Source organism: Embleya sp. NPDC059213 (assembly GCF_042754445.1).
Taxonomy (GTDB): Bacteria; Actinomycetota; Actinomycetes; order Streptomycetales; family Streptomycetaceae; genus Embleya.
In genome coordinates, this window is the sequence record NZ_JBHZAV010000003.1 from 115343 (window position 1) to 173013 (window position 57671).

The 57671-nt window shown below is 72.7% G+C and carries 45 protein-coding genes and 1 pseudogene (1 of these 46 cut by a window edge); 32 read left to right on the forward strand and 14 right to left on the reverse strand.

The window, feature by feature from the left end; all coding sequences use genetic code 11:
- The 7 genes from ACFXMF_RS02210 to ACFXMF_RS02240 all read left to right on the forward strand — a co-directional run.
- On the forward strand, nucleotides 1–1036 hold the end of the coding sequence (locus ACFXMF_RS02210) for an SAV_2336 N-terminal domain-related protein (RefSeq protein ID WP_360306157.1). 1703 nt of this gene lie to the left of the window's left edge; only the last 1036 of its 2739 coding nucleotides appear in the window; the start codon falls outside the window, past its left edge; it ends in the stop codon at nucleotides 1034–1036.
- A 276-nt stretch (nucleotides 1037–1312) separates the two neighbouring features.
- A complete protein-coding gene (locus ACFXMF_RS02215; protein ID WP_360306155.1) occupies nucleotides 1313–3250 on the forward strand; it encodes a hypothetical protein in 1938 nt (645 codons plus the stop codon).
- Entirely contained in the window at nucleotides 3247–4206 is a 960-nt protein-coding gene (locus ACFXMF_RS02220) for a hypothetical protein (protein ID WP_360306153.1), read from the forward strand. Before ACFXMF_RS02215 ends, ACFXMF_RS02220 begins: the two co-directional genes overlap by 4 nt.
- 105 nt (nucleotides 4207–4311) lie before the next feature.
- Nucleotides 4312–6207 carry a vWA domain-containing protein gene (locus ACFXMF_RS02225; RefSeq protein WP_379988725.1) on the forward strand — a complete coding sequence of 632 codons (1896 nt, stop codon included), beginning with the start codon at nucleotides 4312–4314 and terminating at the stop codon, nucleotides 6205–6207.
- Between the two features lie 61 nt (nucleotides 6208–6268).
- Nucleotides 6269–9991 carry a VWA domain-containing protein gene (locus ACFXMF_RS02230; protein WP_379988724.1) on the forward strand — a complete coding sequence of 1241 codons (3723 nt, stop codon included), beginning with the start codon at nucleotides 6269–6271 and terminating at the stop codon, nucleotides 9989–9991.
- A gap of 5 nt (nucleotides 9992–9996) precedes the next feature.
- Entirely contained in the window at nucleotides 9997–10794 is a 798-nt protein-coding gene (locus ACFXMF_RS02235) for a PhzF family phenazine biosynthesis protein (protein WP_379988723.1), read from the forward strand.
- Between the two features lie 144 nt (nucleotides 10795–10938).
- Nucleotides 10939–11391 (forward strand): VOC family protein, encoded by a 453-nt coding sequence (locus ACFXMF_RS02240; protein ID WP_360306145.1) that lies wholly within the window; start codon nucleotides 10939–10941, stop codon nucleotides 11389–11391.
- Nucleotides 11392–11453: 62 nt separating this feature from the next.
- On the opposite strand, the gene ACFXMF_RS02245 is transcribed toward ACFXMF_RS02240, so the two are convergent.
- The gene (locus tag ACFXMF_RS02245; RefSeq protein ID WP_360306143.1) at nucleotides 11454–12365 is read right to left on the reverse strand and encodes a LysR family transcriptional regulator; all 912 of its coding nucleotides are present in this window, start codon (nucleotides 12363–12365) and stop codon (nucleotides 11454–11456) included.
- A 120-nt stretch (nucleotides 12366–12485) separates the two neighbouring features.
- Here ACFXMF_RS02245 and ACFXMF_RS02250 point away from each other — a divergent pair, with 120 nt between their 5' ends.
- Entirely contained in the window at nucleotides 12486–14018 is a 1533-nt protein-coding gene (locus ACFXMF_RS02250; RefSeq protein ID WP_379988722.1) for an MFS transporter, read from the forward strand.
- Nucleotides 14015–14785 (forward strand): siderophore-interacting protein, encoded by a 771-nt coding sequence (locus ACFXMF_RS02255; RefSeq protein ID WP_379988720.1) that lies wholly within the window; start codon nucleotides 14015–14017, stop codon nucleotides 14783–14785. Before ACFXMF_RS02250 ends, ACFXMF_RS02255 begins: the two co-directional genes overlap by 4 nt.
- 66 nt (nucleotides 14786–14851) lie before the next feature.
- Here the strand turns inward: ACFXMF_RS02255 and ACFXMF_RS02260 are convergent.
- Nucleotides 14852–15247 (reverse strand): annotated as a pseudogene (locus ACFXMF_RS02260) (RNHCP domain-containing protein); the annotation flags it as partial.
- A gap of 2 nt (nucleotides 15248–15249) precedes the next feature.
- A complete protein-coding gene (locus ACFXMF_RS02265) occupies nucleotides 15250–15633 on the reverse strand; it encodes an RNHCP domain-containing protein (RefSeq protein WP_379992578.1) in 384 nt (127 codons plus the stop codon).
- Nucleotides 15634–16004: 371 nt separating this feature from the next.
- Between ACFXMF_RS02265 and ACFXMF_RS02270 the strand changes: the two genes are divergently transcribed.
- Entirely contained in the window at nucleotides 16005–16499 is a 495-nt protein-coding gene (locus ACFXMF_RS02270) for a GNAT family N-acetyltransferase (protein WP_379992579.1), read from the forward strand.
- Between the two features lie 36 nt (nucleotides 16500–16535).
- On the opposite strand, the gene gdhA is transcribed toward ACFXMF_RS02270, so the two are convergent.
- Nucleotides 16536–17897 (reverse strand): NADP-specific glutamate dehydrogenase, encoded by a 1362-nt coding sequence (gene gdhA / locus ACFXMF_RS02275; RefSeq protein WP_360306133.1) that lies wholly within the window; start codon nucleotides 17895–17897, stop codon nucleotides 16536–16538.
- Nucleotides 17898–18090: 193 nt separating this feature from the next.
- On the opposite strand from gdhA, the gene ACFXMF_RS02280 reads away from it, so the two are divergent.
- Both ACFXMF_RS02280 and ACFXMF_RS02285 read left to right on the forward strand, forming a co-directional pair.
- Nucleotides 18091–19041, forward strand: a complete 951-nt coding sequence (locus tag ACFXMF_RS02280; protein ID WP_360306131.1) for a glutamate ABC transporter substrate-binding protein — start codon at nucleotides 18091–18093, stop codon at nucleotides 19039–19041.
- Nucleotides 19042–19094: 53 nt separating this feature from the next.
- The gene (locus ACFXMF_RS02285; protein ID WP_360306129.1) at nucleotides 19095–20012 is read left to right on the forward strand and encodes an LLM class F420-dependent oxidoreductase; all 918 of its coding nucleotides are present in this window, start codon (nucleotides 19095–19097) and stop codon (nucleotides 20010–20012) included.
- Between the two features lie 62 nt (nucleotides 20013–20074).
- Here ACFXMF_RS02285 and ACFXMF_RS02290 read toward each other — a convergent pair whose 3' ends face one another.
- A complete protein-coding gene (locus tag ACFXMF_RS02290; protein ID WP_360306449.1) occupies nucleotides 20075–21289 on the reverse strand; it encodes a pyridoxal phosphate-dependent aminotransferase in 1215 nt (404 codons plus the stop codon).
- A gap of 300 nt (nucleotides 21290–21589) precedes the next feature.
- Between ACFXMF_RS02290 and ACFXMF_RS02295 the strand changes: the two genes are divergently transcribed.
- From ACFXMF_RS02295 to ACFXMF_RS02305, 3 genes are all read left to right on the forward strand, one after another.
- Nucleotides 21590–22111: a GNAT family N-acetyltransferase gene (locus tag ACFXMF_RS02295; protein ID WP_360306127.1), complete on the forward strand. Its 522-nt coding sequence runs from the start codon at nucleotides 21590–21592 to the stop codon at nucleotides 22109–22111.
- A gap of 132 nt (nucleotides 22112–22243) precedes the next feature.
- Entirely contained in the window at nucleotides 22244–23236 is a 993-nt protein-coding gene (locus ACFXMF_RS02300; RefSeq protein ID WP_379988458.1) for a ketopantoate reductase family protein, read from the forward strand.
- Between the two features lie 253 nt (nucleotides 23237–23489).
- Complete coding sequence (locus tag ACFXMF_RS02305) at nucleotides 23490–24866, forward strand: SDR family NAD(P)-dependent oxidoreductase (protein ID WP_379988457.1); 1377 nt, start codon at nucleotides 23490–23492, stop codon at nucleotides 24864–24866.
- 152 nt (nucleotides 24867–25018) lie between these two features.
- Here ACFXMF_RS02305 and ACFXMF_RS02310 read toward each other — a convergent pair whose 3' ends face one another.
- Nucleotides 25019–25615 carry a PadR family transcriptional regulator gene (locus ACFXMF_RS02310; protein WP_379988455.1) on the reverse strand — a complete coding sequence of 199 codons (597 nt, stop codon included), beginning with the start codon at nucleotides 25613–25615 and terminating at the stop codon, nucleotides 25019–25021.
- 255 nt (nucleotides 25616–25870) lie between these two features.
- On the opposite strand from ACFXMF_RS02310, the gene ACFXMF_RS02315 reads away from it, so the two are divergent.
- The 3 genes from ACFXMF_RS02315 to ACFXMF_RS02325 all read left to right on the forward strand — a co-directional run bounded on the left by ACFXMF_RS02315 (nucleotide 25871) and on the right by ACFXMF_RS02325 (nucleotide 27639).
- A complete protein-coding gene (locus tag ACFXMF_RS02315) occupies nucleotides 25871–26197 on the forward strand; it encodes a hypothetical protein (RefSeq protein WP_360306119.1) in 327 nt (108 codons plus the stop codon).
- Between the two features lie 44 nt (nucleotides 26198–26241).
- Complete coding sequence (locus ACFXMF_RS02320; RefSeq protein ID WP_360306117.1) at nucleotides 26242–26670, forward strand: proteasome activator; 429 nt, start codon at nucleotides 26242–26244, stop codon at nucleotides 26668–26670.
- A gap of 111 nt (nucleotides 26671–26781) precedes the next feature.
- Complete coding sequence (locus tag ACFXMF_RS02325; RefSeq protein ID WP_360306115.1) at nucleotides 26782–27639, forward strand: thioesterase family protein; 858 nt, start codon at nucleotides 26782–26784, stop codon at nucleotides 27637–27639.
- A gap of 57 nt (nucleotides 27640–27696) precedes the next feature.
- On the opposite strand, the gene ACFXMF_RS02330 is transcribed toward ACFXMF_RS02325, so the two are convergent.
- Entirely contained in the window at nucleotides 27697–28569 is an 873-nt protein-coding gene (locus tag ACFXMF_RS02330; protein ID WP_360306113.1) for an AIM24 family protein, read from the reverse strand.
- 179 nt (nucleotides 28570–28748) lie between these two features.
- Here ACFXMF_RS02330 and ACFXMF_RS02335 point away from each other — a divergent pair, with 179 nt between their 5' ends.
- Nucleotides 28749–29732: a TIGR03620 family F420-dependent LLM class oxidoreductase gene (locus tag ACFXMF_RS02335; RefSeq protein ID WP_379988453.1), complete on the forward strand. Its 984-nt coding sequence runs from the start codon at nucleotides 28749–28751 to the stop codon at nucleotides 29730–29732.
- Between the two features lie 75 nt (nucleotides 29733–29807).
- Here ACFXMF_RS02335 and ACFXMF_RS02340 read toward each other — a convergent pair whose 3' ends face one another.
- Nucleotides 29808–30875: an aminotransferase class V-fold PLP-dependent enzyme gene (locus ACFXMF_RS02340; protein WP_379988452.1), complete on the reverse strand. Its 1068-nt coding sequence runs from the start codon at nucleotides 30873–30875 to the stop codon at nucleotides 29808–29810.
- A gap of 165 nt (nucleotides 30876–31040) precedes the next feature.
- Nucleotides 31041–31520: a hypothetical protein gene (locus ACFXMF_RS02345; protein ID WP_360306107.1), complete on the reverse strand. Its 480-nt coding sequence runs from the start codon at nucleotides 31518–31520 to the stop codon at nucleotides 31041–31043.
- Nucleotides 31521–31775: 255 nt separating this feature from the next.
- Between ACFXMF_RS02345 and ACFXMF_RS02350 the strand changes: the two genes are divergently transcribed.
- From ACFXMF_RS02350 to ACFXMF_RS02360, 3 genes are all read left to right on the forward strand, one after another.
- Nucleotides 31776–33242 (forward strand): MFS transporter, encoded by a 1467-nt coding sequence (locus ACFXMF_RS02350; protein ID WP_379988451.1) that lies wholly within the window; start codon nucleotides 31776–31778, stop codon nucleotides 33240–33242.
- Nucleotides 33243–33418: 176 nt separating this feature from the next.
- On the forward strand, nucleotides 33419–34252 hold the full coding sequence (locus tag ACFXMF_RS02355) for an ABC transporter ATP-binding protein (RefSeq protein WP_360306103.1): 834 nt from the start codon (nucleotides 33419–33421) through the stop codon (nucleotides 34250–34252).
- A complete protein-coding gene (locus ACFXMF_RS02360) occupies nucleotides 34252–36786 on the forward strand; it encodes an ABC transporter permease (RefSeq protein ID WP_379988450.1) in 2535 nt (844 codons plus the stop codon). Before ACFXMF_RS02355 ends, ACFXMF_RS02360 begins: the two co-directional genes overlap by 1 nt.
- A 174-nt stretch (nucleotides 36787–36960) precedes the next feature.
- Here ACFXMF_RS02360 and ACFXMF_RS02365 read toward each other — a convergent pair whose 3' ends face one another.
- Together ACFXMF_RS02365 and ACFXMF_RS02370 are read right to left on the reverse strand one after the other, a co-directional pair.
- Nucleotides 36961–37635, reverse strand: a complete 675-nt coding sequence (locus ACFXMF_RS02365; RefSeq protein WP_360306099.1) for a response regulator transcription factor — start codon at nucleotides 37633–37635, stop codon at nucleotides 36961–36963.
- Nucleotides 37632–39011: a sensor histidine kinase gene (locus ACFXMF_RS02370; protein WP_379988449.1), complete on the reverse strand. Its 1380-nt coding sequence runs from the start codon at nucleotides 39009–39011 to the stop codon at nucleotides 37632–37634. Before ACFXMF_RS02370 ends, ACFXMF_RS02365 begins: the two co-directional genes overlap by 4 nt.
- Nucleotides 39012–39326: 315 nt before the next feature.
- Here ACFXMF_RS02370 and ACFXMF_RS02375 point away from each other — a divergent pair, with 315 nt between their 5' ends.
- The 3 genes from ACFXMF_RS02375 to ACFXMF_RS02385 are packed head-to-tail and all read left to right on the forward strand — an operon-like array spanning nucleotide 39327 to nucleotide 43330.
- Nucleotides 39327–40007 (forward strand): hypothetical protein, encoded by a 681-nt coding sequence (locus tag ACFXMF_RS02375; RefSeq protein ID WP_379988447.1) that lies wholly within the window; start codon nucleotides 39327–39329, stop codon nucleotides 40005–40007.
- On the forward strand, nucleotides 40004–40783 hold the full coding sequence (locus ACFXMF_RS02380; RefSeq protein ID WP_360306093.1) for an ABC transporter ATP-binding protein: 780 nt from the start codon (nucleotides 40004–40006) through the stop codon (nucleotides 40781–40783). Before ACFXMF_RS02375 ends, ACFXMF_RS02380 begins: the two co-directional genes overlap by 4 nt.
- Before the next feature lie 6 nt (nucleotides 40784–40789).
- Nucleotides 40790–43330: an FtsX-like permease family protein gene (locus tag ACFXMF_RS02385; RefSeq protein WP_360306091.1), complete on the forward strand. Its 2541-nt coding sequence runs from the start codon at nucleotides 40790–40792 to the stop codon at nucleotides 43328–43330.
- A 354-nt stretch (nucleotides 43331–43684) separates the two neighbouring features.
- On the opposite strand, the gene ACFXMF_RS02390 is transcribed toward ACFXMF_RS02385, so the two are convergent.
- Both ACFXMF_RS02390 and ACFXMF_RS02395 read right to left on the reverse strand, forming a co-directional pair.
- A complete protein-coding gene (locus ACFXMF_RS02390) occupies nucleotides 43685–44125 on the reverse strand; it encodes a VOC family protein (protein ID WP_360306089.1) in 441 nt (146 codons plus the stop codon).
- A 377-nt stretch (nucleotides 44126–44502) separates the two neighbouring features.
- Nucleotides 44503–48336 (reverse strand): ABC transporter ATP-binding protein, encoded by a 3834-nt coding sequence (locus ACFXMF_RS02395; RefSeq protein WP_379988446.1) that lies wholly within the window; start codon nucleotides 48334–48336, stop codon nucleotides 44503–44505.
- Between the two features lie 193 nt (nucleotides 48337–48529).
- On the opposite strand from ACFXMF_RS02395, the gene ACFXMF_RS02400 reads away from it, so the two are divergent.
- Together ACFXMF_RS02400 and ACFXMF_RS02405 are read left to right on the forward strand one after the other, a co-directional pair.
- On the forward strand, nucleotides 48530–49870 hold the full coding sequence (locus tag ACFXMF_RS02400; protein ID WP_379988444.1) for a GH1 family beta-glucosidase: 1341 nt from the start codon (nucleotides 48530–48532) through the stop codon (nucleotides 49868–49870).
- 266 nt (nucleotides 49871–50136) lie between these two features.
- Nucleotides 50137–50340 (forward strand): hypothetical protein, encoded by a 204-nt coding sequence (locus ACFXMF_RS02405; RefSeq protein WP_360306083.1) that lies wholly within the window; start codon nucleotides 50137–50139, stop codon nucleotides 50338–50340.
- A 195-nt stretch (nucleotides 50341–50535) separates the two neighbouring features.
- Here the strand turns inward: ACFXMF_RS02405 and ACFXMF_RS02410 are convergent, their stop codons facing one another.
- Nucleotides 50536–51093, reverse strand: a complete 558-nt coding sequence (locus tag ACFXMF_RS02410; protein WP_360306081.1) for a heme-binding protein — start codon at nucleotides 51091–51093, stop codon at nucleotides 50536–50538.
- A 268-nt stretch (nucleotides 51094–51361) separates the two neighbouring features.
- Here ACFXMF_RS02410 and ACFXMF_RS02415 point away from each other — a divergent pair, with 268 nt between their 5' ends.
- The 5 genes from ACFXMF_RS02415 (at nucleotide 51362) to ACFXMF_RS02435 (ending at nucleotide 57563) form a co-directional block, all read left to right on the forward strand.
- Entirely contained in the window at nucleotides 51362–52549 is a 1188-nt protein-coding gene (locus ACFXMF_RS02415; RefSeq protein ID WP_379988442.1) for a sensor histidine kinase, read from the forward strand.
- Complete coding sequence (locus tag ACFXMF_RS02420) at nucleotides 52546–53178, forward strand: response regulator (RefSeq protein WP_379988441.1); 633 nt, start codon at nucleotides 52546–52548, stop codon at nucleotides 53176–53178. The genes ACFXMF_RS02415 and ACFXMF_RS02420 overlap by 4 nt, the downstream gene beginning before the upstream one ends.
- A gap of 105 nt (nucleotides 53179–53283) precedes the next feature.
- A complete protein-coding gene (locus tag ACFXMF_RS02425) occupies nucleotides 53284–54189 on the forward strand; it encodes an SDR family NAD(P)-dependent oxidoreductase (protein WP_360306075.1) in 906 nt (301 codons plus the stop codon).
- Nucleotides 54186–55202, forward strand: a complete 1017-nt coding sequence (locus ACFXMF_RS02430; RefSeq protein WP_360306073.1) for a TIGR03617 family F420-dependent LLM class oxidoreductase — start codon at nucleotides 54186–54188, stop codon at nucleotides 55200–55202. Before ACFXMF_RS02425 ends, ACFXMF_RS02430 begins: the two co-directional genes overlap by 4 nt.
- 789 nt (nucleotides 55203–55991) lie before the next feature.
- On the forward strand, nucleotides 55992–57563 hold the full coding sequence (locus ACFXMF_RS02435) for a putative Ig domain-containing protein (protein ID WP_379988440.1): 1572 nt from the start codon (nucleotides 55992–55994) through the stop codon (nucleotides 57561–57563).
- Nucleotides 57564–57671 lie beyond the last annotated feature (108 nt).

Here is a 57671-nt window from a genome sequence, read left to right on the forward strand (position 1 = left end):
CCGGGCCGACGGGCCGATGTTGTGGCGACGCAAGGACATCACCCACTGGTGGACCCACTCGATGGATCAGTGGATCCGAGCACGTCCGCTCCTGGTGAACGGGCTGGTCGTGGTGGTCGACACGGCGGGTGGGGTGGCCCTGATCGACTCGTTGACGGGCGTGTTCCGACACCGCACCACGGTGGGTGAACCGGTGTGGTGTGCCCCCACCGTCACCCCCGGGCTCGTGTGGGTGGGCGGGGGATCGGGCCATGTGCGCAGGTTCGACCTGGCGACCGGAGCGTGGCGCGGGGTCGCGATCCGGGCCGGGACGGGCGCCGTCGCGGCGCTGGCACCGGTCGGCGCGGATGCCGTCTTCGCGGCCACCCTGGACGGCGCGGTCACCGTGCTCGGCGACCCGGAGTCGGGCGTGCGCACCCGGATGTCGGCGGGAGCGAGTGAACCGGTGGGGGTGTGCACCGCCGGCGATCGGCTCGCGGTGCTCGAACGCAGCGGGCGGGTGCGCGCCTGGCAAGCGGGGCGCGAGCACGAGGAGGGCTGGATCGCCCAACCGTCCGGAGCCGTGCACGGCGCTCCCGCGGCGGACCGGGAACGCATCTATGTTCCGCTCGCGCTGCGCGGTGTCACCGCCCTGCACTGGGAGACGGGGGAGGCGGCGTGGACTGCCGAGCTCGCCGGTGGGGTGTTGACCGCGCCCGAACTCGCGGACGGGCGGGTGTTGGTCGCGACCGCGGAGGGGTTCGTGTACGCGCTCGACGCGGCGACCGGCGCGGTGCTCTGGCGCGCCGTCGACGAGCCGCAACCCGAGTTGCGGGTGACCGCCGTCGGCCCGCTCGTGCACGTTGCAGGCGCCGCCGGGGGGATTCGCACCTACGACGCGGACACCGGCCGACGGCTGGCCGAAATTCGTTCCGCCACGGGGGTGTCGGTGGCCGGCGGCGCGCACGGGCAACTGATCCTGGCCGGCTTCGACGGGAAGGTGACCGCGCTGGAAGGGCCGGTGACGGCGCTGGAAGTGCCGGTGACGGTCGACTGAGCGACGCCCGGATCACGCGTGCGCGGAGGTCTGATCACAACCCGACGGAAACGCCACGACTCGGCCACGCACGGGACTACGATCGGCCACTGCGGGTAAGTGGTCGTCACTGCGAGCCGGCCTGCCCGGCCGGCGCCGCGGGCGGCCACGAGCGTGGTTCCACTGTCGGCGAGCCTTGGGACGGGCCTGCCGGATGGGACGAACAGGGGGATTCGTGCCGGGAGTCCAGCGACGGATGTGCGGATCGGGGCGGGCCGTCCGACGGGTTCGGATGCGGTGAGCGACCAGGACCGAGTCGTGGATGTGGTGTGCCCCGTCTGCTGGGATCTGCTGCAACCCGCCGGGTGGTGTGCCGGCTGCGGCTGGCCGCCGTCGGCGCCCGGGCCCACCGCCTATCGGGACGCGGCGCGGGCGTTCGATCACGCGGCGGCGATCCGGGTGGCACACGCGCGCGGCTACGGCCGGGTGCCCGAGCCCCTGGCCGAGTTGGTGCGATTCGGGCCCGTGCCGAGCGATGCCGAGTTCCCGGCGGCCGAATCCGCCGCGCCGTCCGGTCGGGCGGCGGCGCTGACCCTGCTCACCGCGTTGAGTGCGGGTGAACTGGACCTGGTGTTGTTCCTGGAGATCGGGACACGGCACCTGACCACCCAGTGGGTGCTGCCCGACCACCACGGCTTCATCCGGGCCCCCGCGGAGAACCGGGTCCGTCAGGAGTGGCGCAGTGTGGTGCCGTGGTTGCCCGAGGACGTCGCGGTCCGGGAGTTGACCCTGGCCGGCGGGGTGGGCCGCAGGCCGGCCGTGGGCACGGCACAGGCCCCGGAGGCGCTGCGGCGGCGGGCTCGGCGCACGCTGCGCGAGGACTGGGGCCGGAAACTGGCCGAGGTACGGTCGGGCAGCGCCGATCTCGCGGGCCGGGCCTGGGCCTTCGTACTGGTCGAGCGGTGCCCGCAATGGAGCTGGTGCGCCCTCGCGGCCGAGATCGTGCACGAGGTCCTGCCGCCGGCCGCCGTGCTGCGGGGCGGCCCGTTCGCCGTCGAGGGGACCGAACTCGCGGTCTTGGTGGAGCAGTTGGCTCTGGACGCGCCGGTTCGGCACGCCCTGCACCTGGTCAGCGGCGATCCGCGGGCGAACGAGCCGGCCCGGGAGCGCCACGACGTGTTGCTCGAACGCGGCGCCATTCCCGGTACCGAGGCCGCGCCGCTCGCCGAGATCACCCTCGGGTTGCGCGGGGAATCGGCGGACGGGCACGAGGTGTCGGTGTTGGTCGCCGACGCGGCGGACGCGCGCGAATGGTCGGAACTGGCGCGGGTCAAGGTGATCGCGCCGCCGGGCGAGGTCTGCCTGGCGGTACGGATGCCCACCCCCGGCCGGTTGCTCTTCGACTCCGGCCACGGCGCAGCCTGGGAGGTGGCCGAGGAGCCCGCCGAGGTCCGCCCGCTCGCGCCCCTCACCCGGGGGCCGGCGACGCAGCGGCCGTGGTGGGCGCGCGAGCAGGTCACCTGCGATCTGTTGTGCGCGGTCGAACTCGGCGGCGAGCCCGACCGGACCCAGGCCCGACTGGACCTGGTCCGGGCGCTGTTGGCACTGGCGGCGGCGGCACCCACGGCCGGCGCCGCGCGGTGGGGCCGGGCCGGTGTGGTGGGCTACCACGATCACCCGCAACCCTGGCGGGCCGGCCACGATCCGCTGCGCCGGGTGGACTTCACCGACCCGACCGCGGCCCGGGCGGCGATCGCGGACTGGACCGGCTCGCCGATCGTGGATCCGTATGCCGCGCCCCTGGAGCGGCTGTGCGCGCTGTTGCGCGGGAACGCGCTGGCCTGGTCGCCGCAGCGGCCCACCGTGGTGATCACCGTCGGTCGACGCGGCCCGCATCCCTATGTCGCGGGCCGGGACCCCGCTCGCGCGCACGGCGGCTACCGCTGGGACGTGGACCTGATGGCACATCAGGCCGCCCGGCGGGTACGACACATGCTGGTCACCGACGACCTCGAATACCCGCGCGCGCTGGACTCCTGGGCCCGGCGGCGCACCCTGCAGGCCTGGCGTCTGCTGGGCGCGAGCGGGTGCTTCACGCTGGGCCGGAGCAGGCCCGAGGACCTGCTGCGATTCGGCCTGGGCGCGGCCACCGACGCGGGCGGTCCGCCGCTGCTGCTCGAGCTGCTCGCCCGGCCGGGGGCGGACCCGGCCGGCTCGAAGGAGGATCGCCGATGACCGACCCGATCGCGCCCGCGGCCGACCCGGCCGAGGATCCGCCGGTGGCCACCCTCCCGGAGAAGCGCATAGCCCTGTGGGGCGCGCCGGGCTCGGGTCGCACCACCTTTCTCGCGATGATCGAGGAGGCCGCCAAGGAATCCTGCCGCCGAGTCGAACAGGGACCGGACTCGGGCCACCACGCGCCGGGCTGGCGGGCGCTGCCCCACAGCCCGGGCACCCTGGCGTTCCAGGAAAGGGCTCGGGCCATGTTGTTCGAGCCCTACGCGTTCCCGACCGGGTTGCCCGAGCCGGCGGAGTACCGCTTCCTGTTCCGCCGCCTCCCGCGTGTGCGGTTGCTTCGCGGGCTCGCCGATTCCACCCGGTTCGTGGCCGACGTGCGCGAACTGCCGATCCTGACCGACGCCAACCAGCAGGCGGTGCAGGACGATCTGAACACCCGCACCGGCCTGATCCTGCTGTTCGATCCGACCTGCGAGGACGAGCACTGGCTGGAGAACCTGGGACGTCTGCTCCGCGGCGCGATCGCCCATCAGCAGGACCGGGCCCCGGATGTCGACCTGTTGCCGCTCGAACTGGCCGTGTGCGTCTCGAAGATCGACGCCCCGAAGGTGTTCCGCGAGGCCAGGTCGGGCGCGTGGGCGAAGCTGGATCGACACGGCCGGGTCCGGGTGCGCGACCCGCAGGCGTTCTTCGGCTGGTTGTGCGATGGCCGCAGCACCTTCGGGAGGGCGGCCGTCGGCCTGCCGCCGTTGCTGGCCCAGTACTTCGACCGGATCCGCTACTACGCGACCAGCTCGGCCGGCTTCCGCAGTCCGGAGAATCAGCGGATCGATCCGGAGGCGTGCCACAACGTCATCTCGAGCCTGGGGCGCCTGGAAGGTCGCCCGCGACCCCAAGGGATCATCGAGCCCATCCTGGCGATGCGTGCCACGCGTACGACCAAGGAGGGATGACCTTTGTCCGCAGCCACCCCCTCGTCGATACCCCGGCCCGCGTCGAGCCACGCCGTTCGAACCGAGGGTCGGGCCCGACCGTCCCGGCCCGGTCCGCTCGCCCTCGTGCTCGCCCTCCTGCTCGTGCTGCTGTGCGCGCCCGCCACACCCGCGGCCCGCCGGGCCGACGATCCGCGGACCGCCGACCCGGTGGTGGCCACCGGCCGCCTGCTCGACGAGTTGGGCGCGGACAGCCAACCGGCCGATTTCTACGTCGTGCTCGACGTCTCCACCTCGATGCTCGACGACGGCAACTACGACGCGGCCAAGGCGGCCCTGAAGGACTTCCTGCTGGCGATGCCCGCCCACGACCGGATCTCGGTGATCAGGTTCGGCGCGAAGACGACGACCCATCTGCCGCTGACCACGGCCCCCCAGGGCGCCGCCGCGATCGCCGACTTCCTGGCCAAACTGCCCAAGCCGAACGACACGGAGAGCGACTTCGGCGCCGCGATGGTGTCGGTGTCCGAGATCATCGCCGCCGACAAGCGACGCACGGCCGGATACCTGCCGCCCACCGCGATCGTGGTGCTCACCGACGCCCAGTTGTACGCGCCGGGCAATCCGGACTTCGCGAACGCCAAGTCCCCCGGCTGGACCACCCTGCGGCAGGAGTACGCGAAGGCGGTCGAGGAGCGCGGTCCGATCGCCGCCTACGCGCTGCCGCTCGGCGAGAACGCCCGCGGCGTCGACCTGATCGCCGAGGTGTTGCCCAAGGCGCAGACGCTCAGCGGCACGGTCAGCCAACAGGCCGCCCGACTGCGCGACCTCGAACACGACGCGCGCAAGCGCAAGGGCGTCGCGCTGATCAGGGTGGATCAGGGCGCGACGGTCCGGGCCGAGTTCGGACCCGGGCCGGTACCCGTGCGCGGCGTGCGTCCCGATGCGGCCGCCTGTGCGGGTGCCGCTCCCGCCCCGGTGCAACGGGTCGATCTGTCCCGGCCCACCACGCTGTGTCTGACCCTGACGTCGAGCGCGCTGCACATCCGGGTGACCGTCTCCGGTCTGCAGATCGACGACCCGGCCCTGAACAGCGGACTGCCGACCTCGATCACGTTGGAACCGGGCATCCCGGCCCATGTCCCGGTCACACTCCGGGCCCACGATCGCACCCGATCCGATGCGTTCGCCACCTCGACCGGATACGAGGCCGAGGCCACTTTGCTCGGCACCGTGTCGGCCACGCAGGCCGCCGAGTTCGCCGATCTCCTGCAGGCCGACGGTCCGTACGTGGTGTCCCGACTGCGCGGTGGCGGGCTCGCCTACACCGGCGCCGTGCGTGGTTCGGTCGACTGGTCGATCTGGGTCTGGCTCGCGGTGGGGCTCGCGCTCACCGCCGCGGCGGGGACCACGTTCTGGCGGTTGTTCCCCAAGGACGTGTCCATCGAACTGACCCTGGACTACAAGGAGTCGTATCGGTTCCCCGAGGCCGCCACGCGCCGGCTCCGCGGCATGCGCCACGAGTGGCGACACAACCACCCACTGCTCCAGGGCGCGACCACGTCCTTCGTGGCCCGAGGACGCCGGCCCCGAGCCGGTCGCGGGGTGACGATCACCGCACGACACGAACACGAGGGCCGAACGAGCACGTCCCGGCGCCGGCTGCGGATCGGCGAGAGCACCATGCTGTACGGCGTGTGCGTTCGGGTGCGCAGCCGACCGAGGCCGGTGGAGCACACGGATCCGCTGCTTTACGAAACGGCCGGCGCAGGCATCCGGACCGGGGACGACGTGCCGACCGAGCCGACGTCCGTCCGCCGGGCCGAGTCGGGTCCGTACGGCGCGGAGCCGGAGCCCTCGGCCCGGGCCGAGGACGACTCGCCGACCCCGGAGCCGCAGGGTTGTGCCCGGGCCGAGGATCCGCAGAACGGGGAACGCGAGAGGATCACGACGACCATTCCCGGGGAACAACCGAAACCGGACCGGCAAGCGATCCACCGACCGCCCCGCCCGCCCGGCTGAACCCCCGGCGGGCGGACCGACTCCCGATCCCGACCGGCACCCCGCGCACAGAAGGGCCCACGTGGACGCGACCGACCGACACGACCGCCCCCGCGAGACCGCGGGCACGCTGCGGGCGCATTGGGCCTGGTACCACGACGGTCGGGTGCCGGCGTGCAGCGCGGGGCCGGAACGGCGGGCACACTTCGAGCGGCTGGTGCGACCCACCCTCGACGAATACGCGCCGCCCGGGTGGGTGGGCCTGACCAGTACCGGACGCGAGGACCCGTTCGTCGCGATGACCCTGCGCGATACGGACGGGGTTCGCTACTTCACCGCGCCGTACGCCGAGATCGCCGCCGCCGCGGCCGGCTACACCACACTGTGGCTCGCCTTTCGCGGCATCGAACTGCCCACCGACCGGGAGCGACCGCTGCGGGTACGGCTGCCCGGTTCGCCGGCCGAGGTCGGCGTCCGGGCGGGCGACTTCGAATGGCTCGCGGGTGTCGCGGCCGCGGTCCTGGCCGGCCCGGTGGTGATCACCGGCGCGGAGCGCCTGGACACCCGGGGTCGGCTGGAGCTCCTGGACCGGGTGGCCGCGTTGTTGCCGTACGGCTGCCGCGCCGGGCTGCGCTTCGCGACCTCGATGGGCGCCACCGGGCGACTGCGACCCCGATTGGCCTTCGGCCGGGTGCCCGCGCCCGGCACCGTGCGGGTCGCCCTGGACGGCATGCCCGACCTGCCCGACCTGCCCGCGGCCCGTGCCTACCTGGGCGAACTGACCACGCTGCGCCGCCGGGTGGGGCTCGACCCGCTGATCGCCGCGCTCGCGACGCTGCACGAACCCGGCACGCCTGCCGCCGGGGACCACCTGCTCGGGTTGCTCGCCGAGGCGGGTGCCCGGGCCGCCGGGGACGGCGAGGGCGCCGACGGGCGGCGCTCGGCCGCGGAGTTCGTGGGTGCCGCCGCGGCGCGGGCACCGGCGGTGGCGGTCCGCCCCGCGTCGATCCTGGACCGGTTGTTGAGCGGGGACACCACGTTGGCCGCGCCGATCGCCGAGCGTTGGCGGGCGGAGGACGGCGACGAGGTGACCCGGGACATGGCCGCCGCGCTGCGGGCCCGGCCGGCGGGATTGGCGGTCGGCTGGAACACGGCCGTGGCGGCGGGCCGGGGGGATCGGCTGGTGCACGTCCTGCTCGGCCCGGTCCCACCGCTACTGGCCGGTGCGACCCCGCCCGCCGGCACCGCGCTGCGGGCCTCGCGGGGCCCGGACCCGCGCGGCCCGGACCCGGCGACGGACGGCGCCGGCCGGGCCGATGCCGATTCGGTCTCGCCGGAGGCGCTGGTCGCCGACCTGTGCCGACTGCTGGGCCCGACGCCGACCACGGACGTGCCCGCGCTCTACGACGCGCTGTGGAACCACCCGGTGGTGTTGCGCCGACTCCTGGACACCTCGGGCACGGATCTGCGCGCGTGGCTGGAGGTGATCCGGCCGTGGGACGACCGCGCGCCCGAATGGCTCGCGCCGTACGCGCTGTTGGCGGGCGAGCGGTTGCGGACGGCCGAGATACCCAGTGCCGAGGCGGTGTTCACCCTGCGGGTGGCCGGGCATACCGACCCCGCCACGATCGCCGCCGTCCTGCACGACCTGTGGCCGACGCTGGTCCCGCTCACCGACCGCCGTGCGGATCCGGCCGCCCAGGGCCTGGCCGCACTCCTGGAGACCCCGTTGGGTGCCGGAGCCCCGGTCGCGGCCCGGGTACGCGCCGACGTGCTGCGGCTCGCGCTGGGCGGCCCGCCCGCGGACGGGCCGTACGTCGCGGCGGACCTGCTGGCGCTGCGGCACGAGCCGGTCGCCCGGGGGCGGTTCGCCGGCTGGATCGCCGCGTTGTTGCGTGCCGTGCCGGTCACCGCCGAACTGCTCGGCGAACTGGTCCGGGCCGGCGATCCGGCGGTCACCGCCGCGGTCGCGGACGCGGTGCTCGCGGACGCCCGCCTCGCCGAACTGCCCGGGCTGGACAACGCGTGGTGGGCGGCGGTCGCCCGGGCCCGCCCGGAACTGGCCGCGCGCGCCGCGAGCGGCTGGTTCCGCGACGCGCTGCGCGGGGCGGACGCCGACGCGGCGGCCCGGGTATGGGCGGGCGAGATCGTCGACGGCCCGGCCCGGGCGCGCCGTGACCTGTACGTGCACGAGGTCGGTCGCTGGTGGCAGGGCGCGAGCGACCGCGAACGCGACCTGCTGCTGCCCCACCTGGAACGCGAACTGACCGCCCGCGGACCGACCTCGGCCCGGGCCCGCGAGGAACTGCGGGCGATCCGGGTGCTGATCGCCGCGCACAGTTGGGGGCCGGAGGCCGCACTGCTGATCGTCGAGCGCGAACAGGACGAGTTCGACGCGTTCCGCCGCCACCTGAAACAACTGCGGGCCGCGCTCAAACACGGCGAGGGGCCGCGCGCGCTCGCCGTCGCGGTGGTGTTGACCCTGCTCGCGCTGTGGGCCGCGGCCCCCGCGCACGACGCCGCGGCGGTCGGCCGGCCGGCCTCGGCGATCGCCGCCGAACCACCCGATCCGTACGGCGCCGAGCGGCTGATCGCGAGCCTGGGCGCCGATCGGGAGGGGGCGAACTACGTGATCCTGGTCGATGCCTCGGAGTCGATGAGGCGCACCGGCCGCTACGCCGCGGTCAAGAGCGCGACGACCACGTTCCTGGGCCGGCTCTCCCCCTCCGATCGGGTCTCGCTGATCAGCTTCGACACCACCGCGACCGAGTACGGCAACGGCCTCGAACCGGTCGCCGATCCGGTCGCGATGGCCGCCCGGTTGCCCGCCCCGCAGGCCGGTGCCGCGTCGGAGGGCGACCCGGCGGGCGCCCCGCCGGCGAATCGGGCGCCGGAACCCGCCGATCTGCACGCGGCGCTCGACCGGGCGCTGACCGTGCTGCGCACGTCCGCGCCGAACTCGGTGAACGGGGTACTGCTGCTCTCGGACGCGGCCCGCGACGCGGTCGGCCCGGACCTGCGCAAGGACTTCGACCGGCTCGGCGAGGAGGGCCGCACGGTCGCGGGCTTCGCGATCCCGTTGGCGAGCGACAGCAGCGCGGGACCGGCCCTGCAGCGGGTGTTGCCGGACACGCGTGTCCTGCGCGACAACCCGGCCGACCCGGGCGCCGGCCTGGCCCAGGCCCGTACCGGCCTGCAACTGCGCAGCGCCGCCCGGATCGTGGCGGCGGACAAGGATCGGGGCGTGCAGGCGACCTGGTTGCGGCCGCCGGCCGAGCAGCCGGACGCGCTGGACTGCCGGACGTTCCAACCGGTGCCGCCGAACACCCGGCTCGACCTGTCCTCGGGCCGCGAGTTGTGCCTGCGGCTGGTGGCGACCACGGCCCGGGTCCCGCTCCAGGTCACCCGGTTGCGGGTGGACGGGGTGGGGGTGGTCGGCCTCAAGGACGGTGCGCCGCTGTTGGCGCCGGGCGTACCCGTCTACTTCTCGGTCAACCTCGCCGCGCGCACACATCGCACCGACGGCATGTGGGCGGACGCGGGCCACTACGAGGCCAGGGCGCGGGTGGTCGGCGAGGTGCACTCGCCGCTGGCCGAGTCGTTCAAGGAGCACCTCCCGAACACCCGGCTCGAACTGCGGCCGGAGGTGTCCGGCGAGGATCTGCTCTATCGGGGCGACGAACGGGTGGACGTGAGCTGGTGGCCGTGGCTGTTGGTGGGCCTGGGCACGCTCGCGTTCGGTGGCGTCGTGTGGTTCGGGTGGTCGTGGGTTCGCCCTCGTGTTCGTCGCCGCCCGGTAGCGTGAGCGTCATGCGGATCTTCATCGTGGACGCGTTCACCGATCGACCGTTCCGCGGCAATCCGGCGGGCGTGTGTCTGCCCGATTCCGCGCATGCCGACGACGTCGCCTGGATGCAGTCGGTCGCGGCCGAGCTGCGGCATTCCGAGACCGCGTTCGCGGTGCCGGCGGCGGGTGTGGACGCGGACTTCGCGCTGCGCTGGTTCACCCCGCTGACCGAGGTGGACCTGTGTGGGCACGCGACCCTGGCGACCGCGCACGTGTTGTTCGGGCAGGGCCCGGCGAGTACTTCACGGATCCGCTTCGCGACCCGCAGCGGGGTGCTCACCGCGACCCTGGACAGCGACGGCGTGCTCCTGGACTTCCCCGCGCTGCCGCCGCGCGAGGTGCCGGTGCCGGCCGAACTGGGCCTGGCGCTGGGGGTCGAGCCGGTCCGGGTGGCCGCCGGCGGTGACGATCTGCTGGTGGAGGTGGCGTCCGAGGCGGTGGTGCGGGCGGTGCACCCCGACCTGGAGCTGGTCGCCACGCTGCCGTACCGGGCACTGATCGTCACCGCCGCGGGGGAGGGTCGGGCCGACTTCGTCTCGCGGGTGTTCGCGCCCTCGGTGGGCATCGCCGAGGACCCGGTCACCGGGTCGGCGCACTGTGTGCTCGGACCGTACTGGGCGCCGCGGCTGGACCGCAGGCGGCTGACCGGCGCGCAACTGTCGGCGCGCGGCGGCACGGTCGGCGTGGAGTTGGTCGGCGACCGGGTGCGGTTGTCCGGACGGGCGGTCACGGTGCTGGAGGGCGACCTGGTCGCCGACTGAGTCGGGCGCGGGTCGGGGCCGGGTCCGGGCGGGTCGGCGCCGCGTGGGTCGGTGGAAAACGGCGGTGGATCATTGGGCCCGCCGTTGCTAGCGTGCGGACACCAACCGATCTGACGTGCCGTCAGTAAAGCCGGGAGTCGCACCATGTCCGAGGCCATCAGCTACAACGCGTCCCACCTGGGTCTGTGCGTCACCGATCTGGACCGGTCCCTGCGGTTCTACTGCGACGGCCTGGGCTTCGCCCCGGTGACGCGCTACGACGTGGGCAACGAGGTCGCCCACACCCTGGAGGTCGAGGGGGATGTGCGCCTGGTGTCGCAGATGATCGCCAAGGCGGGCATGGTCGTGGAATTGCTGCACTACGCCTCGCCGGACCCGCTGGGCGCGCCGTCGCGGCGACGCAATCAGCTCGGGCTGACCCACCTGTCCTTCATCGTCGAGGACGTGGACGCCGCCGCGGCTCGCCTGGTCGAGCACGGCGGCACGCTGCTGCCCGACACGCGGGCCAGTCTGCCCGGCGAAACCGGCTCGACCGAGCTGGTCTTCCTGGCCGACCCGGACGGGACCCGGGTGGAACTGATGAAGCTCGAAGGCTGACCCGTACCGGCCGCGGCCGGCGCCGGTGAAGCTCGCCGGCCGACCCGCACGGGGCCGCACGTTCACCCGGCCGGCCGCGTCATCACGTCGCGCATACACTCGCGCAGCCACGCGTGCCCGGGATCGGCGTTGTTGCGCGGATGCCAGGCCAGGCCCATCGGCAGCGGCGGCAGGTCCAGCGGCACCTCGAAGGTGCGCAGCCCCACCTCCTCGACCATCGTGGCGAGTTGGCCCGCGATCAGGCCGACCAGGTCGCCGGCGCGCAGCACGAACAGCGAGGACGGGAAGGTCGGTACGGTGCCCACCACCCGGCGGGTCAGCCCCAGTTCGGCGAGCGCGGCGTCGATCGGTCCGTGCAGCTTGCCCCGGCGCGAGACGATCAGGTGCTCGGCGGCGGCGAACCGCTCGGGGGTGCACCGACCGTTCAGCAGCGGGTGACCGACCCGGACGCACGCGACCATGCGGTCGTCGAAGAGGTGCTCGGTATGCACCTCCGGCGAGACGGTGTCGATCACGCCCACCTCCAGGTCGGCGACCCCCTCGCGCAGCGCCGGGGTGTCCACGTGGCTCTCCGCGAGGAACTTCAGTCGCACCCCGGGTGCCTCCCGGGCCGCTCGCGCGAACAGCAGCGCGCCGCGCGCCGCGGTGAAGGCGTCGTGCGAGAGCACGGTGAAGGTGCGGGACAGGGTGCGCAGATCCACCTCGCGGGCGGTGGTGAACAGGGTCCGGGCGCGCTCCACGATGATGCGCACCTCGGCCCGGATGGCCAGCGCGTGGGGAGTGGGCACCATCGAGCGGCCGGCCCGGACCAGGATCGGATCGCCCAGCGCCTTGCGGATCCGGCCGAGGGTGCGGCTCATCGCGGGTTCGGACAGGTGCATGCGCTGCGCCGCGCCGGAGACGCTGCACTCCTCCAGGAGCGCGTCCAGCGCGGTGAGCAGGTTGAGATCCAGCCCCGATTGCGTCACGCGCATCCTTCCCATGCAAAACATGCACTGGAGTCAATCGACGCTCCACCCTACGGTGAAGAGGTCCGGACACGCAGTCCCCGCATCACCTCTCTTCCTCGTCAGTCGGCTCCTCCTGGGGGACCCATGTCCACGACCGTCCCGGCCACGTCGGCGCCTCGCGCCGACCGCGCCGAACCCGACCGCGCCGAACCCGACCGCGCCGAACCCGACCGCGCCGGCGCGTCGCGCGCCGTACTGATCGCGATGTGCGCCTGCGTGCTGGTCGCGCAGAGCATGGTCGCCGCGATCAACCTGGCCATCCCGCAACTGGCCGCGTCCGGGCTGCATCCGTCCGCCGACAACATCCTGTGGATCGTCGACGCGTACGTGATCGTCTTCGCCGGACTGCTCATTCCCGCCGGCGCGCTGGGCGACCGCTACGGCCGCAAGGGCGCGCTGCTCGCCGGGCTCGGTGTGTTCGCCGCCGGCGCCGTGGTCAGCGCGCTCGCCACGAACTCGGCCACGCTGATCGTCGGTCGCGGTGTCTCCGGCGCGGGCGCCGCGCTGATCATGCCCGCGACCATGTCCATCCTGATGCACGTCTTCCCCGCCGAACGCCGGCCGCAGGCGATGGCGTCCTGGACCCTGGCGGTCGGCCTGGGTGGTCTGCTCGGCAACGTGGGCGGCGGCCTGGTCCAGGAATACCTGCCCTGGCAGGGCCTGTTCTGGATCATGGTCCCGCTCGCCGCGGTGCTCGCCGTGCTCGTGCAGTGGGTGACCCCGCGGACCGCGACCCACCCGGCCGCGCTCGACCCGATCGGATCCGCACTGCTGGTCACCGGCCTGGTCGCGGTGTTGTACGGGATCATCGAGGGCCCCGAGTTCGGCTGGGGTTCCGCTCATGTGCTCGGCGGCTTCGCGCTCGGCGGCCTGCTGCTGGCCGGCTTCGTGCTGCACGCGTTGGGCGCGGAACACCCGCTGCTCGACCCGCGCGTGTTCAAGTCCGCCAAGTTGCGTGCCGGTGTGCTCGGGATCGGCGCGAGCTTCTTCGGGCTGTTCTCGCTGTTCTTCATCAACGCACAGTACCTGCAATACGTGAAGGGCTTCTCGGCGCTGCGCACCGGCTTCGCCATCGTTCCGCTGACGATCGGCATGGCGCTCGCGCCCAAGGTCGCGGTCAAGGCCCAACAGCGCTACGGCACACGTGCGTTGGTGGTGTTCGGGTTGAGTCTGATCGGGATCGGGCTGTTGTGCATGGCGAGTGTGGACGCACACACCCCGTACGCGGTGTACGCCGGGTACCTGTTGATCCTGTCCGCCGGCATGGGGCTGTGCGCGCCCGCGCTCTCCTTCGGGGTGGTCTCCGAACTTCCGCCTCATCAGGCCGGGTTGGGCTCGGGACTGAACACTGCCGCGCGCGAGATCGGCGCCGCGTTGGGGGTCGCGGTGTTCGGCACCGTTTTGGCCGTGCGATTCTCCGGCCGACCGGCCGCGGCACTGTCCGGCACCCGGGGCGCGGAGCACGCCCGCGTCGTGGACTCGTTCACCGACGCGATGTCGGTGGGCTTCCTGGTCGTCGGCGGCCTGCTGCTGGTGGCCACGGCGGTGGTCGCCAGGGGCTATCGGGACCGAGCGGGTGCCCTCGCCACCCCGGCGGGCTCGGGCGGTGCGGCGTGAGTGGGGTGACGAGTCGGCGGCGCGGGCCGGTGGGCCGACTGCTGGACCGGGTGTTCCTGACCGGCACGATCGTGGAGACCGAGGAGATCGCGGCCCGGATGCGGCGGATCCGGATCGGCGACGACGCGCTGCGCGGACTGACCTGCCGGCCCGGGCAACAGGTCCGGGTGCATGTGAACGACGTGCTCACGATGGCCGGTTGGCGGCAGGGAGCGGGCAATCTGCTGCGCACCTACTCGGTGTGGGGCAACGACTCGACGGCCGGGACGCTGGACCTGTGCGTGCTGGACCACGACGGCGGCCCCGGGCCGGGAGCCGCGTGGGGTCGGGCGGCGCGGCCCGGCGACCGGGTGCGGTTCGGCCGGCCCGAAGGCGGCTTCGTGCTGCGGCCGGACGCGCCGTACCACGTGTTCGTCGGTGAGGAGACCGCGTCGGTGGCCCTGGGCGCGATGATCGCGGCGGTGGGTCCGGCGGTGAACGTGTACGGGGTGATCGAGACCGCGACCGAGGCCGACCGGCTGCCGATTCCGCACGCCGAGCGGCTCACCTGGCTGGCCCGAGGCACCGCGTCGGCGGCGTCCTCGGCACCGCTGGCCGAGGCGGTCGGCCGGCTGGCGCTGCCGGCGACACCCGGCATCGCCTATGTGGCGGGGGAGGCGAAGACGGTCAAGCTGGTCCGCGACCGGCTCGTCGCCGACCACGGCTGGGACCGCCGCTCGGTGCTCACCAAGCCCTTCTGGTCCCCGGGTCGAACCGGGATGGACTGACGGCGGCCCGGGCACCGGTCGAGTCGGAGTCGACTCCGCCGGCCCCCCGGGCTGTGACACCGTGTGCAACGCCCGGTTAGGGCGGGTGGGCTCGGGCAGCGGCCGCATCGCCAGCCGGATCAGCGCGAGCGGGTTGTCGTCGCCCGCGATCCGGTTCGCGCCCAGCACCCCGCAGGACTGGCACTGGTGGATCAGCTGCCACTCGCCGTCCGCCCGAACGGACATGCTGAGCACGCTCATGCGACCCCGGCAGTCGGCCGCCCGATCGCCCGGGACGCGGCGATCGAGGTGCAGGCTGGTGAGGCAGTGCGGACAGTGGTTGCGATGCGCCGTGCCGGGCGCGAGCAACGGTACGTCGAGCCGACAACCCACGCAGCGGAAGGCGTCGCCGCGCCCGGTCCGCCGGTGCGTGACGTCCTTGTACCGCTGCGGGCGCCGACCCGCCGGTTTGCGTCGGGCCATCGTCACCACTCCCCGAACACTTCGAGCGGGAACGGGGGGTGGGCCAGTGGCCGGACGGCCATCCGGATCAGGATGAGCTGATTGTCGTCCGGCGCGATCGCGTTCGAGGTCAGTTCGTCGCACCGGATGCACCGATGCACGACCATCCAGTCGCCGCTGCGCAACACCGCGATCGAGATCGGCGACATCCGCGCCAGGCATTCGGACGGGCCGCCCTCCACCCGGTCGAGGACGTGCCGCGAGTGCAGGCAGCTCGGGCAGTGGTTGCGCCGGCCGCCGGCGGGGTCGACCGTGGTCACGGTGAGGCCGCAGCGGACACAGTCGAAGGTGTCGGTACGCGGTGGGACGGTGTGCTGTCTACCGGAGTTGTGGTTGGCGGTGGACACTCGGAAATCTCCTTGCCGGAGGCGGAAGCAAAGGCAGCAAGGAAGCGCCGAGCGCTCTCGGGAGGGGCCGTGCACACGGCCCGCCGCAGTAAACGCGGACGGGTCGGTGGGCCCACCGGGGGATCAGCGGCGGTCGGGAGGATTCCCGACGCCGGATCCGGCCGCGGTCGGATGAGGCGCGCTCGGCGCGGTCACGGGCATCAACACCTGATTTCGGAAAGGGGTGGACGTCCGCGCTGAGCGGACGTGACCCGTCGAACGTAACAGCGGGTGCGGCGACCCGGCCAACGCTTTTCGCCCGGTCCCGGGCGGCGCTGCGAGGTGCGGCCCGCACCGTCCGGTCGCGCGATCGGCACTGCCAGACTGCTCCGATGATCGTCGCACTCGCACACGAGGCCGACCGGCCCGGCTTCCTGACCCTGGCCGCCGAGGTGGAGCACTGGTTCGGGCCGATGGTGGACGAGCCCGGCTTCCACGCCGCACTGGACGCACACATCGCGGCCGGCCTGGCATTCGTGGTCCGGGAGGACGCGGGGCGGCCCGGGTTGCTCGGCGGCCTGCTCTTCGGCGTCGAACCGCCGGTGCATCACGTGCACTGGCTGGTGGTCTCCGCGGCCGCCCGGGGCCGCGGTGTGGGCCGGGCGCTGATGGCGCAGGCCACGCGGCGCTATGTGCGCGGGCCGGGCAGCATCGAGTTGATCACCTTCGGGGCGGACCACCCCGGTGCGATCGAGGGTGGTTCCCGCGCGTTCTACGCGTCGCTCGGTTTCGTCGCCGCCGAACCGGCCGAGCCGGGTCCGGAGGGCGGCTCGCGCCAGGTGTTCCGCCGCACGGTCGGCGCGGAGCCCTCGCCCGACCGGCACTGACCGTCGGGCGAGGGCAACGAAGCGGGGACTACCCGGTCACACCACGCCGAAGGCGGTCATCGCCTCGGTGACCCGCAGGAAGCCGGCCACGTTGGCGCCCAACACGTAGTCGCCCTCGTGGCCGTGCTCGGCGGCCGTCTCCAGGCACGTGGCGTGGATGTCGCGCATGATCGCGCCCAGTCGGGCGTCGGTGTCGGCGAAGCTCCACGACGTGCGCGCGGCGTTCTGCGCCATCTCCAGCGCCGAGGTGGCCACGCCGCCCGCGTTCGCCGCCTTGCCGGGGGCGAACGGCACGCCCGCCGCCTGGAAGACGTGCACCGCGTCCGGTGTGCACGGCATGTTGGCACCCTCGGCGACCGCCATCAGACCGTGCTTGACCAGGTGCGTGGCAGCCGCACCGGAGAGCTCGTTCTGCGTCGCACAGGGCAGCGCGACGTCACACGGGACCTCCCAGACCGAGCCGCCGGACACGTAGCGCGCGTGCGGCACCCGGTCCGCGTATTCCGCGATCCGCCCGCGCCGCTCCAGCTTGATCTCCTTGAGCAGGTCCAGGTCGATGCCCTTGTCGTCGACGATGTAGCCGGCCGAGTCGGACGCCGCCACGACCCGGGCGCCGAGTTCGCGGGCCTTCTCGATGGCGAAGATCGACACGTTGCCCGAACCGGAGACCACCGCACGGCGATCGACCAGGTCGTCGCCGCGCACCCGCAACATCTCGGCCAGGAAGTACACGCAGCCGTAGCCGGTCGCCTCGGTGCGCACCTGCGACCCGCCCCAGCCCAGGCCCTTGCCGGTGAGCACGCCGGACTCGTACCGGTTGGTGATCCGCCGGTACTGGCCGAACAGGTAGCCGATCTCCCGCCCGCCGACCCCGATGTCGCCCGCCGGCACGTCGGTGTGCTCGCCCAGGTGCCGGTACAGCTCGGTCATGAACGACTGGCAAAAGCGCATCACCTCGGCGTCCGAGCGGCCCTTCGGATCGAAGTCCGAACCGCCCTTGCCGCCGCCGATGCCCAGCCCGGTGAGGGCGTTCTTGAAGATCTGTTCGAAGCCGAGGAACTTGACCACGCTCAGGTTGACCGAGGGATGGAAGCGCAGCCCACCCTTGTACGGCCCGAGCGCGCCGTTGAACTCGATCCGAAAGCCGCGGTTGACCCGCACCCGTCCGGAGTCGTCGGTCCACGGCACCCGGAACAACACCTGGCGTTCGGGCTCCACGAGCCGCTCCAGGAGCGCCGCGTCGGCGAGTTCGGGACGCCTGGTCAGCGCCGCGGCGAGGCTCTCCAACACCTCGTGCACCGCCTGGTGGAACTCGGGCTCGCCGGGGTTGCGGCGCAGCACCTCGTCGAAGGTCCTTGCCGCCGGGCCGGTCAGCTCGGCGAATGTCTGGGGACTCATGGGTGGTTGTCCTTCCGTCGACGGGCGCGTCGCGGGCGATCGCGTGCGGGGTCACGCTATCCGCCCCGCGGCCCCGGACGGTCGCAGCCGGCCCCGCGCGTCGGGATGAGGGAACGCCCTCATTCCTGCGGAACCCCCACCTGCGATGCTGCATCCCGTGTGGCCCAAAAGATTTGATGCAGCGTCACGTCGAGTGGCGGCCCTGACCCTCGTGCTCCTGACGGCCGCGTGCGGGATGGGGGGCTCGGCCGGGACCGACCCGCGGTCCGAGCCGCCGGCCCGATACAGCCCGATCGAGGTGGGTGTGCCCGATCCGGTGCTCGCGCCCCCGGTCCCGGCGCCGCCGTGCGACCCCAGTCGGAGCCTGACGCCGACCACGCCGGGCCGGGCGGGCGCGATGCCGGCCGGTTCGACGATGCGGGCGATCCAGGACCGGGGTCGGCTGGTGGTCGGCGTGGACCAGAACACCCGGATGTTCGCCGCACGCAACCCGAGCACCGGGGCGCTGGAGGGCTTCGACATAGACCTGGCCCGAGAGGTGGCCAAGGCGATCTTCGGCGACGCCGACCGGATTCGGTTCGTGACCATCCCGCCGGGCCGCCGGATCGACGTCCTGGTCGGCGGCGAGGTGGACATGGTCGTGGACGCGATGACCATCACCTGCGAGCGCCGCCAACAGGTGGAATTCTCCGGCGTGTACCTGGACGACGCGCTGCGTTTCCTGGTGCCCAAGGGCACGAAGGTGACGAGCCTGGCCGATCTGGCCGGCAAGTACGTGTGTGTGTCCTCGAACACCACGCCCGAGCGTCGGGTGGCCGAGTCCAAGGCCCGGGTGTACGCGGTCGCGGACCGCACCGACTGCCTGGTCGCGCTCCAGGAGGGCCGGGTGGCGGCGGCGTACACCAACGCGTCGCTCCTGGAGAGCCTGCGCGAGCAGGACCCGTGGCTGGAGGTGGTCGGGCCGACCGCGGTGGAGGAGGTCAAGGGCATCGCGATACCCAAGGGGCAGACCGATTTCCTGCGCTTCCTCAACGGCGTGCTGGAGCAGGTGAAGAGCAACGGTCAGTGGCAGGCGCTCTACGACAAGTGGCTGCGCGCGGCCCTGGGCGCGGCCAAGCCGCCGACCACCAGCTACGGCGGATGACCTTTGTGGCAGCGGTTACTGACGATGCGTCAGGTCGCTGCTACGTTGCCGCCATGTTCCTTTCGCTCGGACTGCCCACACACCTGGTGGAGGCCGGCGCCGATCTGATCAGCGCCGAGGCCGTGATGGAGATGTCCCGCGCGGCCGAGTCCGCCGGGTTCGACGCGGTCTTCACCACCGACCATCCGTTCCCCGGCGACCAGTGGCTCGCCCACGGCGGCCATCACACGCTCGACCCGATGGTCACGCTGTCCTTCGCGGCGGCGGCCACCACCCGGCTGCGGCTGCACACCAACCTGTTCGTACCGGCGTACCGCAATCCGTACCTGTCCGCGAAAATGATCTCCTCGCTGGACGCGCTGTCCGGCGGCCGGGTGATCCTGGGCGTGGGTGCGGGCTACCTGGAGCCGGAGTTCGCCGCGCTGGGCGCCGACTACGCGAACCGCAACGACGTGCTGGACGACGCGCTGCGGGCGATGCGCGCGGCGTGGACCGGGGAGAGCGTGGGCGGCAACACCATGCGCCCGCGCCCGGCGCAGCCGCGGATCCCGATCTGGGTGGGCGGCAACAGCAAGCGGGCGATCCGCCGGGTGGTGGACCTGTGCGACGGCTGGCTGCCGATGCCGGCCCCGGCGGGCGCGTCCAAGTACCTCAAGACCCCGGGTCTGGAGACGCTGGCCGACCTGGCGGCGCGGCTGGACTACGCCCGCGAGTACGCGGCCTCGGTGGGCCGTACCGATCCGATCGACGTCACCTTCATGCCGCGCGGGATGAGCATGTTCGACGGCGACGGCATCGATCACGAGGCGATCGTCGCCGACCTGACCGAGCAGGCCGCGGCCGGGGTGACCGGGGTGACGCTGACGCTGCCGGCCACGTCGCGGGCGCGGTACCTGGAGCAGACCGCCGCGTTCGGCGAGCTGGTCGTGCCGCACGTCAGGAAGTTGGCCGTGCGCCCGCTCCTGGGCTGAGCGGGCGGGCCCGGCGCCGATGCGACGCCGGGCCCGTGCGGGGGCGGGAAACGCCCCGCGGCTCACTGGCTGTAGGAGCCGATGAAGTCGCCGATCCGGGTGATCGCGTCGGTCAGGTCCTCGACCTGGGGGAGCGTCACCACCCGGAAGTGGTCCGGCTGGTGCCAGTTGAATCCGGTGCCCTGCACGACCAGGATCCGCCGGCTCTGGAGCAGGTCGAAGACGAACTTCTCGTCGTCGACGATCTTGCACACGTCCGGGTCGATCCGCGGGAACGCGTACAACGCCCCCTTGGGCTTGACGCAGGTCACCCCCGGGATCGAGATCAGCGCCTCGTACGCGGCGTCGCGCTGGGCGTGCAACCGGCCGCCGGGCAGGATCAGGTCGTTGATGCTCTGGTAGCCGCCCAGCGCGGTGGCGATCGCGTGCTGCGAGGGCACGTTCGCGCACAGGCGCATGTTGGCCAGGATGTTCAGGCCCTCGATGTAACTGGCCGCGTGCCGCTTGGGACCGGACAGCAGCAGCCAGCCGGAGCGGAAGCCGGCCACCCGGTATGCCTTGGACAGGCCGTTGAAGGTCAGGCACAGCAGGTCCGGCGCGAGCGAGGCCAGCGGGATGTGCACGGCGTCGTCGTAGAGGATCTTGTCGTAGATCTCGTCGGCGAGGAGGAGGAGTCCGTGCCGGCGGGCGAGATCGACGATGCCTTCCAGGATCGGCTTCGGGTAGACCGAGCCGGTCGGGTTGTTCGGATTGATCACCACGATCGCGCGGGTGCGGTCGGTGATCTTGGCCGCGATGTCGTCGAGGTCGGGGTACCACTCCGCACCCTCGTCGCACAGATAGTGCACCGGCGAACCGCCGGACAGGCTCACCGCGGCCGTCCACAGCGGGTAGTCCGGCATCGGCACGAGCACCTCGTCGCCGTTGTTCAACAGCGCCTGCAGAGCCATCACGATCAGCTCGGACACGCCGTTGCCCAGGTAGACGTCGTCGACGTCGACACCCTCGATGCCGCGGGTCTGATAGTGCTGCACCACCGCTCGGCGGGCGGACAACACGCCCTTGGAGTCCGAGTAACCCTGCGCGGTCGGCAGGTTGCGGATCATGTCGTGCAGGATCTCGTCGGGTGCCTCGAAGCCGAACGGGGCCGGGTTGCCGATGTTCAGCTTGAGGATCCGGTGCCCCTCGTCCTCCAGGCGTTTCGCCTCGTCGAGGACCGGGCCGCGGATGTCGTAACAGACGTCCGCGAGCTTCCCCGATTGGCGCACCTCGGGCAACGGACGATGTTGTGGCTGCGACAACTCTTCGACGCTCACCTGGATATCTCCTCCTCGCAGGGCAATCGCCCGCGCGATCCTCGGGTGCACGGTGTGGGCGGGCGACCCCGCGAGTCTTCCACGCCCGGGGGCCGTGACGCAGTGGGATATTTGCCACGTGGATCACCCGGTACCCGTTCGGGACGGGGCCGGCACCGGCTCGGGACGCTGCCGGTTGGACGACAAGAGTTCATCCGCGCGTTGCCCGCGTGGCAGATCCAAATCACCCGACGGCGCGCTCGCGGTGCCACCCTGCCGCATATGGACGTGTCGTACTTCTACGGAACTGCGGGCGAAATCGACGCCGCGAGTCTGTATCGGCTGTTGTCGCTGCGCAGCCGGGTATTCGTGGTCGCACGCCGGCAGCCCTGGCTCGATCCCGACGGCCGTGACATCGAACCCGGTACCGCGCACCTGTGGGCGGAACAGGACGGGGTGGCGGTGTCCACGCTGCGCCTGACCGAGGAGGGGGACGGCCTGTTGCGGATGGGTCGCGTGTGCACGTTGTTGTCGCACCGCAGACAGGGACACGCCACCGTCCTGGTGCGACACGCCCTGGTCCTGGCGGGCCCGCGCCCGGTGATCTCCGACGTGTACGCGCGCAGCGCGGACTGGTTCACCCGGCGCGGCTTCGAACCGCGCGGCGGGCGCACCGTCGTGGACGGCGAGCCGCACACGTCCATTCGACACGTTCCCGCGGCACGCCGTGTACCGGCGCCGTCCGGCGGGTCCGGGTCCGGACAACGAGGCGGTGGGTACGTGCCGGCGTGGGCGTCGACCTGACCACGAGCCGCACCCACCGCCTCGCCCGCGCGTGACGAGCCGCGCCGCCGGCCGGAAACCGCCGGCCTCGCGGGCCCCACGGCGCTGCCGGGACGTGTTTGGATGGCCTCTCGTGTCGGGGAGGGATCGGCCATGCGATTTGTAGTCCTGGGGGCCGGGGCAATCGGCAGCGTCCTCGGTGCTCGCCTCGCGCAGGCGGGGCACGACGTGCACCTGGTGGGCCGACGCGCCCACGTCGACGCCATCCGCGCGCACGGGCTGCGGGTCCAGTCCCCGGACCGCGAGGACGTGGTGCGGCTCGACGCGGTGACCGACATCGCCACGTTGGATTCGCTCGTGGACTGGGCCCGGGTGCACGCGGTGGTGTTGTGCGTGAAGTCCCAGGACACCGCCGGCGCGCTGCGCGAGCTCGCCCGATACGCCGATTCGCGAGTGCCGATCCTGTGCGCCCAGAACGGGGTGAGCAACGAGGACACCGCGCTGCGCCTGTTCGCGAACGTGTACGGCGTGCTGGTCGCGTGCCCGACCGCCTTCCTCGAACCGGGCGTGGTGCGCAGCTACTCGTCGCCGGTGACGGGGGTGCTCGACATCGGCCGCCATCCGCGCGGTCGGGACGCGTTCGCGGCCCAGGTGTCACGTGTCCTGTCCGGCGCCGGCTACGGCTCCGAGGTGTACGAGGACATCACCGCGTACAAGTACGGCAAGCTGGTGACCAACCTGGGCAACGCGGTCGAGGCGCTGTGCGGCCCGAACGCGCGCGGCGGGAACCTGGACCGACTGGCCATGGACGAGGCCCGTACGGTGCTCTTCTCGGCCGGCATCCACGCCGAGTTCGCGCCGGTGAGCGCGCTCGTGCAGGTGCGCCCGGTGCGCGGCGAACGGCGGCCGGGCGGCTCGTCCTGGCAGAGCCTGTACCGCCACACCGGCGGCATCGAGACCGACTACCTCAACGGCGAGATCGTTCGGCTCGGCCGGCTGCACGGCGTGCCGACCCCGGTCAACGCGGAGCTGCAACGCGCCGCGAACCGACTGGTGGCGGTCGGCGGCGAACCCGGCTCGGTGTCCGAACTCGACCTGCTGCGCGCCGTCGTGGACGGTCGGGACCAGCCCCGTCGGGAAGCCTGAGCGCGGCCGGGGAGCGCGGGAGCGCGGGGAAAAGCCGGTGACCGCCGGGTCGGCCGCTCGCTAACCTGACGATCCGTCGGCGAACCGCCGACGTGCCGACCCGACGCTTCGTCGGCAGCGCGCCCATGATCCGCCCGCGAAGGGAGTACACCGATGGGAGCCGCAAGTGCACCCGGTTGACGCCCGCTTCGCGGATCCCGCGGAGCCATAGGGCCGGCCGCCGGATCCGCCGCACGTCCCTCGGGGGAACCTCATGAACGACCCGGACACCCGCGCCGACTCGCCATCCCTCGAGGACTGCCTCGCCGTCCTCGGCGCGCTGTCGGACCTGGCTCCGGAGGCACCCGAGCGGCGACGGATCGAGCAGGCGCTCGCGTCCTTCGTGCGTTCCGGGCGCCATCGCCGCCGGGCCGAGCAGCGCGCGCTGCGCACCCGGGAGCGCACCGAGGTGACCGAGCGCACCGCGCTGGGCGCCGCCGACCGGATCGAGGACCGTGCGCTGGACGACACCGGACTGCCCTCGTGCGTGGGCGTGGTCGAGATGGGCCTGCGCTGCTACGTCTGCAAGCAGCCCTACCGGCGGGTCGACGGTTTCTACCACCGGCTGTGCCCCGCGTGCGCGGTGGAGAATCGGCAACGACGCCACGCGCGCACCGACCTGACCGGGCGACGGGCGCTGGTCACCGGCGGCCGGGTCAAGATCGGCCACGAGCTGGTGCTCAAACTGCTGCGCGACGGCGCGGAGGTGATCGTGACGTCGCGCTTCCCGCACGACACGCACGAGCGGTTCGCCGCCGCGCCGGACCACGACGCGTGGGCGCATCGACTGCACGTGCACGCGATCGACCTGCGCGACCTCGGCGGCCTGGTGGCGTGGTGCGATCGACTGGTGGCGGAGGGGCGCCCGCTCGACATCCTGGTCAACAACGCGGCGCAGACGATCCGTCGACCGGCGTCGGCGTACGCGCCGTTGTTGGCGGCCGAGCGGGCCGCGCTGGGGCCGGGCGCGTTCGAGTTCGCGTCCGGGGCCGGGTCGTTCGCGCTCGACCGGTGGCCCGCCGACGGGTGGGACCCGGCCGGGACGCCGCCGGGCGCGGAGCCGGCTCGGGTCGAGCCGGACGCGGCGGGGCTGATTCCCGACCGGGCCGTCGCCAACTCGTGGTCCAAACGGGTCGACGAGGTGGATCCGGTGGAACTGCTGGAAGTGCAACTCGTCAACGTCACGGCGCCGTTCGTGCTGGTCGGCCGGCTGCTGCCGCTGCTGCGCGCGAGTGCGCGCGAGCGGCGCTACATCGTCAACGTGTCGGCGGTGGAGGGCCAGTTCGGGCGGGCGTACAAGTCGCCCGGGCATCCGCACACGAACATGGCCAAGGCCGCGTTGAACATGCTGACCCGAACCAGCGCCGAGGATCTGGCCGCCCACGGCGTGTACCTGAGCAGCGTGGACACGGGCTGGATCACCGACGAGAAGCCGCTCCCGGGCAAGGCGCGGGTCGCGGCCGCCGGGTTCCGCACGCCGTTGGACATCGTCGACGGCGCGGCCCGGGTGTACGACCCCATCGTGCGCGGGGAGCGGGGCGAGCCGGTGTTCGGGTGCTTCCTCAAGGACTATCGGGTCGCGCCCTGGTGATCGGGGGAGTTGCCACGGTCGGGTTCGACGGTGGCGGGAGGGTGCCCCGGTGGTCGGTCTCGACTACCGGGGCACCTGCTGCGGCACCGGCCTGCGGCTCGGCACCGAGGTGCCGAACCGCAGCCGGTGGTCGGTGATCCGGGCGACCCACATCAGTCGGCCTCGGCCAGGATCAGGTAGAGCCGCTTGCGGGTGTCGTTGACGACCTCCAGGGCCTTGGCCCGCTGCGCCTCGGTGCCGTTCATCATGAGCTGGCGCAGCGCGTCGCCGATGCCGTGCATCGCCGAGCGCAGGTCGTGGACCGCCTCGAAGTCGACGCCCCGGCTGGCCTCGTCCCAGGGCTTGGTGCCCTCGGGGAGTGCGGCGGCCTCCTCGCGACCGGCGTCGGTGAGGGTGAACAGCTTGCGGCCGCTGCCCTCGACGCCCTCGATCACGCCCTCGTCCTCCAGGAGCTGGAGGGTCGGGTAGACCGAACCGGGGCTGGGCTTCCACACGCCACCGGTGTGCTCGCCGATCTCCTGGATCATTTCGTAGCCGTGCATCGGCCGTTCGGTGAGCAGAGCCAGGATCGAGGCTCGTACGTCGCCGCGTCGGGCGCGACCGCGCCCGCGGCCGCGACCGCGTCCCTCCGGTCCGCCGCGGCCGTGCCCGCGTCCCCACGGGCCGGGGCCGGGCGGGCCCCACGGGCCGAAGGCCGGGCGGTCTCGTCCTTCCGCGCCCCACGGGGGGCGTCCCTTGCTGCGGTGCATGAGTTTCTCCTTGTTGATCTTGTGTGTGTATCGCGATCGTTCGCGATGGCTCAACGATATATCGGGAGTGCTTCTTTCGCAAGCAAGTGAGGTGCGGTGCGTTCGGCCGGGCCGGCGGTGGCGTGAACGGCGATCTGCGCGGGTTCTCCACGGAACCCGCACGAGGCGGACGCACGAGACGCGTTGGGCGGGCCTTGCCTACGGGTAGATTTCGGTTGATAGCTCTTGGTGATCGACTGGCGTGGGGAGAGGGCTGTGTGGACCTGGTTGGTGGTGGGCGCGGTCGCATACCTGCTGTTCCTCGCGGGCGTGATCGTGGTGCTGCGGGCGGCCAAGGCGCGGGCACGGGCGGAGCGGGCCGCCGACGCCCGGGCGGTCGGGGCGCCGACGGTGGCGCAGGCGTCGGAAGGGGACCCGATTCCGCCGCTGCGCGGGGGTGAGCGGCCGGCGGCCGAGCCGGCCGCCGAGGACGACGAGGCGCGTGCGCACCCGCTGCCCGACGAGCACACCCCGCCGGTGCGCGAGTGCGATCCGGGGCCGTCCGGACCGTCCGCTCCGCCCGCCTCGCGGGCCCGGGGCTGACCCCCCGGCGGTTTTCCGGCTTCCGCGCCGGGTAGGCGCGGCGCATGGTTGATCCGATTGTCACCACCACCCACGACGGGGACGACCGGCGTCCACTCGGCGAACTCGTGCCGGCGCCCGACCGCGTGATGCGCGTCGCCGAGATGATTCGCCACCTTCTGGAGGAACTGCGGGACGCGCCGCTGGACGAGTCCGGCCGAGGCCGGGTGCGCACCGTCTACGAGCGCTCGCTGCCCGAGCTGCGGCGATCGCTCGCGCCCGACCTGTACGAGGAACTGGCGCGCCTGACCCGGCCGTTCGCCGACGGCGACGCGCCGAGCGTGGGGGAACTACGGATCGTGCACGCGCAGTTGATCGGCTGGTTGGAAGGGTTGTGGGGCGGCATCCGGTTGACCCTGATGTTGCGGAACAACGCCGAGGTGGGACCACCGCACGGGTTTCCGGGCGGGGAGGACGACGGCTCGTATCTGTGAGCGGGGCCGGTCCGAGCGCGCGGTCGCCGGCCGGTGGACGCGCCGGCCGGCCGGATCCATGACTGTGCCAAGCTGATTGTTCGTCAGTCGAGCACCCGTGGAGTCGTCATCATGACCGAACAGGCATCCGCCGAGACCGGGCCGGTCGCCGCGCCGCTCCATGAACTCGATCGGGACACCAGGTGCGTTCCGCGCCCGGACGCGTCGGGCGTCTACGACACCACGCTCTCGCCGGACTGGGCGTTCGGCATGGGCCTCAACGGCGGTTACCTGCTCGCCCTCGCCGGCCGCGCGCTCGGCGCGGCCCTGCCGCATCCGGACCCGTTCACGATCACCGCGCACTACCTGACCACGTCGCATCCGGGGCCCGCCGAGGTGCGTACGGAGGTATTGCGCACCGGGCGCACGCTCAGCACCGGCACCGCCCGGATCGTGCAGGACGGCGAGAGCCGGGTCCAGGTGACCGCCACCTACGGCGATCTGGCCGGGTTGGATCCGCAGGTGCACACCACCGCCCGGCCGCCGGAACTGCCCTCGCCCGAGCAGTGCGCCGCGAGCTTTTCCGATGTGGCGCCGATCCGGCGCAGCACGTTCATGGACCGCACCGAGCAACTGCTCGATCCGGCGGCGGCCGGCTGGCTGACCGGGAAGCCGTCCGGACGCGGTGAGGTGCGCGCCTGGTGGCGGCTCGCGGACGGCCGCGACCCGGACCCGCTCGCGTTGTTGCTCGCGGTCGACGCGCTGCCGCCGACCGCGTTCGATCTGGGCCTGCGCGGCTGGGTGCCGACCGTGGAGTTGACCGTGCATGTGCGGGCCCGGCCGGTGCCGGGGTGGCTGCGGGTGTCGCTGACCACGCGCAACCTGGCCGGCGGCTACCTGGAGGAGGACGGCGAGGTGTGGGATTCGGCGGACCGACTGGTCGCGCAGTCGCGGCAGTTGGCGCGGGCGCCTCGGCCGCGGGCGCGGTAGGAGGGGTGGGCCGGGTGCCCGCCGACGCGGGGCCCGGCCGACGCCTGGGCGCAGGGATCAGCGGGGTGGGCCGTACGGCCCGGGCGGACCGTACGGGCCCTGGGGGCCGGGGCCGTAGGGGCCGGGGCCGCCGTATGGCCCACCCGGGCCGGGCGGCGGGGGCGGTGCGCCGTGCGGGCCGCCGGGGCCGGCCCAGGTGTTGTTCTGGAAGCCGTCCCGACCCATGCCCACGAAGCGGTTCCCGTCCATCGCGGTCAGGTTCACCGGCAGGATCTCGCTGGGCTGGACCACCACGTAGCCCTCGCCGGTGAAGGCCATCGTCCAGCCTTCGCCGGTCTGTCGGCGCCGGCGCCAGATCCGCGAGGACGTGGCCTGCGCCTGAAGGCTGGTCTGCAGGCCGGCGGTCCAGGCGATCACCGCGTCGGCGTCCGCGAACACCTCGCGATCGTGGGACGCGCGCAGGACCAGCGGCGCGCCGGACGTGGTGATCACGATCTTGCCGGTGCCGCCGATCTGCATCGAATAGGCGCCCATGCCGCCCACGTTGTAGCCCGCGTCGATCTGTACGACGCTCCAGTTCAGCGTGTTGTCCAGGGCCAGGACGTTCTCGTCCTCGACGATCAGCGACTCGTTGTGCAGATTCAGGATGTGGATGCTCTGTGCCTGATTGGCCAGGTAGACCGTGCCGTGTCCGTGGCAGCGCATCAGGTCCAGCATGTCGCCGGTCAGCGCGCCGGTGCGGATCTCGGCGGCGGTCTGGAACGCCCCCTCGAATTGCACGCTTCCCTGGTAGGCCACCATCGCGCCCTTGCGGGCGAGTACCTCGGTGCCCACCTCCGGGGCCAGTAGTACCCGGAGCATGTGCGCGTTCTGCAGGCTGTAGCGCTCTGCGGACTGGCGCAGCGTGTGGTTGAACAACGGACTCTGCACGAGGTCTCCGACGGATCCGGCAACGGCATGGGTGCGGTTGGCACCTGGTACGTGTGACCAGACCATGATTCCGCGTCCATGGTTCCCTCGGAACCAAGGGTGGCCCATGTCGACCGGTATGGTGCGGGAGAATCTCTCTGTTACAGCGTTACAGGACGCCAGGATCTCGGGAGCGCGCCATGACCACACCGCCGTCGACACCGGCACCCATACCCTCGTCGATACCGACCACCACCGGGCCTCGGACCGCGCCGGGGCTCGCGGGAGGGTCCGGTCCGGACCTGGGCCGGATCGGGCTGTGGACCGCGGCGCTCGACTTTCTGCCCGTGCCGAAACTGCGCGAGACCGTGGCCGAGTTCGACGAACTCGGCTACGGCGCACTGTGGTGGGGCGAGACGGTGGGCCGCGAGGCGTTCACCCAGGCGCTGCTGGTGCTGGGCGCCGCACCGCGGATCGCCGCCGCGACCGGGATCGCCAATGTGTGGGCCCGGGACGCGATGGCCGCCAACGCGGCGGCGCGCACGGTGCACGAGGCCCACCCGGGGCGCTTCCTGACCGGGCTGGGGATCAGTCACGGCGGGCTGGTCGAGGGCCTGCGGCCGGGCGGGCGCAGGTACGAGAAGCCGCTCGCGCACATGCGCGAGTACCTGGACGCGATGGACTCCTCGCTGTACTTCGCGGCCGGCGGCGACGCCCCGCGCCCGCCGCGGGTGCTCGCGGCGCTCGGCCCGCGGATGCTGGACCTGGCCCGGGAGCGGGCCGACGGCGCACACACCTATCTGGTCACACCCGAGCACACCGCCCAGGCGCGTGCGGCGCTGGGACCGGATCGGCTGCTCGCGGTGGAGCAGGCCGTGGTGGTCGCGACCGACCGCGAGACGGTGTTGCGGCGTGCCCGCGAGCACCTGCGGATCTACCTCGAACTGCCCAACTACCGGCGCAACCTGCTGCGTCTGGGCCTGGCCGAGGAGGACTTCGCGGACGGCGGCAGCGAACGGCTGGTCGACCGACTGGTGGTCTCGGGTGACGAATCGGCGATCCACGCGGGCGTGCACGCGCAGTTCGCGGCCGGAGCCGACCACGTCTGCGTCCAGGTGCTCGGCGAGACGATGACGCAGGCGCCGATGACGGATTGGCGGTCGCTGGCTTCGGTGCTGCTCTGAGTCGGGGAGGGGACGTGGGCCCGCCCGGTGTGTCCGGCCCGCTCGGCGTGGCCGTCGGCGGGCGGGCCCGGTGGGTCAGGCGGTGAGCGCGGCCACGGCCGCGTCCACGTCGGCGTCGGTGTTGTACACGTGGAAGGCGAGCCGGGTGCGGCCCGCGCGCGCCGAGAAGTGGATGTCGGCGGCGGCCAGGCGGGCCTGGGCGTCGGGGAGGTCGATCGCGACGATCGCGCTGTCGCCGGGCGGCAGGCCCAGGCCGGTCCGGAAGCGGTCGGCCAGGGCGATGTCGTGGGCGTGGATGTGCTCGACCCCGATCCGCTCGACCAGTTCGAGCGCGGGGTCGGCGCCCACCTGGCAGAACCACGACGGCGAGGTGTCGAACCGGCGCGCGCTGTCGGTCAGCCGCAGCGGCGGGCCGTAGTAGGGGTCGACGTCGGGCGCGCCGGCGTACCAGTTGGCGGCGTGCGGGAGGGTGCGGGCGGCCAGTTCCGGTGCGACGTAGCCGTACGCCGCGCCGCGCGGGGCCATCAGCCACTTGTAGGCGCTGACCACGAACAGGTCGTACCGGGTCGCGTCCACCGGCAGCCACCCGCAGGCCTGGGTGCCGTCCACGTAGACGCTCGCACCGTACGCGCGGGCCGCCGCGACGATGTCCGCCTCGGCCGCGATCGACCCGTCGGCGGACTGGACCAGGCTGAACGCGACGGCCGTGGTGCGTTCGTCGATCGCCTCGACGAGTTCGGCGGTCGGCACCGTGACCACCTCGACGCCGCGGGCCTCCTGGACCAGCCACGGGAACAGGTTCGAGGTGAACTCGACCTCCGGCACCACGAGTCGCCCACCGGCGGGCAGGCCGGCGGCGAACGGCGCGAGCAGTCCGGAGGTGGTGTTGCCCGCCATGATCGCCTCGGCCGGCGCGCCGACGATCCGGCCGAAGCAGGCACGCGCCCGTTCACCGGCCGCGTGGAATCCGTCCATGTCGATCCGCCCGCGCCGCCAGGTCTCCTGGGCCCGGGTCAGCGCCGCGATGGCGACATCCGGTGGCAGGCCGCTGCTCGCGGTGTTGAGCCAGCCGGGCTCCGCGCTCCAGTGCGCATGCTCCCGGTCCGGGTCCGACGTCGGATTCGAGTCCAGTTCCGTGTCCATACCGCGAGGCTAGGCAGCTTGCGGCCTTTGAAGACAGATCCACCTGCCCACAGGTGGCCTGATTTTCCGTGCCCGCGGCCAGGCCCCACCGCGCGCCGCGCCCGCCGCGCCGTCCCGCGACGGGTCGCGTTGCGTGTTCGATCCACCAGGATCCGCCGGACCGGGCTAGGCGCCGGGGTTGCCGTCGGTGCGGGTGGCCAGCCAGTCGGGCCAGGGGACCGGGGGGTTGGGGAGGGGGGTGATGTCGCGTTCGGCGCACAGGCGGTCGAAGCCCTCGCGGTCGGCGGGGACCGCTCGGGGGTCGCCGCACATGACCTCGTACAGCGTCGCGCCCTCGGGGCCGGCGATCAGCGGGCCGAAGGCGGCGCCCTGTTCGAGGGTGATGTGGGTGCCGGCGGGGCACGGGCGGTCGCCGATCAGGACCTCGCCGGCGAGTACGAAGACGTAGTGCTCGGACATGTGGCCGTGCCGTTCGACCACGACACCCGCGTCGTAGCGGGCGTAGATCACCATGCGCTCGGGGGACCACTCCAGGAACTTCTCCCAGACCGAGGTGCGTCGGCCCCCGTGCGACTGGGCCTTGACCTCGTGCCACGGGGTCTCGGAGATGTGGGTGATGCGCAGCTCTGGTTCTCGATCCGCCACGGGGTTGCCCTCCCAGGAAGTGACGATGCGTCAGATCGATCTTGGCACAGAATCGCCCATCGGGGTTTGGCCGTTATTTGACAGATTGTGGAAGATTGCGCAGCAAATACTTACGGGGAATTTACCCCGACGTCTCGTTGAACGGTGATCAAGTCTTCCTGCGCCGCATAAAGTCGGTTGGTACACCCAACCAAAAACCCTGTCACGGGGCGCCGTGCGTTCCTGTCGGTGGCCCGTACATGTAAGGAACCAACCTTGAAGAGCGCGCAGCAGGCGCCGTCCGCCACTGTCCCGCCCATCGCACCCGAAACCCCGGTCGAGGCCGCGCCCGCGGGCATGAGCCGGACGGGGTTCGTCCTGCTCGTCCTGATCATGGGTGCGCTGACCTACTCGCTGCTCCAGTCGATGCTCGCGCCGGCCCTCCCGCAGATCCAGACCGAGATCGGGGCCACCGCCGACGCCACCTCGTGGCTGATGACCGGCTACCTGCTGTGCGCCTCGGTGACCACGCCCATCCTGGGGCGGCTGGGCGACATGTACGGCAAGAAGCGCCTGTTCGTGTTCACCATCGGCATGCTCGCGTTCGGCTCGCTGGTGTGTGCGCTCGCCGACTCGGTCGGACTGATGATCATCGGTCGGGTGATCCAGGGCTTCGGCGGCGCGGTGTTCCCGCTCTCCTTCGGCATCGTGCGCGACGAGTTCCCGCCGGAGCGCCGCGCGGGTGCGATCGGCCTGATGTCCGCGATCATGGGCATCGGCGGCGGCATCGGCATCGTGATCACCGGTCCGATCATGGACCACCTGTCCTACCACTGGCTGTTCTGGATCCCGATGGCGACCTGCCTGGTCACCGCGATCGCCTCGTGGTTCCTGATCCCCGAATCGCCGGTCCGGGTCAAGACCCGGATCCACTGGCTCGGCGGCGCGTTGTTGTCGCTCGGTCTGGTCGGCGTGATGCTGGCGCTGAGCAAGGGCGAGTCCTGGGGCTGGGGCTCCCTGAACACCGTCGGCCTGTTCGTGGCCGGCTTCGTCTTCCTCGGACTGTGGGTGTTCGCCGAGTCGCGCACGGACGAACCGCTCGTGGACATGCGGGTGATGCGGCTGCGCGGAGTGTGGGCGACCAACCTGGGCGGCCTGCTCGTCGGCTTCTCGATGATGGCGGGCATGCTGCTCGTGCCGCGCTTCCTGCAGATGCCCGAGAGCACCGGTTACGGCTTCGGCACCACCGTGACGGTGTCCGGTCTCTACGTGTTGCCGCAGGCGTTCGCGATGTTGCTGATCGGCCCGATGGCCGGCGTGATCGACAAGCGGTTCGGCTCGAAGTCGGCGATGGTCGCCGGCTGCGTGCTGATGGCCGCGGGCTTCACGTTCCTGGCGCTCCTGCACACCAGCGGCTGGCACATTCTGGTCGCCATGTTCATCTTCGGCATCGGTATCGGGCTGGCCATGTCGGCGATGGCCAACCTGATCGTCGGCGCCGTCCCGGTCGAGCAGACCGGCATCGCCACCGGCATCAACACCATCGCCCGCACCGTCGGCATGTCCTGCGCGAGCGCGATCTCCACGACGCTGCTCACCGCCAACCCCGGCCCGGGCGGACTGCCCGCCGAACGCGGCTTCGTACTGACCTTCGTCTGCGCGGCCGTCGCCGCCGTCGTCGCCCTCGGCGTCACCTTCGTGGTGCCCAGCCGGGCCAAGCCGGGTGCCCGCCCGGTCGCCTGAGCACCCGCGGCCCCAGGCACCGCCTCGGGGCCGCCCGTCCCCACCCCCTCGACGTGTCGGGGGTGGGGTTGTCCCCACCCCCGATCCGCGTGGTCGCACCCTCGTGCCGCACAGCCCCCGATTTGTAGCGTCGAACCTGTTGGTTTCGACAGGCGTTACGAGGCACGGGAGGCAGCATGTTCGGGCGAGGCGGTCGCGGTACACGGCAGGCGAAGAAGGATGCCGCGTACACCCCGCGGTACGCGGCGCCCGCTTCGGTGGACTGCGCGGTGCGGCTGGACGCGGTGACCAAGGCGTACGGCAAGGGCGCGGCGGCGGTACACGCGCTGCGCGGCATCGATCTGGCCATCCCCCGGGGCACCTTCACCGCGGTGATGGGCCCGTCCGGATCCGGCAAGAGCACCTTCCTGCACTGCGCCGCGGGCCTGGACCGGCCGGACGGCGGCCGGGTGCTGCTGGGCACCGACGACCTGACCGCGATGAAGGAGAACGAGCTCACCCGGCTACGCCGGACCCGGCTCGGCTTCGTCTTCCAGGCGTTCAACCTGCTGCCCTCGCTGACCGTGGAGAAGAACGTCCTGCTCCCGCTGCGCCTGGCCGGAGTGCGCGCCGATCGCCGGCGCGCCGCCGAGGTGCTCGCGACGGTCGGCCTGGACCGGCACGCGAATCGGCGACCCGCGCAACTGTCCGGCGGTCAGCAACAGCGCGTGGCGATCGCCCGTGCCCTGGTCACCCGGCCCGACGTGCTGTTCGCGGACGAACCCACCGGCGCGCTGGACACCACCACCGCCGCCGAGGTGCTCACCCTGCTGCGCCACGCGGTGGACGGGACCGGCGCCACGATCGTGATGGTCACCCACGACCCGGTCGCCGCGTCCTACGCGGACCGGGTGGTCTTCCTGGCCGAGGGCAACCTCGCGGGCGAGCTGTACCGGCCCACGCCCGAGGCGATCGCCGCCCGGATGGTCGACCTCTCGCAGGTGGGCACCCGACAGGAACAGGCCGCCTGATGTCGCTGCTTCGACCCAACGGTCTCGCGCGCACCTCGGTGCGCTTTCGGCCCGCGTCCTTCGCGGGCTCGTTCGTGGCGCTGCTGTTCGCCGCGATGCTGGTCACCATGTGCGGTGTGTTCATGGAGAGCGGCATTCGCGCGCATGCCACCCCCGAGCGGTACGCCGACACGCCGATCCTGGTCAGCGGGCCGGACAAGGTGAGCAAGCAGTTGGGCAAGGGGGAGGGCAAGTACACCGAATCGGCCCCGTTGCCCGAGCGGACCCGGATCGACGCCGGGCTCGCCGGGCGGATCGCGGCCGTGCCGGGGGTGCGCGCGGTGATCCCCGACCTGACCTTCCCGGCGCAGATCGAGCGGACCACACCGGCCGGGCACGGCTGGTCCTCGGCGCCGCTGGCGGGCACCCGCGAGGGGACCGCGCCGGGCGCCGGCGAGGTGGTGTTGACCACGGCCGCGGCCGGGTCGGCCAAGGTCGGCGACACCGTGCGGGCGACCACGCCCGGCGGCGAGGTCGCGCTGCGGGTGAGCGGCGTGGTGCCGGGAGAGGGCGCGCACCTGTACGTGGCCGACGCGGACGCGCAGCGGTTGGCCGGACACCCCGGCACGGTCACCGCGATCGGGGTGCTCCCGGCGGCCGGCGCGGACACCGGCAAGGTGGCCGAGGACGTGCGGGCCGCGGTGGCGGGCACCGGCGCCAAGGTGGCCACCGGGAACGCGCGCGGGGCGGCCGAGTACAGCGATTTCGGCAACACCAAGGAGATGTTCACCGCGATCGGCGGCACCCTGGGCGGCATCGTGCTGATGGTGGCGATCTTCGTGGTCGCCGGCGCCACCGCGCTGTCGGTGGGGCAGCGCCGGCGCGACATCGCGCTGCTGCGCGCGGTGGGGGCCACGCCGTGGCAGATCCGCCGGATGATCGCCACCGAGACCGCTCTGGTGTCCCTGGTGGCGGGCGCCGTCGGGGTGCTGCCCGGCACGCTGCTGGCCCGCTGGTGGTTCTCGGCCATGGACGACCGGGGCCTGGTCGCGCACGGCGTCACGCTCTCGGTGGGCTGGATCCCGATGGTCGTGGCGATCGGCGCGGGCACGCTGACCGCGCTGGGCGCGGGACTACTCGCGGCGCGGCGCAGCGCGAAGATCAAGCCGACCGAGGCGCTGGGCGACGCCGCCACCGAGCGGGTCTTCGTCGGCTGGATCCGGCTGGTGCTCGGACTGGGCACGCTCGGCGGCGGCATCGCGGTGACCCGGGTCGCGCTGAACGCCACCGGTGACGACGCGATCGCCGCGGCCGGCGGCGTGATCATGCTGTTCATGATCGCCATCGGCCTGCTCGGCCCGATTCTGGCGCACCTGCTCGTGTCGGTGTTCGGGTGGGTCGGCAGCCTGTTCGGCACCACCGGGCAACTCGCCTTCGACAACGCCCGGGCCAACTCGCGGCGACTCGCGTCGGCGATCACTCCGATCGCGCTGGCGGTCGCCTTCGCGGCCACGCTGAGCTTCATGTTCGCGGCCGAGGACCACCACGCGAGCGTGCAGTCCAAGGAGGCGATCACCGCGGATCGGGTACTGGCCGGGCCGGGCTTCGCTCCGCAGACCACCGCCCGGGTGGCCGCCACCCCCGGTGTCGCGTCGGTGACGTCGGTGCTGAACACCTCGGTCGTGGTCGTTCGGGACGGCGGCCTGGCGAAGCAGAGCGCGCAGGGCGTCGGCGGCACCACGCAGGATCTGGCGACCACGTTGGATCTGGGCGTGCGTGAGGGCAGCACCGACGCGTTGCGGTCCGGTGCGCCGCAACCGCAGGGCGGCGTGGTCGCGTTGGATCGGCAGATGGCGTCGGCGCTGCACGGCAAGGTCGGCAAGCCGGTGTCGATGTGGCTGGGGGACGGGACCGCGATCAACCCCATCGTGGTGGCGATCTACGAGCGCGGCCTGGGCACCGCAGCGGTGACGCTGCCGCGGGCCGCGGTCGAGCGACACGTGGAGACGGCGCTGGACACGCGGCTGTTGGTGCGGTTCGCCGCCGGAGCGGACGTGCGGGCCGCGGACGCGGCGCTGACCGGTCTGACGCAGCGTCACCCGGGGGTGTCGGTGCAGGACCAGGCGGCGTACGCGACCCAGGTGGACAAGGACCGCGAGACGAACAAGTGGCTGAACTACATCATGCTGGTCATCCTCGCGGGCTTCGCGACGATCGCCGCGATCAACACGATGGCGGTCACCACGGCGGCCCGGAACCGGGAACTGGGCCTGCTGCGGATGATCGGCAGCACGCACGGCCAGGTCCGCGCGGTGTTGCGGCGCGAGGCGATCATGGTCGGTGCGATCGGCCTGGGGCTGGGCATGTCGGTGGCGCTGGCCACCCTGGTGCCGTTCAACAAGGGCTCGTTCGACACCACGACCCCGTACGTCCCGCTGCCGCTGTGCCTGGCGATCAGCGCGGCCGCCCTCCTGCTGGCGCCGCTGACGGTGGCCCCGGTGGCCCGCCGGTTGTTGCGGCTGGCCCCGATCGACGCGGTCGGCGCCAAGGAGTAGGGCGGTAGCGGCGGAATCGAGGAGCGGGCCGAGGAATCGGCCGCGGCGGAAGTCGCCGCGTCACGAGCGCCGGACGGGTCGAACACGGCCCGTCCGGCGCTTTGTCGGTGGTGCGGTCGGCGGGCCGTCGATCGCCTTGGTCGCCGGCCGCGCCGCTGCGCTCGGGTCGCCTGCTCAGGGGGAGGTGCGGCCCGGGGTGACCAGGCCGGTCTCGTAGGCGAAGACCACCAGTTGGGCCCGATCGCGCACGGACAGCTTGGTCATCGCCCGGCTCACGTGGGTCTTCGCGGTGAGCGGACTGAGCACCAGGTGTCCGGCGATCTCGTCGTTGGACAACCCGCGGCCGACCAGCCCGACGATCTCCCGCTCGCGCTCGGTGAGCAGGGCCAGTTCGGCGGACGGCGCGACGGCGGGCCGCGCGGCGCCGGCCGCGTACTCCTCGATCAACCGGCGCGTCACATTCGGCGACAACAGGGCATCGCCCGCCGCGACCACCCGCACCCCGCGCAGGAGTTCGGCCGGTTCGGTGTCCTTGACCAAAAAGCCGCTCGCGCCATTGCGCAGCGCCTCGAAGACGTACTCGTCCAGGTCGAACGTGGTCAGGATGACCACCCGCACGTCGGTCAGCGCCGGGTCCGCGGCGATCACCCGGGCCGCCTCCAGGCCGTCCATGCCGGGCATCCGGATGTCCATCAGCACCACGTGAGGGCGCAGTTCGCGGGTGAGCCGGACCGCCTCGCCGCCCTCGCCCGCCTCGCCCACGACCTCCATGTCCGGCTGCGCGGACAACAGGGCCCGAAAGCCCGCGCGCACCAGAGCCTGGTCGTCGGCCAGCACCAACCTGATCATGCGTCCCCCTCGATGGACTGCGTCGGACCGCCGGCGGTCGCCGCCGACGCGGTCGGCGCAGCCTTGCCGCGGTCCTGCGCGTCGGCGCGATCACCGTAGGGCAGGTGGGCCTGGACGTGAAAGCCGCGCCCCGGCACCGGTCCCGCGACACAGCGGCCGCCGAGCGCGGCGGCCCGCTGGCGCATGCCGTGCAGCCCGTTGCCGCCGGAGGTCAGCGCGTCGGCGGGGGACGGGCTCGGCTCGGGCCCGCGGCCGTTGTCGCGGATCGACACCTGCAAACCGGTCTCGCCGTAGGTCACCCCCACCACGGCCTCGCTCGCCGCCGCGTGCCGCAGGGTGTTGGTCAGCGCCTCCTGCACGATCCGGTAGGCCGCCAGGTCCACCGCCGCGGTCAGCGGGCGGACGGTGCCCGTGCGCTCGACCCGCACGGTCAGCCCGCCGGCGGAGGTGCGCGCGACCAGGTCGTCGAGCCGGTCCAGACCCGCGGTGGGCGCGCGAGGGGCACCGTCGGGACCCGAATGGTCGACCGAGTCGCCCTTGAGGATGTCCAGCACCGAACGCAACTCGCCCAGCGCCTCCCGACTCGCGTACTTGACCGCGGTCAACGCCTCGCGGGCCTGCTCCGGCGAGGTGTCCATCAACTCCAGGCCCACCGACGCCTGCACGTTCATCAGCGAGATGTGATGCGCGAGCACATCGTGCAACTCGCGGGCGATGCGCAGCCGTTCGTCGCCCGCCCGGCGGCGCTCGGCCTCGGCCAGGCCGAGCGAATGCACCCGGGCCCGCTGTGCCTCCGCGGCGTTGAACGCGCGACGCAGCCGGACCACCTCGCCGATCCCCGCGAGCACCAGCAACCACGCGGCGATGCCCAGCGCCGGCCCGAGGTCGGGCGTCGACTCGGAGGTCACCAGCGGTGATATCCAGACGAAGCCGGTGTAGCCCAGCACCAGGACCACATACGCCAACAGGCGCAGGCCGGCGGCGAAGGCGCCCCACAACGCGATGATCATCGCGAAGAAGATCGGGCCGCGCGGATAGTCGAGCATCGTGTAGACCAGCGCCGAACCGACCGTCACCACGAGCACGCCCGCGCGGTGGCGGCGGCGCACGATCAGCGCCAACGGGCCGGCGACGATCAGTAGCACCCCCCATGCGTCCAGGGCCCGGGCGGGGTCCGGCTGGCGATGGTTCGCGAAGAGCATCGTGCCCATTTGCACCGCGCAGACCAGCACCCCGAGCGCGATGTCGCGCACGACGGGTGGGACCGGGCCGAGCGTGTGCGCGAGCCAGTGTGCGCCGGGGCGGGAAACCCGCGACCACGGTGCTCGGGGCCGCGATCCCGGGCTCCGGGTCGGGGGATTCGAGGGGCTGGTCATGTGATCAACGGTAGGGGGAGCGGGGGGCCGCGCGCGTCCGCTGCGCGTGGGCTTGTCGGATGCTCCCGGGGAAGCAGACGGGCCCCTGGAGGCTGCTCCCCAGGGAGCAGGAACGTGCTGGTCGAGGGCCTCTTGGACCTGCTGGGGCAGCAGGGCCGGTGCATCCCCGGGTCGGACGCCGGCCGGGCCGCGAATCGGAAGAGTTGTTCCCGTCGACGAGGCCCCCGGAGCGAGGCCGTTTCCGCACCTCGCCGACGGGCCCGGGCCCACGCCCCGACCCGCGCTCCCGTCCGGCATTGCTTCCAGGAGGTCACCGTGAACGCGTCCCCGACGACCGGGAAACGGCGCTATTCGAGGTCGGTCCGCAGGGCGGTCAACTCCGGGCACGTGGTGTTCGCGGTCGGCCTGCTGGGCGTCGAGTGGGTCATGCTGCTGATCGGCATCGTGGCCCGCGCGACCGACGACCCCGCGCTGCGACACGGCGCGTATCAGCTGATGCGGATATTCGCGCTGGCGGGCGGGATTCCGTTCGCCGTGCTGTCGCTGATCACCGGTGTGCTGCTGTGCCTGCGGACGCCCTGGGGGCTGTGGCAGCACCTCTGGATCAAGATCAAGATCGTGCTGCTGATCGCGGTGATCGTGGCCGGCGCCGGTGTGGTCAGCCAGTTCGCGCATCGGATGATCGCCGCCTCCGCCTCCGGTGGTAACGCGGACGCGTTGCCACCGCTGCAGACCTGGCACCTGGTCGTGGTGATCTTCCAGTTGCTCGCGTTGATCGCCGCGACGGCGCTGTCCGTCTTCAAGCCCTCGGGCGACCGCGGCCGGGGTCGGACCCGGTCGAGCCGGCGCACCGACGACACACCGCGCGATCGGCGCGTCCCGGCCGGCACGGCCGACCGGGACGACCGGGCCGACGCCGCGGCTGCGCCCGCCCGTGCGGGTCGACCCGCACCCCTTGCTTCCTCCCGTCCCCTCTCCCGAGAAGGATCGTCATGACCACCACCATCGACCCCACGAAGCACTACGCGGCGCGCGCCGAACACGTCTCGCGTGTGCACGGCGTCGGGGACACCGTCGTGCGCGCCCTGGACGACGTCACCATCGGCTTCCCCCGCGGCCGGTTCACCGCCGTGATGGGTCCCTCCGGGTCGGGCAAGTCCACGCTGCTGCACTGCCTGGCCGGCTTGGACGACGTCACCGACGGCGCGGTCTTCCTCGGTGACACCGAGCTGGGCTCGCTCACCGACCGGCAGCTCACCCGGCTGCGCCGGGACCGGATCGGATTCGTCTTCCAGGCGTTCAACCTGCTGCCCACGATGACCGCGCTGGAGAACATCGTGCTGCCCGCGTCGCTCGCGGGCCGCAAGTCGGACCCGGCCTGGCTGGACCGGGTGGTCACCGCGGTCGACTTGGCACAGCGACTGCACCACCGGCCCGGCGAGCTTTCCGGCGGGCAACAGCAGCGGGTCGCGGTGGCCCGGGCACTGGTCGGGCGACCGGAGATCGTGATGGCCGACGAGCCGACCGGCAACCTCGACTCGCGCTCGGGCGCCGAGGTGCTCGCGCTGCTGCGCGACGCCGTGAACGAACTCGATCAGACCGTGCTGATGGTCACCCACGACCCGGTCGCCGCGGGCTACGCGGACAGCGTGGTGTTCCTGGCCGACGGCCGGATAGCCGACGAGATGCAGGCGCCGACCCCGGACCGGGTGCTGGACCGGATGAAGGCATTCGACCGAGTCGCCGCGGGTGCCGGCGCCCGAGGGGAGTGACGCGCGATGCTGATTCGTCTCTCGCTCGCCAACCTGTGGGCCCGCAAACGCCGGCTCGTGGGACTCGCCCTCGCCGTGCTGCTGGGCACGGCTTTCCTCTCCGGCGCGCTCGTGCTCGCCGACACGATGAACTCCTCCATCGGCGGGCTGATCCGAGACAGCGGCGCCGGCACGGACGTGGTGGTGCGCAACGCCACCTCGGTGACCGACCGGCCCGGCAGCCAGCGGGGCGCGATCGACGGCGCACTGGTGGACCGGGTCCGGGCGGTGCCCGGCGTCGCGGGCGCCGAACCGGTGATCCAGGGCTACGGTCAGGTGATCGGCAAGGACGGCAAGGCGCTCACCGGCAACGGCCCGCGCACGGCGGGCAATTGGGTGACCGATCCGGCCCTGACGCCGTACCGGCTGGCCGCCGGCCGCGCGCCGACGGGGCCCGACGAGGTGGTCATCGACCGGGCCACCGCCAAACAGGGGCACCTGGCGCCCGGCGACCGGACCACCGTGCTCACCCCCGGGCCGGTGCCGGTGACCATCGTGGGCGTGGCCACCTTCGGTGACCTGGACGCCTTCGGCGGCGGCTCGTATACCGCCTTCGACCTCGACGGCGCACGCCGATACGTGCTGCGCGACCCGGGCAAGGTCGGCACCATCGCGGTCCGGGCCGCGCCCGGCACCGACCAGAAGGACCTGGCCGCGCGGATCCAGCGAGCGCTGCCGGCCGACGTGCAGGCGGTGCCCGGCAACGTGGCCACCGGCGAGGCGGTGTCCGCCGTGGAGGACAGCTTCCTGAAGGTCTTCCGCACCTTCCTGACCGTCTTCGCCGCGATCGCGCTGGTCGTCGCGGCCTTCTCGATCAATCACACGTTCTCCGTGGTGGCCGCGCAGCGCACCCGCGAGGTCGCCCTGATGCGGGCGCTGGGGGCGAGCCGGGGCCAGGCGCTGCGACAGGCGCTGATCGAGGCCCTGGTGATCGGCGTGGCGGCTTCCGCGCTCGGCCTGGCGGCCGGGCTCGGGCTGGCCGCCGGGCTCAAGGAGTTGTTCGCCGGGCTCGGCTTCGAACTACCGGCCCGCGGGCTGACGTTCAAGACGTCCACCGCGCTCACGGTGTTGCCCGTCGGCATCCTGGTGACCGCGTTCGCCGCGTTGGTGCCGGCCGTGCGCGGCTCGCGGGTGGCACCGGTGACCGCGCTGCGCGGCGCGGGCGCGGAGCGCACCGAACTGCCGCGTGGGCGGCTGCTCGCGGGCCTGGTGCTGCTCGCGGCGGGCCTGGCGGTGGGCATCGCCGGCGGCGGCCTGGTGGGTCTGGCGATCGCCGCGCCGGCCCTGCTCGCGGGCGTGTTGTCGGTGGCCCCGGCGGGCATCCGGGCGGCCGGTGGTCCGCTCACCGCGCCGCTGCCGCGACTGCGGGGCGCGCCGGGCGCGTTGGCGCGCGGCAATCTGCTGCGCAGCCCGCGTCGAACCGCCGGTGCGGCGACCGCGATGTTGCTCGGGATCGCCATCGTCACCCTGTTCGCGGTGTTCGCGGCCTCGCTCAAGGAGGGTGCCGGTGAGCAGACCCGGAAGGTGATCGCCGGACAGTTGGTGATCGGCGGATCCTCGCCCGCCGGCTGGGCCGGGGGCGGCCACAGCCCCGAACTCACGCGGCGGGCCTCCGAGTTGCCCGGCGTGGTCGCGGCGACCGGGATCCGCAACGCGGGTGCGTTGGTGGACGGGCACGGTCGGCAACTGCTGGCGGTGGACTCGGGCCGGCTGGACCGGGTGTTCGATCTCGACGTGCGGCAGGGGCGGGTGACCGGGCTCGGTCCCAGTGGTCTGGCGGTGTCCGCGGACGCCGCGAAGGACCGGGGCTGGCGGCTCGGTTCGACCACCGAGGTGACCTTCCCGGACGGTGCGCGGCAGACGTTCACCGTCACCGGGCTCTACGACCGCACGGCCGTGGTCGGCGACTACCTGATCGATCGCGTCGCGTGGGAGTCGCACGCCGACGCGGCCCTGGACGCCGCGACGGTGCTGCGGCTCGCGCCGGGCGTCTCGACGCACACGGTCGAGGGCGAGGTCGAGCGGTTGGCCAAGGACTACGGCGCGCCGCCGGTACGGGACCGGGAAGGGTTCGTGGCGGCGCGGGCGGAGATGTTGCAGACGCTGGTCGCGGTGGTCTACGTGCTGCTCGCGCTCGCGTTGGTGATCGCGTTGGGCGGTATCGCGAACACGCTGTCCCTGGCGGCCTACGAACGCACGCGCGAGCTGGGCCTGTTGCGGGCGATCGGCGCGGCGCGATCCCAGGTGCGGTCGGCGCTGCGCTGGGAGTCGACGTTGGTCGCGGTGATCGGCGCGGTGAGTGGGCTCGTGGTCGGCCTGTTCCTGGGCTGGGTGGCGATTCGTGCGATCGGCGGTGTCGATACGGGGGCGGCGCTGCCGTTCTCGGTGCCCACGGTGCAACTGGCGGTGCTGGTGGGCGTGGGCGCGCTCGGTGGGCTGGCAGCCGGAGCGCGGCCTGCCGCGCGGGCCGCGCGGTTGCCTGTGCTTCGTTCGATCGCGACCGAGTAGGTTCGCTTCGTCCTCGGGGGCCGGCCGGGTTCCGTGACCCCGCCTCCGGCCGAGGTGGCCTCAAGCGCCGGCCGGGCCGAATTTCGGTCCGGCCGGCGCTTCGCCGTTGGCGTGCGCGGTGAATCGGCTCCGGTGGCCTCGAACGCCGGCCGGGTTGGTTCCGTCCGTGGCCGGCCGGCCGGGCGGGCGCCGTTGCTGCTGTGCGAGATCCGCCGCGCGTGGGTGGACGGACACCGTCACCGGGTCTCTCCGCGAAGGCCGCCGCGCGTCCGAGGCCCTGCACGTCCGGCCGCAAGCGCCGATTGCCGGCGGAGGACACCAGGTCGGCGCCATCATGAGCGGACTTCCCTTTTCTCAGCTCAGTTGCTCGGCCAGCGCGAGGACGACTCCGCTCGGCCCGCGGAGATAGCAGAGCAGGTAGCTGTCCTCGAAGCGTGTCACTTCGCCGACGAGTTCGGCGCCGTGCGGGCGGAGGCGGGCGAGGGTGTCCTCGATGTCGTCGACGGCGAACATGATGCGGTGCAGGCCCAGCGTGTTCGCCGGGGCGATCTCCGGCTCGGGGGTGATCGCCTTGGGGGTGTGGTACTTCGCCAGTTCGATCCGGCCCGGGGCGTCCGGGATCCGCAACATCGCGATCTCGCTTCGCATGTCGTCGAGCCCGACGACGTTCCCCGCCCAGCGTCCTTCGATCGGCATCCTGCCTTCCAGCTCCATGCCGAGTTCGATGAAGAAGGCGACGGCGGCGTCGAGGTCGTCGACGACGATGCCGACATTGTCCATGCGCTGAATGGTCATGTTCCCGAGGGTAGGGTCCGGGTCCGACGCCGTCGGCTCGACCGGCCGTCTCGCCGGTCACCACTCCTTTCCTTCTTGTGGTTGTCGGGGTCGAGCGGCGGGACGACGTCGACACGGCCGAAGGTCCTCCCGTCCGAGCCTTCCGGCGAATCCGGATACACGCATCGGATTTCCGGCCGAGGAAACCAGGGCCTGTCTTCGATCCCCCGCCGAGCTCCGCGACGCCCGGCACCGCACCTCGCCGCCCCGGAGAAACACCGGAATGGAACCACTACGCAGGCGCTTCTCCGGCACGCCGACGCATGGCATCCACCCTTCGGGCTCCTCGCTGCGCTCACGCCGCAGAGCCCGACGGGGGATTGCAGACACGCCCCTGGCTAGGCCGCGTGTTCCTTGGCGCCGGTGAAGGCGGCCCACAGGGAGGCGTAGGGGCCTGCCTGGGTGAGGAGTCGGGTGTGGGTGCCGAGTTCGACGAGGCGGCCTCGGTCGATGACGGCGATGCGGTCGGCGCGGGCGGCGGTGGTCAGGCGGTGGGCGACGACCAACGTGGTGCGGCGGCCGGTGAGAGCTTCGGTGGCCCGGGTGACCGCGGCCTCGGTGGCCAGGTCGAGTGCGGCGGTGGCCTCGTCGAGCAGGAGGATGTCCGGGTCGACCAGATAGGCGCGGGCGAGCGCGATCAGTTGGCGCTGGCCCGCCGACAGGTTGCGCCCCCGCTCGCCGACGTCGTGCAGATAGCCCCCGTTCAGCTCGGCGATCGCGGCATGCGCGCCGACCGCCCGGGCCGCCGCCTCGACCTCGGCGTCCGTGGCCTCCGGGCGGCCGTACGCGATCGCGTCCCGCACGCTGCCCGGAGCCAGATACGCCTCCTGCGGGACGATGCCGAGCCGGTGTCGATAGGCCGCGAGGTCGTAGTCGCGCACGTCCACGCCGTCCACCAGCACCGCGCCGCCGGTCACGTCGTAGAACCGGGCCACCAGCTTGACCAGCGTGGACTTGCCCGCGCCGGTCTGCCCCACCAGCGCGACCGTCTCGCCCGGTTCGACGTGCAGCGAGATGCCGGACACCACCTCGGGCGACTCGGCGGCGGCGGCAACGCCGGCATCGGTGACCTCGTCGTCCACGAAAGTGGGCGCGTTGTACGCGAACCGCACGTCCTCGAAGGTGATCGCCCCCTTGAGCCCGCTCGCCGGCACCGGTACCGGCACGGCCGGCGGCGGGGTCGTGGTGGGCGTGCGCAGCAGGTCGCGGATCCGGCGCAGCCCCACCGCCGCCTGCTGGTAGCCGTCGAAGACCTGGGAGAGCTGCTGGATCGGTGAGAAGAACATGTCGATGTACAGCAGGTAGGCGATCAACGCGCCCGCCGACAACGTGCCGCCGCCGACCCGATGCGCGCCGACGATCAGCGCGATGCCCGCCGCGACGCTGGACAGGAACTGCCCGAACGGGAAGTAGATCGCGATGTAGCGCTGCGCCCGCAGCCGCGATGCGCGGTAGTCGTCGCTGCGTTCGGCGAACCGCTCCGAATTACGGCCCTCACGGCGAAACGCCTGCGACACCCGCAGTCCCGCGACGTTCTCCTGCAGATCGGCGTTGACCACGCTGACCTTCTCGCGCGCCTCCGTGTACGCCTTGGACGACTTGGATCGAAACACCACGGTGGCCGCGATCAGGATCGGCAGCACACTCATCACGATCAGCCCGAGCTCCCAGTCGAGCACGAGCAGCGCGATCATGATCCCGAAGAAGGTCAGCACGCTGACCACCGCGCTGATCAACCCGGTCTGCAAGAACGTGGACAGCGCGTCCACGTCGGTGGTCATCCGGGTCATGATCCGCCCGGACAACTCGCGTTCGTAGTAGTCCAGGCCCAGTCGTTGCAGGTGGGCGAAGGTCTTCACCCGCAGTGTGTAGAGCAACCGCTCGCCGGTGCGACCCGCGATCAGTGCCTGGCCGACGTTGACGAACCAGTCGGCGGCCACGATCACGACGGCGATCAGCGACACCGTCATGATCGCGCCGGTCGCCCCGTCGTCGATGCCCCGGTCGATCCCGTCCCGGATCAGCGCCGGCAGCGCCAGTTGTGCGCCGGTGTCCAGGATCACCAGGACCAAGGCGAGCGACAACGCCCACCGGAACGGCCGCAACAACGAGCGCAGATCGAACGCCGAGTCCAAGCGTCGCGCCCGCGCGTCGTCCACGTCGGGCCGATCCGTCGCGGGCGGAAGCTTGGCCACCTGGGCGAGCAACTCCGGCGTGGCCTGGAGCATCGCCGCCCACCCACGCGGGCCACCGCCCGTCCCGGTCCCGGCGACCGCACCCGGCGCGACCGCGGGCACCGCATCGGTCGAGGCCGAACGCTCCCACAGCGCGGGCGTCACCCCACCGGCGGCCGACGGCTCGCCCGGATCCCCGAGCACACCCGGCGCGCCCGCCCCGATCGCCTCGTGCGCGTCCACGCCCTCCGCGTCCTCGCCCGGCCCCGACAGCAGCAGCCGGTACAACGGGCAGCGCCCGCTCAGCTCGTCATGGCTGCCCACGTCCACCAGCCGACCCCGATCCAGCACCGCGATCCGGTCGGCCAGTTGCAGCGTCGAGCGGCGGTGTGCGACCAGGATCGTGGTGCGCCCGGCCATCACCCGGTGCAGCGTGGCGTGGATCTCCGCCTCGACCTTGGGGTCCACCGCCGAGGTCGCGTCGTCCAGCAACAGGATCCGCGGATCGGTGATCAACGCCCGGGCGAGCGCCACCCGTTGCCGCTGCCCGCCGGACAGCGTCAGGCCCTGTTCGCCGACCACCGTGTCGTAGCCCGCCGGCAGTTCGCGGATGAACGCGTCGGCCTCGGCCGCCCGCGCCGCCGCGAGCACCTGCTCCTCGGTCGCGTCCGGCCGGCCGTACGCGATGTTGGCCCGCACGGTGTCCGAGAACAGGAAGCTGTCCTCCATCACCAGGCCGATCGCCGAGCGCAGCGAGTCGAACGTCAGATCCCGCACATCGTGCCCGTCCACCAGGATCGCCCCGGACTGCACGTCGTAGAACCGGGGCAGCAACATCGACACGGTGGACTTGCCCGATCCGGAGGTGCCCACCAGGGCCAACGTCTCGCCCGGTTCCACCCGCAGCGACAACCCGTCCAGCACCGGCCGGGAGGCGACGTAGCCGAACCGCACATCCGCCAACTCCACCGAGGCGGCCACCACCGGCAGCACCCGGGCGTCCGGCTTCTCGGTCACGATCGGCTGGGAGTCGATCACCTCGAAGATGCGCTCCACGCTGGCCCGGGCCTGCTGCCCGAACGTCAACAGGCCGGAGAGCATGCGCACCGGCCCGACCAATTGGCCGAGGTAGGTGGAGAAGGCCAGGAACGTGCCCAGGGTGATCTCGCCGCGCACGGCCAACCAGCCGCCGAGCGCGAGCACCCCGACCTGGCCGAGTGCGGGGATCGTGGCAAGCGTCGGGGTGTACCGACTGTTCAACCGGACCGCGCGCAGCCGGGAGGCGAACAGCCTGCGGCCGGCCGTCTCCAGCCGGAGCAATTCCTGCTCCTCCTGACCGAAGCCCTTGACCACCCGGACCCCGGTCACCGCGTTGTCCACCACGCCGGCCAGCGCGGCGGCGTCCTGCTGAGCCTGCCAGGTGGCCGGGAACAGCCGCTTCCGGGACAGGTAGGCCACCGCGAACAAGCCCGGCCCCACCGCCAGCGACACCAGTGTGAGCAGCGGCGAGAGCCAGAACATCACCCCGAGCGAGATGACGAAGAGCAGCACGCTGCCGGTCATCATCGGGATCATCGACATGAAGCCCTGGACCATCGTCACGTCGGAGATGCCCCGACTGACGATCTGCCCGGTCTGCAATTCGTCCTGCCGCGCACCGTCCAGCCGGGAGAGCGCGCCGAAGATGCGGGTGCGCAGGTCGTACTGCACGTCCAGGGACAACTTGCCGCCGACGTAGCGCCGCGCGTAGGTACAGCCGAAGACGACCACGGCCGCGCCCAGCAGCAGCACCGACAGCGGCAGCAGATCGCCCAACTCGCCGGCGACCGCGTCGTCGACCACCTTGCGCTGCACCAGCGGAACCAGCGCGGTGACCGCCATCCCCACCAGGGACGCCCCGAACGCGATCAGCACGCTGCTCCGGTACCGCCACGAGGCGGCCAGCAGGCGGCGTAGCCAGCCGTGTTCGGCGCGGCCCGGCGCGGGTGTGGTTGTCATGGACAACCATTCTAATTGTCAACCGGCAAAACGATGTTCGGATGACCCGAAGACACCCTGGACCCCACACACCGCGCGGGCCATCATGGGCCGCGATCCGCCGCCCGACCGGACCGGCCCACCGGGGCGCCCGACCGCCGACGGATCACCCGAAACCGCCCGGACCGCCCGCGAACCCCACCCAGGAGCCGCCATGACGTCCCCCGCCACCCCCTGGGAGCTGCCCGCGGGCTTCTCCTGGGGCACCGCGACCGCCGCCTACCAGATCGAGGGCGCGGTGACCGAGGACGGCCGAGGCCGCTCGGTCTGGGACACCTTCTGTGCCGAACCGGGGCGGATCCGCGACGGCCACACCGGCGAGATCGCCTGCGACCACTACCACCGCTGGGCCGAGGACGTCGCGCTGATGGCCGACCTGGGCGTGGACGCCTACCGGTTCTCCATCGCCTGGCCGCGGATCCAGCCGGATGGGCGGGGCAAGCCGAATCCGGCGGGTCTGGACTTCTACGACCGCCTGGTCGACGCGCTGATCGAACGCGGCATCACGCCGACCCCGACGCTGTTCCACTGGGACCTGCCGCAGGCCCTGGAGGACGGCGGCGGCTGGCTCGCGCGCGACACCGCCGCCCGATTCGCCGACTACGCGGAACACGTCGCGGCCCGGCTCGGCGACCGGGTGCGTACCTGGATCACGCTCAACGAGCCGTTCATCCACATGGCCTGGGGCTATGCGCTCGGCGTGCACGCGCCGGGCCACGCGCTGCTCCTGGACGCGCTGCCCGCCGCGCACCACCAACTGCTCGGCCACGGTCTGGCCGCCGCCGTGCTGCGCGAGGCCGGCGCGGAACGGGTCCTGGTGTCCAACAACCTGACCCCGGTGACCGCGGCGAGCGAGAGCGCGGCCGATCGGGCCGCCGCGGCGGCGTACGACACGCTGCACAACCGGCTGTTCACCGACCCGCTGCTGCTCGGCCGCTACCCGGATCTGAGCGCGTACGGCCACGACGCCGCGGCGCTGCCCTTCGTCGAACCCGGCGATCTCGACCTGATCGGCGGCTCGGTGAGCGGCCTGGGCGTCAACTACTACAACCCGACGGTGATCGCCGAGGGTGAGCCGGGCGCGCCGCTGCCGTTCACCACGGTGGAGATCACCGGCGTGCCGCGGACCGCCTTCGACTGGCCGGTGGTCCCCGAGGGACTGAGCACCCTGCTGACCGGGCTCGGGGCGCGCTACGGCGACGCGCTGCCGCCGATCTGGATCACCGAGAACGGCTGCTCGACGGCGGAGGGGCTCGACGATCCGGAACGCATCGCGTTCCTGGACGGGCATATCGCCGCGGTGAGCGCGGCGAGCAAAGCCGGAATCGACGTCCGCGGCTATTTCGTCTGGTCCCTGCTGGACAACTTCGAATGGGCCGAGGGCTATCACCAACGGTTCGGCTTGATCCATGTCGACTTCCCGACCGGGACCCGGACACCGCGAGCTTCGTATCACTGGCTGCGTGAGCGCATCGGCGCCGGGCGGCCCGCATAACGCCCGGCACGGTACATGGACACGTGCGGGAGCGCGCAGGCGCATAATCCTCACCCTTCCGGGTGAAATTGCGTGTCCTGGACCCTGGGCCAACCGATGACGTCACCCGGGAGGGCGAACGGTGTCTTTTCCTTTGCCGACAAAACCCTAGAGTTGCCGCGCCGCCATGAAATCCCCGGGCGGTGCGGCGGAGCCGTGTCCGGAATTCCGGAGCGCGGCGGGACGCCGATTCGTTTCCCCCGACGTCCCCGGTGAAGGGCAATTCCATGGTCAAGCACGGATTTCGCAAGGCGGCCGTGATCATCACGGCGGTCATCTTCGGCTCGATGGCCTCGCTGTACATTCCCGCGGCACGCGCCGCGCAGACGCCTCGCGAGCCGCTGATGCCGGACAGCTTCCTGCCGGCCCAACTGCTGTTGCCCTTCCAGAGCGCGATCTTCAACACCCAGGGCACGGTGGTCTTCGGCTGACCGCCCACCGGCGCCGCCGCGTGGCGCCACCGGCGGCGGAGTCGACCCCGGAGTCGAGGGGCGAGGAGCGGTGCCTCGTCCCTCGACCCGGGATCGCCCGCCGCCCGAGGCCATCCCGGACGCACGGCGGCGCCCGATGCCCGAAGGCGCCCGGTACAGGGCGGCGCCCGGCGCACGGCCGGGTCCGACGGTCGGCTACTTGAGCTGACCGGCGATCGCCTTGAGGCCCTCGGCGGCGTACTTCTCGTCCAGGTCGCCGGCGGGGGCACCGGCCACCCCGATGCCCACGATCGGGGCGCCGTCCACGGCCACCGGCACCGCGCCGGCCAGGAACAGCGTGCCGGGGATGTCCCGGAGCGACGCGCCCGGGGCGGTGACCCGCTGGGCGAGCGTCGAGGTCGGGGCGTTCCAGGACACGGCGGTGTACGCCTTGCGCCGGGCCGACTCCTCCGACTGCGGGCCGGCGCCGTCACCCTTGAGCACCACCCGGGTGGAGCCGTCCCGGGCGACCACGACCACGGTGACCCGCTGACCGTCCTTCTCGGCGGCGTCGAGCGCGGCCTGGGCCGCCTTGCTCGCGGCGTCCACGCCCAGCGTCTTGACCGACACCACGGCCGCCGCCGGGCGCTCGTCGTGCTTGGCCTCCGAGGTGCCGGGCACCTGGGCCGCCGCGACACCGGCGGTGACCGCACCGACCGCCGCGAGCGAGAAGACCCCGGTCAGCACCCGACCACGCGTCGAAAAGTTGCTCATCGTCCGTACTCCCTATTCCTGCGTCGTTCCCGGGCGTTGTCCCGATGCCTCCACACTCCCGTCGATCCGCCCGCCCGCCATCGGCAGAGTCGCCGGTCCCGGCGCGCCGGTCGGGCGGTGCGAAGATCAACCGATCGGCCGATCCGGACCCCGGCGCGTCGGCCCACGGTGGAGGGGACCGTCGATCCGCGCGCGTTCGCGCGTGGTCGAGCCGAACGGGACAGGGAACAGGTACGTCGTGCCCCGACAGCGAACAGAGCCATGGCCGGTGCGGCACGCCGGACTGGTGATCCACGCGGGTTTCCTGCTGCTGCTCGCCGCGTCGCTCGCCCGATACACGGTCCGACACGGCACCGACGGCCGGGCGCCGTGGGTGCTCGCGCTCGCGCTGCTGCTCGCCGTGCTCTACCTGGCCGGCCTGGCCCTGCCCGAGGACGCCGCACCCGCGCGAGCGGCCTGGCTGACCGCGGTGCTCGCCACGTGGCTGGCGCTGGTCACCGTCGCGCCGAGCTTCGCGTGGTGCGCCGTGCCGCTGCTCTACACCGGTCTGCGGGTCTTGTCGACGCGGGCGGCGATCGGCACGGTGGTGCTGCTCACCACCGCCGTGGTGATCGCCCAGTACCGACTCGCCGACACCATCGACCCCAGCCTGTTCCTCGGCCCGCCCGCGGTCGCCGCGATCGCCACCGCCGTGTTCACCCGGATGCGCAGCGACGAGCGCCGGCTGCGCGAGACCGTCGCCGAACTCGCGGTCAGCGAGCGCCGCGCGGGCGTGCTGGCCGAGCGCGAGCGGTTGTCCCGGGAGATCCACGACACCATCGCGCAGGGCACCTCCAGCCTGCGGATGTTGCTCCAGGCCGCGGACCGGAGCTGGGACGCCGATCCCGTCGCCGCCCGTGCGCACGTGCACCGGGCGGAGCAGGTGGCGGCGCTCGGCGTCGAGGAGATCCGCCGGTTCGTCCGCGACCTGGCCCCCGCCGAACTCGCCGACGACCCCGGGCTCGCGGGCGGCCTGGCCCGGGTCGTCGAACGTTTCCGGACCCAGGACGGGCCCGATGTCACGCTCGCCGTGGACGGCCGGATCCGCGCGCTGGCCGAGCCGGTGCAGGCCGCGCTCACCCGGACCGCGCAGGGCGCGCTGGCCAACGTGCGCGAACACGCCCGGGCCCGGGCCGTGCACGTGACCCTCACCTACCTGCCGGACCGGGTGGCACTGGACATCCGCGACGACGGCGTCGGCTTCGACCCGGGCCGGACCCGGGTGGGCGACCTGCGTGGCTACGGTCTCCCGTCGCTGCGCCGCCGACTGGCCGAGGTGGGCGGCGAACTCACCGTCGAGAGCGCCCCGGGCGAGGGCACCGCACTCGCCGCCACCGTCCCCGACGCCGCACCGCCGCCCGCCGCGGCCGCCGACACCGAGCCCTCCTCCCGTCCGAGCCCAGGAGCCACCCCGTGAACCCGATCCGCCTGATCGTGTGCGACGACCACGCCGTGGTCCGGGCCGGCCTGCTCGCGCTGTTCGCCGGGGAGGCGGGCATCGAGGTGGCGGGCGAGGCGGCGAGCGGCGAGGACGCGGTCCGGCAGGCCGCCGCGCTGCGCCCCGACGTGGTGCTGATGGACCTGCAACTGGTCGGCGGGATCGACGGCGTCGAGGCCACCCGGCGCCTGCTCGCGCTGCCCGAGCCGCCGCACGTGCTGGTGTTGACCATGTACGACACGGACGCGGACGTCTCCCGGGCGATCGAGGCGGGCGCGGCCGGCTACCTGCTCAAGGCGGGCAGCCCCGAGGACCTGTTCCGCGCGGTGCACGACGCCGCGGCGGGCCGGACCGTGCTGGCCCCCGAGGTGGCCGCGCGCCTGTTCAGCCGGATGCGCAAGCCCGACAGCACGCTGACCGCCCGCGAGGTGGAGATCCTGCACCTGCTCGCGCGCGGCGTCGGCAACGCGGAGATCGCCCGCGAGTTGTTCATCTCGCAGGCCACGGTGAAGACCCACCTGGGCCACATCTACGCGAAGCTCGGCGTGGACACCCGCACCGCCGCGGTGAGCGTGGCCACCGAACGGCGGCTGATCCGGCTGACCTGACGATCCGTCATTCCGGCGGCGCGAGCACTCGGACGACCTTGCAAACCCGCCACCCGCACCGCATAGTGCTAAACACAGTCAAGCATCTATCCGGCGGAGCGTGCCATGCCATTCGGACCCGACACCACCACCGACGAGGTCCTGGCGGGCCTCGACCCGACCGGCCGGGTCATCGTGATCACCGGCGGCACCTCCGGCCTGGGTCGGGAGAGCGCCCGGGCGCTCGCGGCGGCAGGCGCGCGGGTGGTGGTGACCGCGCGCGACGCGGACAAGGGTCGGGCGGCGGTCGCGGACCTGCCCGGCAAGGTGGAGTACGCCGTCCTTGACCTCACCTCGCTCGCCTCGATCCGCGCCGCCGCCGCCGAACTGCGCGAGCGATTCCCGAGGGTGGACGTCCTGGTCAACAACGCGGGAGTGATGGCGACCCCGTTCGCTCGCACCGCGGACGGCTTCGAGCTGCAATTCGGCACCAACCACGTGGGCCACTTCCTGTGGACCAACCTGCTGGTGCCCGCCCTGGGTCCCGGTGCGCGGGTGGTCAACCTCAGCTCCGCCGGGCATGTCGCCTCCGGGATCCGCTGGGCCGACCCCAACTACCGGGACGCGCCGGAGGATTACCAGCCCTGGAAGGCGTACGGCGCGTCCAAGACCGCCAACATCCTGTTCACCGTCGAATCGGACCGCCGGTTGCGCGGGCGCGGTATCCGGTCCCTCGCGGTGCACCCGGGCATGGTGGCGACCAACCTCGGTCGGTACATGACCCGGGACGCGGGACGCGATCTGCAGAAGAAGGTCACCGCCGCGAACATGCCGCCGCTCAAGCAGGTCGCGAGCGGTGCGGCGACCCAGGTCTGGGCGGCGGTGGGCGGTGAACTCGCCGACGTCGGCGGGGTCTACCTCGCGGACTGTGCGATCACCACCGAGCACGCGCCGTGGGCGCTGGACGAGGCGGACGCGGCGCGGTTGTGGACGTTGTCCGAGGGCCTGGTCGGCGAGGACTTCCCCTGGTGAGGGTCTACACGGGGATGGATCCGCGGCTGCCGCTGCGCGAGGTGGCCGCGCACGCGCGCCGAGCCGAGGCGGCCGGGTTCGACGGGTTGCACGTGGCCGAGACGGTGCACGACGCGTTCGCGGTCGCGTTGCTGGCCCTGGAGCACACCGAACGGATCGTGGTGCGCACCTCGGTGGCACTGGCCTTCGTGCGCTCGCCCCTGCTGACCGCGTACGGCGCGTGGGACCTGGCCCGCTTCTCCGGCGGCCGGTTCCAACTCGGCCTGGGCAGCCAGGTGCGGCCGAACATCGAGGAGCGGTACGGCATGCCGTGGTCGCCGCCGGTGGCCCGGATGCGCGACTACGTGGGCGCGGTGCGGGCCGCCTTCGAGGCGTTCCGGACCGGCGAACCGCCCGCGCACGAGGGGCCGCACCACCGACTCACCCGGATGCAGCCGTACTTCAACCCCGGCCCGGACCCGGACACCGTCGCCCCGCGCATCCTGCTGGGCGGGGTCGGCCGGGCGATGTGCACACTCGCGGGCGAACTCGCGGACGGCCTGGTCACCCACCCCACCAACTCCGGGCCGCGCTGGTTGCACACCGTCGCCCGCCCCGCGGTCGCCGAGGGCCGATCCCGCGCCGCGGTCCCGCGCACGTTCGAACTGATCGCCGGCACCCAACTGATCGCGGGCGCGGACCGTGCCGGGCTGGACGCCGAACGCGAGCGGCAGCGGCGGCTGTTCGCGTTCCTGTACTCGACCCCCGCGTATCGCGGCACGCTCGACCTGTACGGCTGGGGCGAACTCCAGGACCGGTTGCAACTGATGATCCGCCGGGACGACTGGTCCGCGTTGGCGCGGCACGTCACCGACGAGGTGCTCGACACGCTGGTGCCGATGGCGCTGTACGAGGAGATGCCCGCGCTCATCCGCGAGCGCTGGGGCGGCCTGGCGGACGCGGTCACCGTGCCGCTGCCGGTCGATCCGGCGCAGGACGCGCGGATCCGGGACGTGGTGCTCGCGCTGCGCTGAACGGGCGCGCCGGATGGTGCGTGGAAGGTTTCGAGTGGGGCGACGGGCCCGCAAGCGGGGGGAATGCTCGCGGGCCCGTCTTCCTCGGCGGCGCACTGGGGGGAGGTGCACGCCGCCGGCCGCCCCGCCGGTACCGTCCCGGGCCCGGCGGGAGCTTGAGGCCACGATGCCGCGTCGGTACCCCTTCGCGCCGGAGGATCGTCATATCCGGTCCCCATCGGTCGGCAAACACAGTCCACCTCCCGAGGATTGGCTCTTTGTGGGCAGGCCAGTCGGATCGAGAATGGGAACTGGCCTGGTTGTTGTGCGGGCCGATTCCATCGTGCCGCCGGGAGTGTGTCTCGTGAACGCGTATGTCGTCTGGTTCCTGGTCCTGTTCGTCGTGGCAACCGCCCTGCTCGGCCCGCGATTCGGCGCCGACACGCGCGACGGCGCGGATTGGTCCGCACCCCGCGGGCGGACCGGGACGCCGGGCGTCGACCCGCCCGAACCGTCGCCGGCCGGCGAACCGGCGCCGGCGCGGATCGTGGCGGCGTCGACGAAAACTGACGGATGGTCAGCTTTGCCGGGTCGTGCGCGTACGGGCGGCCCGGACCAGCGAATTCCATCGAGTGATCTTCTGGTCGGGGGCACTCCCGGTCGCTCCCGGTGAGCGCTAGCATCCGCGCTGAGGAGCTGCCGGAAAAGCCGTGCGCGCGGAATCCGCCGACCCCGTGAAACGGGGACCGCGGTGGGCCGTCCGGTGCCGTCCGGTATCGACAGCCGCAGCCCACCCGGGGGTCCATCTCCATGCACAGCGCCATCCGCCGTCGTATCCGCCCCGGAACACTCGCAGCCGGGCTGCTCGCGACGGTGTGCGCACTCGCCGCGCTCGCGCCGGCGGCGGTCGCCGGCGCCGACCGGCCGGGCGCCGTCCGAGTGCGGCCCGCCGCGCCGACGACGCCCGGCGGCACGACCCAGGTGCAGACGGCGGTCACCGGCGGCGGCGACCACCGGGTGACCGTGCCGGTCGGGGCCACCGCGATGACCGTGACCGTGTACGGCAAGGCGGCCGGCACCGTCCCGGGCTCGTCGGTGGCCGGCTCGGCCGCGGTCGCCGCGAACGGTCCGGTCCAGGCCGGCGCGACCCTGGTGGTCGGGATCCGCGACAACGGCACCACACTGTCCTCGGCGACCGCCCCGCTGCCCTGGCTGTTCGCCCCCGCCGCCGGCGGCAACGGCGCGTACGCCGACCCGATCGTCTTCCCCGGCGCGCAGACCTCCGCCTCCGGCGGGGTCGGCGACGGCCACGCCCTGCTGTCCTTCACGGTGCCCGCCGCCCAGGTCGGCGACCTGCTTCCGGCGATCGACTTCGGCGTCTCGCCGGTGGGCCGGGCGGTCACCCGCAATCTGCCGATCACCACGACCGGCGACGTGCCGTTCATGATCGCCTCCGCCAAGGTCGACGGCCCCTTCGCGGTCGACGCCAACGGCACCACCTGCGCGTCCGGCCCGGACACCAACGTGCCCGGCGGCTCCGCGTGCTCCTTCGCGATCACGTTCACCCCGACCAAACGCGGCTCGGCCGGCGGCACCCTCACCCTGACCGGCAACATCCCCGGCGGCAGCCGCACGGTCACCCTGTCCGGGGTGGGCAGCGGCAAGCCCGGCGCGCCCGGGGGCCTGGCCGCCACCGCCGGCCAGGGACAGGCGGTGTTGTCCTGGATGCCGCCGGCGGACACCGGCGACAGCCCGATCACCGGCTACCGGATCCTGCGCTCGACCAACGGCGAACCCGGATCGGCGGCGCCCCTGGCCACCCTGGGCGCGGACACCCTGACCCACACCGACCAGGGCCTGACCAACGGCACCACGTACTCCTACACGATCGTCGCGATCAACGCGATCGGCGAATCCGACCCGTCCCCGCCCGTCGACGCGGTGCCCTCGGCCACCCTGGTGCTGCCCGCCGCCGAGCTGCCGCCCGCGACCGTCGGCCGCCCGTACACCGCCAAGCTCGCCGCCCAGGGCGGCACCGCCCCCTACCACTGGGTCGCCGACGACCCGCTGCCGCCGGGACTGACCCTGGACCCGGACGGCGGTGTGATCACCGGCACTCCCAGCACCCCCGGCGAGACCGGCTTCGGGATCACCGTCTCGGACAACGCGCCGATCCGGCACGAGGCCAAGGCCCGCTTCGGGATCACCGTGACCGCCCCGGCCGGGACGGCCGCCGGATCCGCGCAGGCCGCGCTCACGCCGAGCGGTACGGACGGCGACGACGGCTCGCACGTGAGCACCTGGCTGTGGGGGATACTCGGACTCCTGGGCCTGATCGGGGTCGCCGTCGCGGTGCGCCGGCTACGGGCCAGGCAGGTCTGAGCGGGTCCCGAGCGCCCTGCCGAACCGTCCCGACGGGCCCGGGCGTCGCGAAGACCGACGCGGGTCCCGAATACTGTGTCCCTCCGGGGGAGCACCCCCGACCCCAGC

Excerpts from the sequence above, each read along its gene's own strand:
- ACFXMF_RS02270 (WP_379992579.1), top strand. The coding sequence starts at position 16,005 with ATGATCGTCGCACTCGCACACGAGGCCGACCGGCCCGGCTTCCTGACC.
- ACFXMF_RS02425 (WP_360306075.1), top strand. The coding sequence starts at position 53,284 with ATGCCATTCGGACCCGACACCACCACCGACGAGGTCCTGGCGGGCCTC.
- ACFXMF_RS02320 (WP_360306117.1), top strand. The coding sequence starts at position 26,242 with ATGGTTGATCCGATTGTCACCACCACCCACGACGGGGACGACCGGCGT.
- ACFXMF_RS02370 (WP_379988449.1), bottom strand. The coding sequence starts at position 39,011 with ATGACCAGCCCCTCGAATCCCCCGACCCGGAGCCCGGGATCGCGGCCC.
- ACFXMF_RS02435 (WP_379988440.1), top strand. The coding sequence starts at position 55,992 with ATGCACAGCGCCATCCGCCGTCGTATCCGCCCCGGAACACTCGCAGCC.
- ACFXMF_RS02250 (WP_379988722.1), top strand. The coding sequence starts at position 12,486 with ATGTCCACGACCGTCCCGGCCACGTCGGCGCCTCGCGCCGACCGCGCC.
- ACFXMF_RS02395 (WP_379988446.1), bottom strand. The coding sequence starts at position 48,336 with ATGACAACCACACCCGCGCCGGGCCGCGCCGAACACGGCTGGCTACGC.
- ACFXMF_RS02235 (WP_379988723.1), top strand. The coding sequence starts at position 9,997 with ATGCGGATCTTCATCGTGGACGCGTTCACCGATCGACCGTTCCGCGGC.
- ACFXMF_RS02365 (WP_360306099.1), bottom strand. The coding sequence starts at position 37,635 with ATGATCAGGTTGGTGCTGGCCGACGACCAGGCTCTGGTGCGCGCGGGC.
- ACFXMF_RS02410 (WP_360306081.1), bottom strand. The coding sequence starts at position 51,093 with ATGAGCAACTTTTCGACGCGTGGTCGGGTGCTGACCGGGGTCTTCTCG.
- ACFXMF_RS02325 (WP_360306115.1), top strand. The coding sequence starts at position 26,782 with ATGACCGAACAGGCATCCGCCGAGACCGGGCCGGTCGCCGCGCCGCTC.
- ACFXMF_RS02340 (WP_379988452.1), bottom strand. The coding sequence starts at position 30,875 with ATGGACACGGAACTGGACTCGAATCCGACGTCGGACCCGGACCGGGAG.
- ACFXMF_RS02240 (WP_360306145.1), top strand. The coding sequence starts at position 10,939 with ATGTCCGAGGCCATCAGCTACAACGCGTCCCACCTGGGTCTGTGCGTC.
- ACFXMF_RS02400 (WP_379988444.1), top strand. The coding sequence starts at position 48,530 with ATGACGTCCCCCGCCACCCCCTGGGAGCTGCCCGCGGGCTTCTCCTGG.
- ACFXMF_RS02405 (WP_360306083.1), top strand. The coding sequence starts at position 50,137 with ATGGTCAAGCACGGATTTCGCAAGGCGGCCGTGATCATCACGGCGGTC.
- ACFXMF_RS02305 (WP_379988457.1), top strand. The coding sequence starts at position 23,490 with ATGAACGACCCGGACACCCGCGCCGACTCGCCATCCCTCGAGGACTGC.
- ACFXMF_RS02295 (WP_360306127.1), top strand. The coding sequence starts at position 21,590 with ATGGACGTGTCGTACTTCTACGGAACTGCGGGCGAAATCGACGCCGCG.
- ACFXMF_RS02220 (WP_360306153.1), top strand. The coding sequence starts at position 3,247 with ATGACCGACCCGATCGCGCCCGCGGCCGACCCGGCCGAGGATCCGCCG.
- ACFXMF_RS02245 (WP_360306143.1), bottom strand. The coding sequence starts at position 12,365 with ATGCGCGTGACGCAATCGGGGCTGGATCTCAACCTGCTCACCGCGCTG.
- ACFXMF_RS02390 (WP_360306089.1), bottom strand. The coding sequence starts at position 44,125 with ATGACCATTCAGCGCATGGACAATGTCGGCATCGTCGTCGACGACCTC.
- ACFXMF_RS02380 (WP_360306093.1), top strand. The coding sequence starts at position 40,004 with ATGACCACCACCATCGACCCCACGAAGCACTACGCGGCGCGCGCCGAA.
- ACFXMF_RS02310 (WP_379988455.1), bottom strand. The coding sequence starts at position 25,615 with ATGCACCGCAGCAAGGGACGCCCCCCGTGGGGCGCGGAAGGACGAGAC.
- gdhA (WP_360306133.1), bottom strand. The coding sequence starts at position 17,897 with ATGAGTCCCCAGACATTCGCCGAGCTGACCGGCCCGGCGGCAAGGACC.
- ACFXMF_RS02335 (WP_379988453.1), top strand. The coding sequence starts at position 28,749 with ATGACCACACCGCCGTCGACACCGGCACCCATACCCTCGTCGATACCG.
- ACFXMF_RS02355 (WP_360306103.1), top strand. The coding sequence starts at position 33,419 with ATGTTCGGGCGAGGCGGTCGCGGTACACGGCAGGCGAAGAAGGATGCC.
- ACFXMF_RS02360 (WP_379988450.1), top strand. The coding sequence starts at position 34,252 with ATGTCGCTGCTTCGACCCAACGGTCTCGCGCGCACCTCGGTGCGCTTT.
- ACFXMF_RS02285 (WP_360306129.1), top strand. The coding sequence starts at position 19,095 with ATGTTCCTTTCGCTCGGACTGCCCACACACCTGGTGGAGGCCGGCGCC.
- ACFXMF_RS02385 (WP_360306091.1), top strand. The coding sequence starts at position 40,790 with ATGCTGATTCGTCTCTCGCTCGCCAACCTGTGGGCCCGCAAACGCCGG.
- ACFXMF_RS02300 (WP_379988458.1), top strand. The coding sequence starts at position 22,244 with ATGCGATTTGTAGTCCTGGGGGCCGGGGCAATCGGCAGCGTCCTCGGT.